Source organism: Rhodovulum kholense (assembly GCF_003053725.1).
Lineage (GTDB): Bacteria > Pseudomonadota > Alphaproteobacteria > Rhodobacterales > Rhodobacteraceae > Rhodovulum > Rhodovulum kholense.
The window spans coordinates 1-52,512 of the sequence record NZ_QAYC01000020.1; the positions used below are offsets into that span (position 1 = coordinate 1).

The following is a 52,512-nucleotide window of genomic DNA, read 5'->3' on the forward strand; positions in this document are numbered from 1 at the left end:
CCAGCGTCATGATCTCTTTCGGGATCGACTTCGTCGCGGGAAGAAACCGCGTCCCCAATCCCGCAACGGGAAAAACCGCCTTCGTTACTTGCCGGTTCATGATCTCACTCGCTTGTCGCTTTCATTTCATTCTAGCCCATATTGCCCGGGCTGGTTCGGAACATCGACAGAATCTGTTAATAATCCCCGATAATTCGGCCGATTTATCCCTGTGTTGGGAACATTTTGTGACATGCGCAAGGTTCCCGGTCCGCCGAACGAGACTTCGGCGGGGTCCCGCCACCCTGGCTCATCGCAAGAGCCTCAGGATGCGGGGTGCATCTCAGTCGAGCCCCATCGCGGCCATCATCGCCTCGATCCGGGAAACGTCCGTGGGGTTGTTCAGTTCCCAGAACTGGCGGCCGCGTGCTTCGACCTCGACGCAGAGCACAGGCCGCCCGTGTTCGAGGAATCGCAGCTGTTCGAGCCCTTCGAGCCCTTCGAGCGGGCCCGGCGCGAGCCTGCGATAGGCATCGAGCGCCGCGGGCCGGTAGGCATAGACGCCCACATGGTGAAAGACCGGCGTCGGCGCGCCGTCGGCATAGGTCTGCCCGGTATAGGGGATGACCTCTTTCGAGAAATAAAGCGCCCGGTTGCCCGCACCGAAAACCGCGGTGGTGCCGCCCACCCGGCCCGCGCGGCGGTCGTCCAGCAGCGCGGTCAGCCCCTGCCCGTCGCAGCGCAGCACCGGGGTCGCCAGATCGGCCTCGGGATCGTCGCGAAGCCCCGCCACCAGATCCTCTATAAACCAGGCGGGCGTCAGCGGCGCATCGCCCTGCAGATTGACCGCAATCTCGACCTCGCCGCCCAGCACATCGAGCGCCTCGGCCACGCGCTCGGTGCCGTTGGCGCAGGTCTCAGATGTCATCACAACCTCGGCGCCGAAGGCCTCGGCGGCGGCGCGGATACGGTCGTCATCGGTCGCGACCACCACCCGGTCGACGCCCGAGACAGCCTGCGCCGCCTCCCAGGACCGCCGGATCAGGCTTTTCTCCTGCCCGGACGCGCCTTTCAGCAGCGCCAGCGGCTTGCCCGGATAGCGCGAGGACGCGAACCGCGCCGGGATCACGATGACGACGGACATCAGGCGTCTTTCAGATCGACGCCCGGCGCATAGGCGATGAAGAACGGGTTCTCGTAGCCCGGCTTGCCATAGGAAAGCGGGCTGTGATCGTCGAAGCGCACGACCTTGCCGCCTGCGCCCGCCAGCACCGCATGCCCGGCCGCCGTGTCCCATTCCATGGTACGCCCGAGCCGCGGGTAAAGATCGGCCTCGCCGGTCGCGACGAGGCAGAATTTCAGCGACGATCCGGCCGAAGTCATGTCACGCACGGCATATTTCGCGATGTAGTCGTCGGTCGCCTGATCGCGGTGCGATTTCGAGGCCACGACCATCAGCGCGCCATTGTCGGGCGCCGAGACCGACAGCGGCGTGACCGGCCCGACCGTGTCGAGCGCCAGATCACCGGTTTCCTCGACGGTCGCGCCATCGGCGCGGGTGTAGAAAAGCCGCCCGCGCGCGGGGGCATAAACAACGCCGCGCACCGGAACTCCGCCCTCGACCCAGGCGATGTTGACGGTGAAATCGCCCCGCCGCTTGACGAATTCCTTGGTGCCGTCGAGCGGATCGACGATCAGGAAGTCGGCCGCGCGTTCGGTATGGGTGTCGGCCTGTTCCTCGGTCACGATCAGCGCCTCCGGGAAGGCGCGTTTCAGCTCGGCTGAAATCAGCGCATCGGCGGCCTCGTCGGCCTCGGTCACCGGACTGGAATCGGCCTTGGCACGGACCTCGAAATCGGGCGCGCCGTAGATCTCCATGATGCGCGCCCCGGCCAGAAGTGCCGTTTTCCGCATCACGGTCTCGAGCTGTGCGTAGTCCAAGCCTGCCTCCTGGTTGCGTCGCGCGACACGAAACGAATTCGCAAGCTCCTTATGCTTGGCTTGCCGGCAAACGGCAAGGACACACGGAAAAGGCGATGTTCCAGACGGCCAGACCGACCAGCACCGCCCAGGGCGGGCTGCGCCTGCTGGCGCTGATCTATCACGCCTCGGTGCGGCATGTGCGCAAAAGCCACCGCAACGCGGTGATGGGCCTGATCATGAACATCCTGCAGACCGTTCTGCTGGTGGTGTCGTTCTACGTGATGTTCAACCTCGTCGGCCTGCGCGGCGCCGCGATCCGGGGCGATTTCCTGGTCTACCTGATGTCGGGCGTGTTCCTGTTCATGACCTTCAACAAGACCATGGCCGCCGTCGTCGGGTCCGAGGGGCCGGCCTCGCCGATGATGCAGCACGCGCCGATGAACACGATCATCGCCATCGCCGCGGCCGCGCTCGGCACGCTCTATATCCAGATCCTGTCGATGCTTTTCGTCGGCTTCGTCTATCATGCCGCCTTCACCCCGATCACCGTGGACCGCCCCGTCGGGGCCATGGGCATGCTGCTGCTGGCCTGGTTTTCCGGGCTGTCGGTGGGGATGGTCTTTCTGGCGCTGAAGCCCTGGGCGCCGGGCTTCGTGGGGCTGGCCTCGACCGTCTTTCAGAGGATGAACATGATCGCGTCGGGCAAGATGTTCGTGGCCAATACCCTGCCCGGCTACATGCTGGTCTTCTTCGACTGGAACCCGCTGTTCCACTGCATCGACCAGGCCCGCGGCTATGCCTTCGTGAACTACAACCCGCATTTCACCTCGGTCGGCTACCCGCTGCGGCTGGCCATCGCGCTGACCATGATCGGGCTGATGGGCGAATTCTATACCCGCAAGTTCGCCACGGCGAGCTGGTACGCCCGGCGCTGAGCCCGGGATCAGTCGACCACCCGAAGCGTCAGGTTGATCCGGCCGCCGCCCTCGATCAGGGTCGAGCTGCCGCCGCGCACCCGGTCGATGCCGTGATGGACCAGCCGCGCCGCGCCCCCCATGACCAGAACGTCGCCCGATTTCAGCCAGAGGCTGTCGGTCGGCCCGCCCCGCTCGAGCCCGCCGATCCGGAAACGCGCCTCGTCGCCGAGCGAGACCGAGACGATGGGCCAGCCGAAATCGGCCTCGTCGCGGTCCTGATGCAGACCCATCCTGGCGCCCTCGCGGTACAGGTTGACCAGACAGCAGTCAGGCGCGCGGTCGACCCCGGTGACGCGATGCCAGAGCGACAGCACCGGCGCCGGGATCGGCGGCCAGGCCACGCCGGAGGGGTGGCGCGTCTCGTAGCGATAGCCGCGCCGGTCCGACACCCAGCCGTATTTTCCGGCCGAGGTCATCCGCACGCTCATCTTGCGCCCGAACCGGGTTTCGGGCTGCACCGGCGGCGCGAGCGCCATCACCGCCGCGATCTCGGCCACCAGTGCGGCCTGGGCGGCCGGGTCCAGCAGCCCCGGGAAAACCTCGACCCCCCGCACCACCAGCGCGGGCACGGGGCGGCCATGTCGGTCTGTCTCAGACATCGTTCACCACACTCACAAATCTGTCATAGGCTGCGCTTGCAGGGTTTGACACCCCTCCTTATATACCCCCGAGAAACGGGCCAGGGTCTGCCGTGGCCCCCTGGGATCGGGGCGCAGAGGCCTCCTGTAGGGTCTGCTCCCCACAACATCGCCGAATGAAGAGGTAAGATATCATGGGTAAAGTCATCGGGATCGACCTCGGGACCACCAACTCCTGCGTCGCCATCATGGATGGGGCGCAACCCCGGGTGATCGAGAATGCCGAGGGCGCGCGGACGACGCCGTCGATCGTGGCCTTCACCGACAGCGAGCGTCTGGTCGGACAACCCGCCAAACGTCAGGCCGTCACCAACCCCGAAAACACCGTCTTTGCGGTCAAGCGGCTGATCGGCCGCCGGGTGGATGACGCCGAAGTCGAGAAAGACAAGAAGCACGTCCCCTATTCCATCGTCGACGGCGGCAATGGCGACGCCTGGGTCAGTGTCCGCGGCGAGAAATATTCGCCCAGCCAGATCTCGGCCTTCATCCTGCAGAAGATGAAGGAAACCGCCGAAAGCTACCTTGGCGAAGAGGTGACGCAGGCCGTCATCACGGTTCCGGCCTATTTCAACGACGCCCAGCGTCAAGCGACCAAGGATGCCGGCAAGATCGCGGGCCTTGAGGTGCTGCGCATCATCAACGAACCGACCGCGGCCGCGCTGGCCTACGGGCTCGACAAGAAGGAAACCCGCACCATCGCGGTCTATGACCTCGGCGGCGGCACCTTCGACATCACCATTCTGGAAATCGACGACGGCCTCTTCGAGGTGAAATCGACCAACGGGGATACCTTCCTCGGCGGCGAAGACTTCGACATGCGCATCGTCGCCTACCTTGCCGACGAGTTCAAAAAGGAACACGGCGTCGACCTGACCAAGGACAAGATGGCCCTGCAACGGCTGAAGGAAGCCGCCGAGAAGGCCAAGATCGAGCTGTCCTCCTCCAGCCAGACCGAGATCAACCAGCCCTTCATCTCGATGAACCCGCAGGCCGGCACGCCGCTGCACCTGGTGATGAAGCTGACCCGCGCCAAGCTGGAAAGCCTTGTGGGCGACCTGATCAAGAAGTCGATCAAGCCCTGCCAGGACGCGCTGAAGGATGCCGGGCTCTCGACCTCGGACATCGACGAGGTGGTGCTGGTCGGCGGCATGACCCGGATGCCCCGCGTCATCGAGGAAGTGACCAAGTTCTTCGGCAAGGAACCGCACAAGGGCGTGAACCCGGACGAAGTGGTCGCCATGGGCGCCGCGATCCAGGCCGGCGTTCTGCAGGGTGACGTGAAAGACGTCGTTCTGCTGGACGTCACGCCGCTGTCCCTGGGCATCGAGACGCTGGGTGGTGTCTTCACTCGTCTGATCGACCGCAACACCACGATCCCGACCAAGAAAAGCCAGATCTTCTCGACCGCCGAGGACAACCAGAGCGCCGTGACGATCCGCGTCTTCCAGGGCGAACGCGAGATGGCGGCCGACAACAAGATGCTTGGCCAGTTCAACCTTGAAGACATCCCGCCCGCGCCGCGCGGCATGCCGCAGATCGAGGTAACCTTCGACATCGACGCCAACGGCATCGTGTCGGTTTCGGCCAAGGACAAGGGCACCGGCCGCGAACAGAAGATCACCATCCAGGCCTCGGGCGGCCTGTCGGATGACGAGATCGACAAGATGGTGCGCGAGGCCGAGGCCAATGCCGAAGCCGACAAGAAACGCCGCGAACTGGTCGAGACCCGGAACCAGGCCGAAAGCCTGATCCATTCGACCGAGAAGTCGATCGAGGAGCATGGCGACAAGGTCGACCCGTCGACCGTCGAGGCGATCGAACTGGCGGTCGCCGCGCTGAAGGACGTGCTGGATTCGGAAGATGCCGGCAAGATCAAGGGCGGCATCCAGAACGTGTCGGAAGCCGCGATGAAGCTGGGCGAAGCCATCTACAAGGCCCAGCAGCAGGACAGCTCTGCCCCCGAAGCCGACGACGACCGCGACGAGCCGACCGGCGTGGACGACGAGATCGTCGATGCCGAGTTCGAGGATCTGGACGATCGCAAGCGCTCGTGAGGCGCAACCGGACCCGAGGCGGCCGGTCCGGGCAACCGGGCCGGCCAACGCGTTCCAGGAAGAGGGTTAGGGTTAGCTGATGGCAAAGCGCGATTTCTACGAGGTTCTCGGGATTGCCCGCGGGGCCTCGGCCGAAGAGATCAAGAAGGCCTATCGCAAGAAGGCCAAGGAACTGCACCCCGACCGCAATGCGGACAATCCCAAGGCAGAGGCGCAGTTCAAGGAGGTCAACGAGGCCTACGAGACGCTGAAGGACCCCGACAAGAAGGCGGCCTATGACCGCTTCGGCCACGCCGCCTTCGAACAGGGCGGCGGCCGCGGTCCCGGCGGCATGGGCGGCGGCTTCGGCGGCCAGGGCGATTTTGCCTCGGCCTTCTCGAACGTCTTCGACGACCTGTTCGGCGATTTCATGGGCGGGGCCGGCCCCGGCGGACGCCAGCGCGCCACGCGCGGGTCCGACCTGCGCTACAATCTCCGGGTCACGCTGGAGGAAGCCTATTCCGGCCTGCAGAAGACCATCAAGGTGCCCAGCTCGGTCGCCTGCGAGGTCTGCAATGGCACCGGCGCGGCCGGCGGCGCCGAACCGACCACCTGTCCAACCTGTTCGGGCATGGGCAAGGTCCGGGCGCAGCAGGGCTTTTTCACCGTCGAACGGACCTGTCCGACCTGTGGCGGCGCGGGCCAGATCGTCAAGAACCCCTGCAAGTCCTGCGGCGGCGCGGGCCGGGTCGAACGCGAACGCGCGCTGTCGGTCAACATCCCCGCAGGCGTCGAGACCGGCACCCGCATCCGGCTGGCCGGCGAGGGCGAGGCGGGGCTTCGGGGCGGGCCGTCGGGCGATCTGTACATCTTCATCGAGGTGACCGATCACCCGCTGTTCGAGCGTGACGGGCTGAACCTGTTTTGCCGGGTTCCGGTCTCGATGACCGCCGCGGCGCTGGGCGGCGAGATCGAGGTGCCGACCATCGACGGCGGCCGGTCGCGGGTGAAGGTGCCCGGCGGCAGCCAGTCGGGCAAGCAGATGCGGCTGCGCAGCAAGGGGATGCCTGCGCTTCGCGGCAATGCCCAGGGCGACATGTTCATCGAACTGGCGGTCGAGACCCCGGTCAACCTCACCACGCGCCAGAAAGAGCTTCTGCGCGAATTCGAGGAACTGAGCGAGGAGAACAATCCCGAGGGGTCGTCCTTCTTCAAGAAGGTGAAAAGCTTCTGGGACGGGATGAAAAGCTGACGCGGGCCGGACGGCCCGCGTTGTCCGCGCAAGCTTAACGTTTCGTTCACCTTGATTCCGCTACCGTTGGGTCATGCCGCGCCCGACGCCTCCTCCATCGCCCGCCGAACCGGTGCTGCCGCTTTTCGCGGAGGCGCCGGTCAGGGCGCTGGCCCCCGGCGAACGGCTGCCCTCCTACCTGCGCGACCATCGCCGCCGCCTTCGCGACCGGTTCATGGCCGGCGGCGCGGCAGCGATGCCCGACTACGAACTGCTTGAAATGGTGCTGTTCCGCGCCCTGCCCCGGCAGGATGTCAAGCCGCTGGCCCGGCTGCTTCTGGACCGGTTCCGCGACTTCAACGGCGTGCTTTCGGCCCCGGTCGCCCGCCTGCAGGAGGTGCATGGCGTCGGCCCGTCGGTCATCGTCGAGCTGAAGCTGGTCGAGGCCGCGGCCCAGCGCCTGGCCCGGACCCGCGTCATGCACCGGCCCGTACTGTCAAGCTGGGACGCGCTGCTCGATTACTGCCGCACCGCCATGGCCCATCGCGAGACCGAACAGTTCCGCGTGCTGTTCCTAGACCGCAAGAACGTGCTGATCGCCGACGAGGAACAGGCCCGCGGCACCGTCGATCACGTGCCGGTCTATCCGCGCGAAGTGGTCAAACGCGCGCTCGAACTGAACGCCTCGGCCCTGATCCTCGTCCACAACCACCCCTCGGGCGACCCGACCCCCTCGCAATCCGATATCGCGATGACGGCGCAGATCGAGGCCGCCTGCGCCGCACTGACCCTAGTGCTGCATGACCATCTGATCGTCGGCAAGGCCCGCGAGCTGAGCTTTCGGGCCGAAGGCTATCTCTAGAGGCTTGCACGGCCCTCCCTGCGGTCGCCGTGTCCCAGCGGCGCTCGCCCCGGCCCGCCGGGCCAGCGCCTTGGCCTCGCAGATCCGCAACACGGGACTTACCCGGGTCGAATAGGCGGCCTCGACCGGCACCAGCCCCGACAGACAGCCGGACAGGTTGGGGCAGGCACGCAGCAGGCTTTCCCGCGAGTCCGGGTCCAGCGCCGCGAAGCCGAACCGCCCCGACCAGAAGGTTTCAACCCAAAGCCCCTCTGCCCGACCAGCGCATGCGCCTCGCGCAGGATGTGATGATAGCTGCAGCCCTTCTTGCAGCGCACGATGCGCACGCCGGGCCAGCCCTGCCGTGCAGGCTGCTTTGCGCGGGCCAGCGCCTCGACCCCGTCCGCGTCGATCAGCACGCAATGCTGCCACGACAGCCGGACCGGCTGGCGGTTGCCCAACGCCCCGGCCTTGATCTCGACCGGGCAGAGAGACGGGTCGGCTTCCATCTCGGCGTGCGCGACCTCCCGCCGACCGGTCCAAAGCACCGGCAAGGCGCGCCCGTCCCGCACCAGCACAAGATCGCCGGGGCCAATACCTCGACCGTGACCGGGCCCAAGGGCGTGTCGATCAGCGTCAGGCTTTCCCCGCTCGGAAAGCAGAGAACCGCGTTGCCCGCCCCGTCACCGCCGACCTTGATGTCCCAGGCGGCGACCGGGTTCCCCTGGCCATCGGTCAATTCCGAGAGGTCGACCTGATCGGCGGTGCGTCCCGAAGCGTCGAGCGGCATGTCGAAACCGGTAACGGTATCCTGACCGTCTTTGTCGCCGAAGACGACCCTGTCCTTCCCGGCGCCCAGAGCCAGGCGGTCGGCGCCGCCGCCCGCGCCCACTGTGTCGCCTCCGGCCCCGGCGGTGAACGTCTCTTTGCCCGAGCCGCCCGAACTCGCATCATCCCCCGCGCCCAGATCGTGGACGGCGGCAGCGGTGTTCGCGGTTGCGTCGATACTGTCGCCATAGGCCGTCGCGACGATTTCACAGACGGTTGCGGCGGTACCGGTGGTGTTGGTCCCGTTGAAACTGTAGCTGAATCCGCTGGCACCGGAATAGGTTACCGCCACGCCGGGGGCGGCATAGTCGAAGAACTTGACGACATCCCAGCCAGAGGCGGCTGCGGAAATCTGAACAACCGGGATAAGTGGATTTTCTGCGCCAGAGCAGCATGATGCCGCAAGCGAGGAGAGGACGATGGCAAGACGACCGCGCCGGAACCATAGCGCGGCATTCAAGGCGAAAGCGGCGGTAGCCGCGATCAAGGGCGAGAAGACCATGATCGAGCTGGCGCAAGACGTCGACGTCCATCCGAACCAGATCAAGCCGTGCCGTAACCCGTTGCGCGAGGGCGCGGCCGAGATCTTCAATACCGATCAGGGCAGCCAGTTCACCTCGCCCGAGTTCGTCAAGGTGCTGGCCGCCCGCGACTTCAAGATCAGCATGGATGGCAAGGGCGCGTGGCGGGACAATGTCTTCGTCGAGCGCTTGTGGCGGACCATCAAATACGAAGAGGTCTACCTGCGCGCCTATGCCAGCGTGTCCGAAGCCCGGACCCGGATCGGCCGGTATCTGACCTTCCACAATGGCCGCCACCCGCCTTCATCGCTTGACGCCCCCCCCCGATCAGGCCGACTTCCGCGAGCCAATGCCCCCAAGCGGTGGCGGCGTAACCGAGGCGGAAAACCACTTGGCCCCCCGGAACCTGTTCAGATCAACCGAACCACCTCTCCTTCCAGCTAAGACTGCCAAATGTGAAGACATCGAACTTTTCGGCACGCAGTATAGTGAACACACGCCCCGACGGTGCTGGCGACGCGTTCGAAATTCAGAGTATCAATGCCCACGCCGCCATCGACGGTGGTGAAATCCCGATTGTCGGTGGCCGTAAACAGGTCGTTGCCGGTCCCGCCGGTAAGGGTCGTCATTGCTTGTGCCCCCGCGAGGACCTTGCAGCGCAGGACTGGGCAAAAAGGAGGTCAGGACCGACCTCGAGTCCGGCCTCGGGCCTTCTGGCAGCGGCACTGGCCTGCCATGGGGCCGTATCGAAATCCGGCCGCAGGCGACAGGGCGTCCCACCGGTGGCGACAAGATCCATGCGACCGGTAGCCGTCACACTCTTCCCCAAAGACGCCCCGAGGCTATGATCGCGGGTTTAACGGAGCATTCCCCGGCGCTGCGGTTCGGGGACGGACAAGGTCAGATGACGCAATGTCATCGTGCCGGGGGAGTTCGGCGTCTTGCCCCTTGGGACCGGCTGTCTGCAGCCCCCTGCGAATCGCATGACCGCGGTCGATCCAGATGCGGCCCCGCGTGAGCGGGGCGGCGACGACGCCAGGCGGCGCCGTCGGCCGGTGCCGTGACAGACCGCGCAGCGCACCTTCAGTGCCTGCGGGGCGGGGAGGATGGCGCCTCGTCTTCGGCTTCGGCCGGGTCAGACGGGTCGGCCGCGTCGCCGGGCACGCTGTAGGCACCGGTCAGCCAGCGCCCCAGATCCACATCGGCACAGCGGCGCGAACAGAACGGGCGATAGGACGGGTCGGTCGGCTTCTTGCAGACGGGGCAGGTCATGGAGCGAGGGTCTCGCTGAGCGGCAGGCGTTCGCGCTTGCGGGTCAGTTCGGCATGGCCGAGAGGGGTCCAGCCGACGAAGGTCGTCTCGACCGCATCGGCGCGGAAGGCGGCCTTCATCACCTGTTCCAGCGCGACCCGGTCCTTCTTGGGCATCGGCGCGAAATCGACCACGATCTGACCCGCAAGCCCGCGCAGGCGCAACAGCCGGGGCAGCGCGCGGGCGGCGGCGATATTGGCCTTCAGCCCCGCGGCGGGCGAGCTGTCGGCACCGGTATTCACATCGACCGCGGTCAGCGCCCGGGTCGGCTCGACATGGACGGACCCGCCGCCGGGCAGGGCCTCGGGACCGGCCAAGGCGGCAATGGCCTCGGGGACGCCATGGTCGTCGAAGCAGCCCGGGCGGTCGTCAAGATCGTCGGGCTCGGGCCAGTCGCGCCAGGCCAGCGCATGGGAATCGGGGCCGTCGAGAAACAGCTCGGGCACGCCATCGGCGGGTTCCGACAGGATCGCCTCGGCCAGCGCGCGCTGGGCGGCGATGTCCTCGGCCACGGCCTCGGGATCGGCGCCCTCGGCCGCCGAGCGCAGGATTGCCCCGAGCCCCTCGGGCGCGCCCTCCATCCCGTCATGCAGGATCTCGAGAAGCCGGTCGCGCTCGGCCTCGTCGCGGATCGCGCGGGACACGTTCAGGCCGGGCGCCTCGGGCGTCAGGATCGCAAGACGGCTCTTGAACAGGATGCGGGGCGTGACCGGCACCGCCTTGCCCTCCTCGGCATAGCCCGTGACCTGCACCAGCAGCCCCTGGCCGGGGCGCAGTCCCTTGGCCTGCCTGAGAAAGGCCCGTCCCTCGGGCAGCCGCAGGAAGACCCCGCCCTGACCCTTCATCTGCCGGTCGACAACGCCCCGGCAGATCGCGCCCGGCATCGGACGCTCGTCCGGCGGGTCGATCAGCAGGTCTTCGAGCCGGCCGTCTTCCATCAGCGCCGCGGCCTTTCGACCACCGATCTCGTCCAGCAGGATGCTGCGTCCCTTCATGTGCGCCCCGTATCCAGAGGATAGCCCGCCGCACGCAACAGCGTCGCGGTTTCGGCCAGTGGCAGCCCCACGACCGCCGAGAACGATCCGCCGATCCAGGGCACGAAAGCGCCCGCGCGGCCCTGAATGCCGTAGCCGCCCGCCTTGCCCTGCCATTCGCCCGAGGCAAGATAGGCGTTGATCTCGGCATCGCTCAGCTGCTTCATCCGCACCTGGGTCACGACCTCGCGGTCCCAGATCCGGTCGCCGAGCCGAAGCGCGACCGCCGTCACCACCCGGTGCCGCCGGCCTGACATGGCGTAAAGGAAGGCGGCCGCCTCGCCCGCATCGGCGGGCTTGCCGAGGATGCGTCGGCCCAGCGCCACGGTGGTATCGGCGCACAGCACCAAGTCATCGGGCGCGGCCGAGACGGCGCGGACCTTTTCGCGGGCCATGCGAAGACAGTAGGGACGGGGAAGCTCACCCCGATGGGGCGTTTCGTCGATATCGGCGGGACGCACGTCATCGGGGGCAATCCCGATCTGCGCCAGAAGGTCTTTCCGGCGTGGGCTCTGAGAGCCTAGGATCAGCCTCAAGGTTTACTTGAAACGATAGTTGATCCGACCCTTGGTCAGATCGTAGGGGGTCATTTCGACCTGAACCCGGTCGCCGGCCAGAACGCGGATGCGGTTCTTGCGCATCTTGCCTGCCGTATGCGCGATGATCTCATGGCCGTTGTCCAGCTCGACCCGAAACGTCGCATTCGGCAGGAGTTCCTTCACGACGCCGGGAAATTCGAGCATTTCTTCCTTGGCCATGGTCACTCCAAAAAGGGGTAAGCCCGGAAGGATTCCGGGCGCGCAAGTAAATGCGCCCGATCAGCCAATAATTCAAGTCGTAAATGCGTGAAACGGCCGCCCCGGCAATGCGGTCGGCCCGGCATGATCGCATCGCCCAGATAGGACAGCCGCGCGCTCCGGCAAGTCCCCCGGACGCCGCGTGAATTTTCGCGCAGGCCGGCCGGGACCGCCATGCCTTCCCGGCATGCGCCCCCCCCCCGCGCGCCTTGCGTCGCGGGCGGGCAAGGATGCGCGGGACGCGCGGGCGTGCTAGGCTTGGTCCACCCAGACCGATTGCGTGGGCCCCCGGGCCCGCCAGGGGACTCTGCCAATGGAAGGTGACCGCATGGCCCGCTCGTTCCGCCGCCCGATCCTTGCCCTGAGCTGCCTTGCAGCGCTCTGGCTTCAGCCCGCCGATGCCTGGACGCTGTGGGAGGCCGACCCGCCAAAGACGCCGCTGGAGAAGCATCTCGACCGGCTGGTCGAGGGCGGCGAGGACCTGACCGAGCTGCATGGCCGCATCGAGGAGAGCCGCGATCAGGGCTTCCGCCTGCTGGGCCGGTCGACCAAGAGCCTCGAGCGCGATGTCGACGATCTGGTGCTGGAAATCGAGCGGGCGCTTTTGCAGGACGGCAATGTCGGCGCCATCGAGGACATCCGGCGGCTTCGGGCCGAGATCGCGGGGCTCGGGCGCGAGATCGAGGTGCTGCGCCGCGATCTGTATCTGGCCCGGCAAAAGCCCGAGCCCGACCCCGATGCGACCGAGAAGATCGAGGGCCGGATCGCCGACCGCGAAGCCGCCGCGGCCACGCTGGAGGCCGAGGTGGCGGCACGCAAGACCGCGCTGCGCGAGACCTTCGCCGAGGCCGGGGCGACGCTTGGCGAGGACGAGATCGACAGCCTGACCTCCCGGGCCGATGGCGACGATCTGCTGAAGATGTTCACGGTCTTCGACATCACCCGCAAGATCACCGACGAGTTGAAGGCGCTGATGCAGGGCACCGCGCCCTCGCCCGAGATGCAGCTTCAGTATTACGGCGTGTTCGTGGTGATGGCCGAATTGCAGGTCATGGTGCACCGCGAATACCTGCGCCGACTGGACGAGGATTATCTGCCCGCGCTGGAAACCATCAAGGCCGAGATCGACGCCACCGTCGCCTTTGCCCGCGAGCGAATGGCCACGGCGACGCCCGAACAGCAGGACATCTACGCCAAGAACATCGCCGCCAACGCGCTGTCTCTGGACGTGATCGCCCGCTACGAACAGATCCTGGGCCAGCAGAAGGCCCGCTCGGCCGAGGCGATGGAAAAGGCCCAATCCTGGCTCGACGTCACCTATTCGACCTATGACACCGCGGTGAACTCGATGAACGTGCTGAATTTCATCGACGAGACCGACCGGCTGTTCGGCGAGATCATGACCCGGCAGCTGCCCGACCTGCAGCCCTTCGACGACAATACGCTGCGCCAGCGCTTCGAGGAAATCTCGGACCGGGTTGCCGAAATCGTCGGCAATTCCTGAACCCGCCGGACAGGCCCGCGACAGGCGCCCCGCGGTCGCCTGTTGACCCGTGCCCGCCCGCCCACTACCTGCGCAGGGACCCAAAGGAGTGTGCCCATGCCGCCGCGCCCGCAGCCGCAGGACGATCGCGAAACCTCGAAACGGATCGGCGCGCTTCGCGCGCTCTGGCCCTTCGTCGCCCCCTACCGGCGGATGCTGGCGGCGGCGCTGAGCGCGCTGGTGCTGACAGCCCTCGTCTACCTGGCGATGCCGGTCGCGGTGCGGCAGGTGGTCGATGCCTTCGACACCGAAACGGCCGCGCTGCTTGACCGCTATTTCGGGCTGGCGCTGATCATCGTCGCGCTGCTCGCCGTCGGCACGGCGCTGCGCTACTACCTCGTGACCCGGCTGGGCGAGAGGGTGGTGGCCGATATCCGCAGCGCCGTCTTCGACCGCATGATCGGCATGAGCCCCACCTTCTACGAAAAGACCATGACCGGCGAGGTGCTGAGCCGGATCACCACGGACACCACGCTGATCCTGTCGGTGCTGTCCTCTTCGGCCTCGTTCGCGCTGCGCAACATCCTCGTCTTCTTCGGCGCGCTGGTGCTGATGCTGGCGACCGCCGCCAAGCTGTCGGGTCTGGTGTTGCTGCTGGTGCCCGCCGTGATCGTGCCCATCGTCCTGCTGGGGCGCAGGCTGAGGCGGCTCAGCCGCGAGAACCAGGACTGGATCGCGGCCTCGTCCGGCAATGCCTCCGAGGCGCTCTTGTCGGTGCAGACGGTGCAGGCCTTCACCAATGAAAGCCGCGCCCGGGCGCAGTTCCGGGCCGTGACCGAACATAGTTTTCTGTCGGCCCGGCACCGGATCGGCACCCGCGCGGTGATGACGGTGATCGTGATCTTCCTCGTCTTCGCGGGCATCGTCGGCGTGCTTTGGGTCGGCGCGCGCGACGTGCGGGCGGGCGACATGAGCGTCGGCGAACTGGTGCAGTTCGTGATCTATTCGGTTATGGTCGCGGGCGCCGTCGCCGCCATGACCGAGATCTGGGGCGAGTTGCAGCGCGCCGCGGGCGCGACCGAACGGCTGGTCGAGCTTTTGACCGCGCGGGACAGCGTGACCGATCCGGCGGCCCCTCTGCCTCTGCCCGAGCCCGCCCGCGGCGAGATCCGCTTCGAGGGGGTGCGGTTCTCGTATCCGACCCGGCCGGACACGCCCGCGCTTGACGGGATCGAGCTGACCGTGCGCCCCGGCGAGACGGTGGCCCTGGTCGGCCCTTCGGGGGCGGGCAAGACCACGGTCATGCAGCTGATCCTGCGGTTCTACGACCCGCAGGAGGGGCGCGTGCTTTTCGACGGCGCCGATCTGCGCGATCTGGGTCGCGAGGCCTTCCGCAGCCGTCTGGCGCTGGTGCCGCAGGACCCGGCGATCTTCGCCGCCAGCGCGCGCGAAAACATCCGCTTCGGCCGCCCCGGCGCAACCGATGCCGAGGTCGAGGCCGCCGCCCGCGCCGCCGCCGCGCATGACTTCCTGACCGCGCTGCCGCAGGGCTACGATACCGAGGTGGGCGAACGCGGGCTGATGCTGTCGGGCGGACAGAAACAGCGCATCGCCATCGCCCGTGCGATCCTTCGGGACGCGCCGGTGCTGCTGCTGGACGAAGCGACCTCGGCGCTTGACGCGGAATCGGAACGCGCGGTGCAGGAGGCCGTTGACCGCATGGCCGCGACCCGGACCACGATCATCATCGCCCACCGGCTGGCCACGGTGAAGAAGGCTGACCGGATCGTCGTGCTGGACCGGGGCCGGATCGTGGCCGAGGGCACGCATGACGCGCTGGTCGCCCAGGGCGGGCTTTATGCACGGCTGGCCCGGCTTCAATTCACCGCAGGGGTCGAAACCGCCGCCTGAGCCGGATTCCGCTTGCCTGCCAGAGCGCTACGCCTAGGCTGCCGCAAGGGCAACGGGCGGAGGTCAGGTGGGGACAACGTCGAGGGCGGACCGGCACGACACCGGCGCCGACGGAGGGCCGTCCGGCCGACGCGGTTCGGACGCTGCGTTGCCGCATGGCGGACATCTTGCGGCGAGCGGCATTTCGCCCCATCCTTCCGATCCATGGGAAAGCAGGCCCGATCAAAACGGGCCGCATGGGAGGATGACATCGTGAACAGCATGAGCATGGCGTACGCGCGACGCGAATGGCAGGCCATTGCCGCCGAAACCCCCTGGGAGGCGCGCGACCGGCCGAAGACCATCTATTCCTTCGTTTCGCGCACCGCGGCGGCCTTTCCGGACCGCCCGGCGGTGTCCTTCCAGATCTTCTCGGGCCCGAAGGACCCGGCCGAGACGCTGACCTGGACCGAATTCCATGGCCGCATCACCCAGGCCGCGAACCTGTTCCGCCGCCTCGGCATCGGACCCGACGACGTGGTGGCCTATATCCTGCCCAACTGCAACGAAACCGCGGTCTGTTTTCTCGGCGGCGCGGTGGCGGGCATCGTCAACCCGATCAACCCGCTGCTCGAGGCCGAGCAGATCGCCGCGATCCTGCGCGAGACCCGCGCCAAGGTCGTGGTCACGCTGAAATCCTTCCCCAAGACCGATGTCGCGCAGAAGGTCTCCGAGGCGGTGCGGCATGCGCCCAGGGTGCAGACCGTGCTGGAGGTCGATCTGGTCCGCTACCTGACCGGGGCCAAGCGGCTGATCGTGCCGCTGATCCGCAAGAAATCGCCCGGCCACTACCATGCCGACGTGCTGGATTTTCACCGCGCGCTGGCCCCCGAGCCCGCCGACCGGCTGACCTTCGACGACCCCGAGGAAGATCGCTTCGCCGCCTATTTCCATACCGGCGGGACCACCGGCATGCCCAAGGTCGCCCAGCATCGCGTCTCGGGCATGATCTATAACGGCTGGCTCGGCCATACGCTTCTGTTCCGCGAAAACGACACCCTGATCTGCCCGCTGCCGCTGTTTCACGTCTTCGCCGCCTATCCGGTGCTGATGTCCGTGGTCGCGGCGGGCGCGCATTTCGTGATGCCGACACCCGCGGGCTATCGCGGTGACGGCGTGCTCGACAATTTCTGGAAGCTGATTGAGCGCTGGGGCGTGACCTTCGTCATCACCGTTCCGACCGCCATCGCCGCGCTGATGCAGCGCAAGGTCGATGCCGACGTCTCGACGCTCCGCTATGCCTTTTCAGGGTCGGCGCCGCTGCCGGTCGAGCTTTACAACCGGTTCGAGGCCGCGACCGGCGTCACTATCTGCGAGGGCTACGGGCTGACCGAAGCCACCTGCCTCGTGTCGATCAACCCGCCCGATTCGACCAAGAAGATCGGATCGGTCGGCCTGCCCTTCCCCTATACCCAGATCCGCATCCTGAAATGCGATGGCGACGGCAACGTTCAGCGCGAATGCGAGACCGACGAGGTGGGCGAGATCTGCATCTCGAATCCCGGCGTGGTGCCGGGCTCGACCTATACCGAAGAGGCCAAGAATCTGGGGCTTTTCGCCGATGGCTATTTCCTGCGCACCGGCGATCTGGGGCGGATCGACGAAGACGGTTATCTGTTCATCACCGGCCGCGCCAAGGACGTGATCATCCGGGGCGGGCACAATCTCGACCCGGCCGAGATCGAGGAGGCGCTGCTGGGCCATCACGACGTGGCCTTCGCGGGCGCCATCGGCCAGCCTGACAGCTTTGCGGGCGAATTGCCCTGCGTCTATGTCGAGCTGGTCAGTGGGGCCACCGCCACGCCCGAGGACCTGATGGCCCATGCCCGCGTGCATATCCATGAACGCGCCGCGATCCCGAAGCATATCGAGATCCTCGACGAATTGCCCAAGACCGCCGTCGGCAAGGTCTTCAAACCGGGGCTGCGCAAGCTGGCGATCCAGCGGGTCTATGACACGGCACTGGCCGAGGCCGGGCATCCGGTGCGGGTACGCGAGGTGGTCGAGGACCGCAAGCGCGGCCTTGTCGCCCGGCTGGAACGTCAGGGTCCGGTGGACGACGAGGCGGTCGTGCATCTCCTGGGCAATTTCACCCGTCCCTGGGACTGGGCGGAGGACTGACGGCTCGTCAGCCGCCCGGCGCGGGGGGGCCGAACCGGCCGATCAGCCGGTCGACGATCTGGTCGCGGGTCTGGCGGTAGGCGGCCAGCTTGTCGGGCCGGGTCTCGCCAAGCCCGGTCGGGTCCAGCACCGGCCAGTATTCGACATCGAGATGATAATACCGAGTCAGCTCCTGCGCCCGGCGCAGGCTGGCGGGGGACAGGGCGATGATCAGATCGAAGCCCGACAGGTCGTCGCCCCAATCCTCCATCTCGTCGAAGGACCGCACCCGGTGCCGGTCGAGCTTGACCCCCATCTCGTCGCAGACGGTGACGGTGAAGCCGTCGATCTCGCGGTCGTTGTGAACGCCCACCGACTGCACATAGGCGCGCTGGCCGTAGAACTTCTTCATCAGTCCTTCGGCCATCGGCGAGCGGACAGAGTTATGGTCGCAGCAGAACAGTACCGAGGAGGGCAGCTGCCCGGTCACCTCAGCCCCCGTGATAGAGAACGCAGATCAGAGTGAAGAGGCGTCGCGCGGTGTCGATATCAAGATCGGCCTTGCTTTCCAGCCGTTCCTGCAAGAGCCGCGCGCCCTCGTTGTGGATGCCGCGCCGGGCCATGTCGATGGCCTCGATCTGGCTCGGAGGCAGGCGCTTGACCGCGTCGAAATAGCTTTCGCAGATCTGCCAGTAATCCTTTACCGCCTGCCGGAACGGCGACAGCGACAGGTGAAACTCGGCGGCCGGGCCGCCCGTCTCGGTCTTGACGTCGAAGACCAGCCGCTTTTCCCGGATCGACAGCGTCAGCCGGAACGGACCGGGCGGCGCGGGCCGGTCCTCGCGCCCGGGCAGCGAGAACGAGTTGTCCTCCATCAGGTCGAACAGCGCCACCTTGCGTTCCTGCTCGATCTCGGGCGTCGGCGGCGGCAGGTTGGAATCGTCCAGTTCCACATGGCAAAGACGGGCGGTCGTCATGTCGCGTCCTCGTTCAGGCGGTCAAGCCGGGCCCGGATGGACAGACCGTGCGCCTCGAGGCTTTCGGACATGGCCAGCCGCTCTGCGGCGGGTCCGATGGCCTTCAGCGCCTCGGGCGTCATCCGGGCCAGCGTGGTGCGCTTGATGAAATCGTAGACGCTGAGCCCGGACGAGAACCGGGCCGAGCGCGCGGTGGGCAGCACGTGGTTCGGGCCGCCGATATAGTCGCCGATGGCCTCGGGGGTCCATTGCCCCATGAAGATCGCCCCGGCATGGGTGATCTTCGGCATCAAGGCCTCGGGATCGGCCACGCACAGTTCCAGATGTTCGGGGGCGACGCGGTTCGACAGCGCGGCCGCCTCGGCCAGATCGCGCACGGTGATGACCGCGCCGAAATCGCGCCAGCTGGCGCCCGCGATGGCGCGCCGCCCCAGCGTCTTCAGCCGGGCCTCGACCGCCTCGGCCACGGCGCGGCCGAAGGCGGCATCGTCGGTCACCAGAATCGACTGGGCGCTTTCGTCATGCTCGGCCTGGGACAGCAGGTCGATGGCGACCCAGTCGGGGTCGTTGTCGCGGTCGGCGATCACAAGGATCTCGGACGGGCCCGCGATCATGTCGATGCCGACCTTGCCGAAGACCCGACGCTTGGCCGCCGCCACGAAGGCGTTGCCGGGGCCGGTGATCTTGTCGACCGGCGCGATGGTCTCGGTCCCATGGGCCATGGCGGCGATCGCCTGGGCGCCGCCGATCCGGTAGACCGTCTCGACCCCCGACAGCCGGGCAGCCATCAGGACCAGCGGGTTGGACTTGCCATCGGGCGTGGGCGCGCAGATCACCAGCCGCTCGACCCCCGCCACCTGCGCCGGGATCGCGTTCATCAGGACCGAGGACGGATAGGAGGCCAGCCCGCCCGGCACGTAAAGCCCCGCAGCCGAGACCGGGGTCCAGCGCCAGCCCAGCGTCGCGCCCTCGGGGTCGGTCCATTGCGCGCCCTCGGGCATCTGGCGGACGTGATAGGCACGGATGCGCTCGGCCGCGAGTTCCAGCGCCGCGCGGTCCTCGCGGCTGATCTGCTCGCAGGCGGCGTCGATTTCCTCGGAGGTGAAGGCCAGCGTCTCGGGGGTCAGGTCCAGCCGGTCGAATTTCGCCGTCAGCTCGATCACCGCCGCATCGCCCCGCGCCTTCACGTCGGCAATGATCGCCGCGACGGCATCGTCCACATCGGGACTGTCCTCGCGCTTGGCGCTCAGCAGCGCCGAGAATTGCGCCTCGAAATCGGCAGCGGCGGTGTCCAGGAATACCGGCATTGGGGTCCTCGCAAGCTTCACAATGCTGCATAGCCGCATTTTGGGGAAGGGTGAACCTCCCCAAAGGGATCGGCCGGGACCCCGTGTCAGGGATGCCGCGGTGCCTTGCCCGAGGGCGCGGCATAGGGCCGGGTCACGTCATGCAGCGTCACCTCCAGGCATTCGACGTCAAGCGCCACCGCCCCGTCGCCCGCCAGCGTCAGCACCACCCGGCCGGTACCGTCCTCGCCGGGCTCGAAGGTCACGGCCATCAGCGACAGCACCAGATCGGGGTCGGACCGGTCGATGCCCTGGCTAACGACCTGGGTCACGTCCTCGACGGTCAGCACGGCCTGAACCCTTTCGAACGGGCGGCCGCGACGCTCGGCCGCCTCCTTGTCCTCCCAGCGGAAGCGATTGACCAGCGCCGCGAACCGGCGCCGCGGCCGGTCCCAGCGCATTTCGGTCACCTGCAGGACCGCATCCTGCACCAGCGCCGAAATCACCTCGAGATCGCTTGCCTCGGCGGCCATCAGGTGCAGCGGGCGTTCGGCCCCGTCCTCGAACCGTGCGTCTTCCGTCATTCCGCGCTCATCCGTTCGATATGTGCTCCGCAGGCGCCGAGCTTCTGTTCCACCTTTTCGTAGCCGCGGTCGAGATGATAGACCCGACTGACCACGGTCTCGCCCTCGGCGGCCAGACCGGCGAGAATCAGCGACACGCTGGCGCGAAGATCGGTGGCCATGACCGGCGCGCCCTTCAGCCGGCCGACCCCGGTGACCGTGGCGGTGCCGCCCGACACATCGATTCGCGCCCCCATCCGCACCAGTTCGGGCGCGTGCATGAAGCGGTTCTCGAAAATCGTCTCTTCCAGCCGGCTGGTGCCTTCAGCGGTGCACAACAGCGCCATCATCTGCGCCTGCAGATCGGTCGGAAAGCCCGGGAAGGGCTCGGTCGTCACATCGACCGCCGACAGCCTGCCGTTCTTGCGCGCGACGCGCAGGCCCCGGTCGGTTTCCTCGACGGTGATCCCCGCGGCATCGAGCTTTTCGGCAAAGGCCGGCAGCAGATCGAGCCGCCCGCCCAGGCAAGTCACGTCGCCGCCGGTGATGGCGGGCGCCAGCATGTAGGTGCCAAGCTCGATCCGGTCGGTCACCACACGGTGGGTGGCCCCGCCCAGCGCCGTCACGCCCTCGATGGTGATCGTGCCGGTGCCCTCGCCCTCGATCCGGGCGCCCATGGCGCGCAGGCAACGGGCCAGATCGACGATCTCGGGCTCGCGCGCGGCGTTCTTCAGGACGGTCGTGCCCTTGGCCAGCGTCGCCGCCAGCAGCGCGTTCTCGGTTGCCCCGACCGACACCTTGGGAAACTCGAAGACCGCACCTTTCAGCCCGCCCGGCGCCTCGGCATGGACATAGCCCTCGCGCAGTTCCAGCCGGGCGCCCATCGCCTCCAGCGCCTGAAGATGCAGATCGACCGGCCGCGCGCCGATGGCGCAGCCGCCGGGCAGCGAGACCTCGGCCTGGCCGTGGCGCGCCAGCAGCGGGCCCAGCACCAGGATCGAGGCGCGCATCTTGCGCACGATGTCGTAATCGGCGCGGTGGCTGGTCAGCCGGTGGCTCGACAGAGCCAGCACCTTGCCACGGTGCAGCGCCGAGACCTCGGCCCCCAGCGATTGCAGCAGCGTGGTCATGGTGCGGATGTCGGACAGGCGCGGCGCATTGGTCAGCGTCAGCGGCTCGTCGGTCAACAATGTCGCAGGCATCAGCGCGAGGCAGGCATTCTTGGCGCCTGCGATCGGGATCTCGCCAGTCAGCGGCGCCCCGCCCCGGATCATGATCTGGTCCATCAGTTCTGCTCTTCCTGCCCTTTGGGCTTGTCTTCGCGGGCCCGGGCCTGGGCCTTGCGGCGCGCGAGGTTGGCTTTCAGCGCCTGCTTGAGACGCTCTTCGCGGGTCCCGGACGGCTTTGGCACGCCCGTCTTGGGGGTTTTGCCTGTCATGGCGTCCCTAGTAGCGCAGGGGCAAAAAACCGTCCAGATACCGCTTGCGTCGCCCGGACTTTCCGTCTAATCAGCCGCCCACCGGGACGTGGCCGGGCGTCTCGCCCGGACAACACCGTTCCAAGAGTGCTGCTGTAGCTCAGTGGTAGAGCACTCCCTTGGTAAGGGAGAGGTCGACAGTTCAATCCTGTCCAGCAGCACCACCTAAACCACTGAAAACCTGATATTTCCCCAAGAAACCCAAAGCCGCATATCATGCAGAACGAAGCATGAATTTGCGTCGCCTAGTGGCAAGAAATTGGCAAGTTGAATTGGGGACGAAGGCAAAGCCACAGCGGACATCTGACCGCCTGATCCCGATGTGCTGCGGGTCGGTAATAGGCGGCCCGGCCGAGTGCACCCGCATTTCGGCCCCGATCCGGTCGAGGTCTATGCGATCCGCGTGAACTGAACCCTACCGCCGGAGCGCCCGCACCACCCCGATGGCCGCCGCCCCGCCGAAATAGAACGTCACGATCCGCAGCTGCAGGTCCAGCAGGTCGGCAGACAGCGCGTCGGTGGCGTCGAGCCCCAGAACCTTGTCCCAGATCAGCAGCTTGGAGTTGTAGAGGATGAACGGCGCCGCCCAGGCGGCTTGCACCCAGGCGGTCAGCCGCCCGCCGAGTGCCCGATTCGCCTGACGCTCCTGCAGCTCGGCGATGCGGATCTCGGCCGCGATCCGGTCGGCATCGTTGGCGGCGCGCAGCCGCGCCTCGTAGGCCTCGCGCAGCTGGCCCGCCAGCCCGCCGCCGAGGATCTGCACCAGCCAGCCCATCACGATGCCTCGCGCATGCAATAGCCGTATTCCTCGGTCCGGCGGTTCCGGAGGCCCGCGACGACGCGCCCGCCCGCCTTGTTCCACCAGGTCAGGGCCTCGCAGGCGCCCGGCACGTCGCCCGCGTTCAGGCGCCGGGTCGCGGTGGATCGGCCCGCCCCAGCCACGCCGACGTTGAAGGCAAGGCTGGTGAAGGCGGCATCGCGGGGCGGCGGCAATCGCCGGGCCCGGGTCTCGGCCGAGAAGTGGGGCAGAAGCCGGGCGCGATAGTCGCGGACCTCGGCGCGCAGCAGGGCCTCGCAGTCCGCATCCGACAGAACCATGCCCGGCCGCGCGGTGCGTGTGTGGCCGTAGCAGATCGTCCAGACGCCCACGAGGTCTTGGTAGGCCGCGTTGCGCTTGCCTTCCCATTTCGCGATCAGCGGCACGGCCAGCGCCAGCGCGCGGGCCTCCTGCGTCGGGGCGCTGGCCGGGACGGCGATTTCCGGCTGCGGCTGAGGGAAGGCGAAGACGGCGGCCAGCACCAGACCGGCGACGGCAAGCAGGATCTTATTCATCGCCGATCCCCTGCGCCAGAAGCCGACCGACCGCGCCATAGGCCAGCAGGCCCAGATAGACCCAGGCGACCAGCATGGGCGGGATCGGCAGCCAGGGCAGCATGGCGATGATCGAGACGAGGCCCGTCCAGATCACGCCGAGGATCAGCGCGCGCATCGAGTGCGACCGCCACAGAACCGCCCGCCAGTTCGGAATCAACGCAGGAAGAGACTTCAGGATGAAGTTCAGCATTTCGCCTTCCTTGGGCTATTTGAGGGATGATTGGTGTCGGCGCAGTGCCGGGGGCCATATTCAAGCAGCGCCTGATTAACGGTCGGCCTCCGGACCGGTCTCTGACCCCGGTCTCAGGGCCAGACGATCAGCGCCAGCCAGATGGCGGCGGTGAGGGTGAGATAGAGGGGCAGGCTCATTTCCCGCCCCGCCAGAGGCGCAGCATTTCCGCCAGATGGGCGGGGTCGCGCTTGAGCCAGAGCAGCGCCGCGGCGGCGGTTTCCAGCGCCAGCGGGCCGAGGACGGTCACGCCGACGATGGTCAGGCGCTCGGGCATGTCGAGCCAGAGGGCGATCTCGGGGCCCGCGACATAGCCGATGGCGCCCGAGGCCAGCACGATGCCCATGCGGGCGACCAGCGCCATGCCGTCGGTGCGCAGCCAGACGAGGACCAGCGCGCCGAGAAGCGCCAGCAGGGTGCGGATCGCGTTGTCGGTCGCGTCAAGCATGGCGACACATCCGCACGGTCATGTCCGGCCCGTGATTGAGTGTGCCGCGACATAGAGGTAAGCGCCCTGTGTGCCAGCACCCCGGAAGCTGATGTTTTGGAAAGGCGCGTAAGCCGGGGTGGCGACCCCGTGGCCGCCCCCGAAGTTGGCGGCGCAAAGCCACTCCCCAGTAACGAAGTCCATGTAGAAAGTGGCCATGCCCTGCATGGGGTTTGTGAACGTTTGGAAACCTGAGGTGATCGGACTCAAGTACCCGGTGCTCTGGGACGCGGCGTTGGATACCCCGAACGTAAAACCGGTGTTGCCATCGCTAGAGCCGCAGGCGATGTCGAAGCGGACCACTCTGGGGTTGACCAGCCCCAACAGGTTGATGGTCACCGGGCTGCCAGTCCCGATGAACCGCCCGAGGTAATTGGACTGATCCATTGCCCGGGGCATGATCTTCGGAGCGCCGTCCGCACCTTCGGCAAGGGCAACGGGGTTGTCCTTGCAGGCGCGCACGTCGATGGCGCGCCAGGGCAGGTCCTGATCCGAGTTGATATTGGCAGGCGGCGTCCAGTCGGTCATTGCAGCTTGTATCCTTCGCTTCCGTCGCTCATCTTTCCGTCTTCACCCGCCAGCCAGCAGGCCTTGCCCTCGCGCGCCTCGTCGGACGCCAGGGCAAAGCCCGGGGCGCCGTCCGGCATGACGAAGGCGTAGCGCCGGGCCTGGTAGAGGAACTGCTGCAGCAGGTATTCGGCGGTCTCGCCGGGGCGGACCTGCTGGGCCTTGAGGCATTGCCAGCGGCGCGTGACCGGCTGGCCCTCGGTATCGACATCGAGCCGGGTGGTCAGATCGGCGACCTGCCCGATCCGCAACGCGCCATCGGCCAGCGTCGCGGTCAGATAGCGCGGCGTCGTCCGGAACCGGGCCAGCAGGCGCTGGCAGAGCTCGTAGGCCTGCGCGTCGGTGGTGATCCAGCGAGAATAGATCGTCTTCGACCGGATATCGGCGCCACCGGCCTCGGCCTCGACATCGGGCTCGACCCGCCCGCGCATCGAGCGGTAATTGTCGGGATCGTCCGATTTCGTGGGGTCCTCGGGGTTGTAATAGATGAAGACCCGGCTGATCCGCTCGTCGGGTTCGCGCGCCTGTGACAGCGAGCCCGCGACGACATGGTCGCTGTCGGAAAGGACGACGGTCGCGGCCTCGGGGCGCACCGCCTTCAGCATGATCCGCTGCGCGCGCTCGTCCCACCAGAGATTGAACGTGCCGTCGCGAACCAGCTCGCCCAGCAGCGTGTTGACGGCGGTCGGCTTGGGAACGGTGCGCGAGAAGGTGTAGCCTGTCAGATAGGTCTCGGCCTCGGCCTGCCAGGCGGCGGCGTCGATGAACTCGGCCGGAACCGGCGTGTGGTGTTCCAGCAGATCGCGGGCGATGTCCCAGGCGTCCATCAGCTCGTAGCGGCCGACCCGCTGGGCGCTGTCGTCGTCGCCATGGCTGGCGGCCTCGGTCCCCAGCGCGCCGCGCGTCACCCCCGACAGCGTCCAGACCCCGTCCGATCCGGACGACCCGGTATAGCCGATGATCTCGGACCCGATGCCCAGATAGCGGGTTGCGGTGTTGCCGAACTGGTCGGTGACGTCGGCCGGGGTCGAGGCCTCGATGGTGATCGCGGTCGTGGTGGCGGTGATGTCGCCCGCCAGCCGCATCTCGGTCTCGCGCGGGAACTGCGCGCGGGATTCGTCGGTGAGCCGCAGCGGGTCCACCCCCTTGAGCGTGACCGTGCCGTCGCTGTCCGGGCCGTCGACGCTGTCGAGGATGTAAAGCCGCTGCTCCATGTCGGCCAGGGCGTCGCCCGCGAAGCCCTCGTAAACCCGCAGGAACATGTTGGCGTAGAACTGGTTCCGGGCGCACCACTTGGCCCAGAAGAAGCCCGGCCGGGGCCCGCGCACGGCCCGGGACCAGTCGCCGACATAGTCGTCGAAGGGCGCATCGGTGAGGGTCACGGTCACGCCGCCGGTCACGCCCAGGGGCTTTTCCCCGTCGCGGATCGAGCCCACGTTGATCTTGCTGGACCGGACCGAGACCGACCGCAGCGTCGGGAACGCGTTGGTGCCGATATGCTCGCCTGTCCGGTCGTAAAGCGGCACCAGCGCCTGGGTCGGCGGGACGAAGCGCCAGGCGATCGAGCCGTCGCCCCGGTAATGGTCGCGATCAAGGCAGGTGCCCCAGCAATTGTAGCAGCGCGGGCCATCGGCGAGGCTGGCCGCGCAGGGGGCGACGCCGAAGCGTTCGGCGCAGCGGGGCTGCCAGAGCTCGACGATGCGGATCGGTTCACGCGGCGGCATCGGCATGCCCCGTCGCGGTGAAGCCGACGCTGACGAAGTTCCGCCTGCCCTGGCGGGACGGCGCGATCACGTCATCGACCCAAGCATAGGCGCAGTCGGTCGGATAGCCCTCGGGCCGGGCCGCGATCCAGAAGGGCTCGGTCCGCGCGGCCCGGGCGAAGGGGTCGAAGGTGGCGCGGTACCAGTCCTCGGACAGGTTCTGCCAGGCAAAGGATCCGGACAGCCCCGAACGCTGGAGGAACCGGCCCATCAACTGGCCGCCCTCGCTGACATGGCTGGTCAGGGTCGCGCTGCGGCCGAGATCGATCATGCCCAGATCGGTATAGCCCCGGCGCGGCATTGCCAGGGCCAGGCCGGTCCCGATGACGCCGATCCGCGCCACCTTCGAAATCGAGAGCCGCAGCCCGAGCGTCGAGACCGGGGCGAAGAGGTGCAGGATCGCGCTGTTATCGGAAGGCAGCAGCCAGTCGTCGGACACCGCCCACCAGTAGGACGTCGCTGACGTGGAAAGAGACCGGATATAAGGCGCGGCGAACGTGCGCCACTCGGCCTGCGCGCCGAAGATCCTGATGGATCCAACTGTCCCAGTATAGGAGCTGTTTCCTGCCGCATCCAGAAGTGCGAAGCGGACATTCGCGGTCCCGCTGGCCTGCGCCGTGGCGCTGATGCTGACACGAAACCAGCCCGTGGACCCGACCGGAATGGAACTTACAGCCGTCGTCCCCGATGTGGAATAGAACTGGCCATCTGCGCCCACGTCCCCGAACGCCGGTGTGGCATATGCGGGGCCAACCAGCGCGAGCCGCAGCCGCCGCGACGCCGACGGCCGCATATAGACGGACAGCGTGTAGGTCCGGCCTGCGACAGCGGTGAAGCCGGATTGCAGATAATGCGCCCCGGTCGACGTATCCTCTGTCAGCCAGCGCGCGTCCGTCGATCCATCGGGCGCGAAAGCCGCGCCCAGTATCGCGCCGGTGAGGGTCGGCCAGAGCGCGAAATCCTGCGAATAGAGCAGCAGGTTTCCAAGCGCGGATCCAGATAGGTATTCGACCCGCGCGCTGGCCCCCGAAGATCCGAGCGTATGGGCCCCGATCCCGATGGCATCGACGGTCTGGGCGGATGCAAATTCGATCTGCCATGATGCGGGCGCTGCCACGGGTTGCCACCAGCTGTTGGTCTCGACGGTCGCGGCCAGCGCGGCCTCGAAGCCTTCGGCCGCGCTGGTGGCGGAGACAGTGCCGGTCAGGCGATCCCAGAGGATACGGGCATGGGTCATCGGATAGGGCGACGCAGCCGCGTGCCCGGGCGTGTAGGTCACTGCCACTCTGGCGCTCCATTTCTGCGGCGCTTGGTCCATTGCGCCGAACTTGCCGCGCTGACAGGCTGCCGGTGTTGACACAATCGGAGCCATTCATGCGTTTTGTTATTCTCGCCCTGCCCGTCAGCCTCGCCGCCTGTATTGCGGTTCCGCCGCCCATGGTCAGCGACTACAACGGCCACATGGTGAAGATCGTGGATCACCCCTATGCGCTCGGGGACAAATACAAGCAGAGCCCGATCTACACTCTCGCCAAGGAAACCTGCGGCAAGGAAGCGGTCTATCAGGGCATGCGGCAGATCAACGAGTATCAGGGCGAACACGTCTTCCTGTGCCGCTAGCCGTCAGCGCGCGGCGCCCTGCCAGTCGAGATTGAGGCGATAGCCGTCGCCGAAGGCCTCGTTCAGCGCCTTGACCAGCGCCTCACCGCTCTGGCGCCCGATGACGTCGCCCTGCACATTGATGGTGGCGGTACGCTGGGGCGCCGGGGCCGCCGCCTGGGCCGCGGCCCCGGCCGAGGCGGCCCCGCTGGCGCCAGAGGCCGATTTCGACCCGCCCTTGATCGCCGAGACGAAGCTCATGCCAGCGGCAATCACCTTGGCGGCGGCGGCGATATTGGCCGGGAAGGGCAGTTCCAGCGCCTTGGCCGCGCCGACATAGGTGCTGATCAGCGCCTGCGCGGCGCCGAAGATCCGGGAGATCTTCACCATCTTGTCGCCGCCGGTGGCGAAGGCCGACGCCATGTCGCCCAGGAAGGCCTCGGTCATCTGCAGCCCGTTGCCATAACGATAGGCGTCGATCTGGGCCATGCGGTCCTGGTGCTGCTGCCGGGTCTGCTCGATCAACGCATCATATTCCTGTTGATCAATAAGCTCCTGCTGGCGTGCTTTCAGAAGCGCCTCCCGTTGGCGGTCATAGCTCGCTATCTGCATTTCCTCTTGCGTCATCAGCGATTGCCGCAAGGCGTCGAGTTCGGTCTGCACCTTGTTCGCGCCGCCGCCCCCGCCGACAGATTTGGGGGGCGTGCCCCACTCGACGCCGCCGGTGCCAGGCGGGGCGTGTTCCGGGCGGCTTGTGCGGCTCACGCCGGGAAGGATCGGGTTGCCCGCCGCATCGGTATTGGCCGCGGTCTCGGCCGCGGCCCGCGCCTTCGCCGCATCCCAGAGGGCCGTGGCGAGGGTCTTCACCTCGGCGATGGCCCCCGACATCCAGCCCGCCTGGGGGGCCGATGCCGCCAGCTGGCGCATGGCGCCCTCCGCGCGGACCAGCTGCTTGAACACCTCGTCTGTCTCAAGCTTCGTGCCCTCCATCAGCGACAGGATGCGGGCCATGGCATCGGCCTGTGCATCGAAGGTCTTGGCCGCTGCCAGCTGGTCGAACGCGATCTTCAGCTGCTGGGCCGCGCCAAGCGTCAGGCCGAACTCTTCCCTCAGCTTTTCGACCGGCGCGAACTGGTAGTCGGCGCGCGTGACAAGATCCGAGATCCGTTCCAGTTCGTCCGCAAAGCCCTCTGCCGCCGCATCGGCATCGCGCACGGCATCGGCGATCGCCACCTGTTTCTGCCGCTCGATCAGGGTTAGGATCTCGGCATTGACCTCGCCATAGCGCTCCTTCAGCTCGACCAGCCCCTTCGCGGAATAGGTGCGCGTCACCGCGTCGAGCGCCGCGACCGAGCTTTCCAGATCATCCAGCACCTCGGAGAGATCGCGCCCGTCCTTCGCCGCGCTGGAAAACGCCATTGCCAGCAGCGGCAGGCCAACCGCTGCCAGCGTGCCGACGACAGCCCCGACCGGCCCGAACATCGAGGCGATCTGCGACCCCTGCGCCGCGAAGACCGACGAGGCCTTGGCGCCCATCTGCAGCTGCACCGCGATGTCCTGCACCTGGTAGCCCATGTTCTGGATGCGGTACCGGGTCTGATCGGACATGTTGCCCAGCACCCCAAGCGCACCGCCCGCCGCTGCGGCCTGTTTCCCGCCGCCCAGATAGGCCTTTTCGGCGAGGCCCAGGGTCCGGTTGTATTCGGCCTGCGAGATCACCCCATGCTTCAGCGCCTTGTCGAGTTGGGCCAGCGCGACCTCATAGCGCTTGGACGAGGCATAGAGCGGGTCGAGCGACTTGCGCAGCCGCTCGACGCTCTTTTCCTGCTGCTGGAACGCGCGTTCGATGGAACGGGCCGACTTCTCGGCATCGTTCTTGAACTTGCCGACAATGCCGACCGCCTCTGCAATGCTGGCCTTGAGCGATCCGGCCTCGCCACTCAGGATCGCCTCGACCGCCGCTACTTTCGTCATGCCTGCCTGCCTCGCTTCACCCGCTCGATTTCCTCGGCGGTCCATCTGATACGCGGGCCGCCCGCTGCGGCGCGGCTCTCGCGGATCTTCGCATCGGCCTCGGCCCACCATTCGGCCGGGCTCATGGCCCAGAATTCAGAGGGCTGAACGCCCCAGTCGCGGGCCGCCTGATAGGCCTGCCTCTCGAAGGCGGCCCACGTCACTCCCCCGAGGGGGCATCCTCTTCGGCCGCGCTTTCCTCGGTCTGCGGGATGCAGAGCAGGTTGATGTAATCGCGCGCGACCGCCGCCGCCGCGAAGAACCCGGCGTCGAAGACGATCTCTTCCATCGCGGCCTGATCGCGCCTGTCGCCCGCGGCCCGGGCGCCGATCAGCAGGATCGGGGCGATATTGGCGACGGTGAAGCGGAACTTCGGCTCGCGCTCGACGCCCTGGCTTTCCAGCATCGCCGTCACCGCCATCTCGCGCGCGATCAGCAGCGGGTCCGCGATCTTCTGCCCGATCTCGCCCGCCGCGCGGAAGGTCGCGGCCAGTTCGATCTCCTGCCCGGCGAGGATCGCCGTCATGCTGCGTTTCATTGTCATGCCCCCGCAGGCGTGTAGACGGGGATGCCGCTCGACATCATGGTCGCGCTGAACTCGAAGGCGCCATCCGTGTTGCCGGTGATTTCCAGCTGGCTGAGGAACATGGTGATCTCGACCGTTCCGCCGGTCGGCAGGTTGATGGTGACGGGCGGCGTCTCGTAGGGCGCGCCCGCGAGGCAGGCGGCGATCAGCGTCTCGTCGCCGGTGATGCCCTCGACCGACCATTCCGCCGAGATCACGCCCGGCTCGGGCAGGAAGGTCTGGAAGCCCTGATCGTCGTCCGAGGTGATGTCGATCCCCTCGCGCGAGAAGCTGGCGGTCTTGTTCTTCACGCCCTTGATGATGGTGCCGTCCCACTCGATGGTGAGCTGACGGCCGGAAAAGCCTACGGTTGCCATGGGGGCCTCACTCCTTGTGCATGATGATCCGGTAGCGCTGCACGCCATGCCGGGTTTTGCCGTCTGGACCGACGGAAACGGTTGCAAACTCGCGCAGGCAGTCGAGCAGCTTGAAGCCGGGCGCGGTCAGGGCGGCCCGGTGCAGCAGACCGAAGGCCTCGCCCATCAGCGCCTTGACCTGCCGGTTGCCGGGCGCGCGGGACCAGAAATGGATGGTGACTGTCACCTGGGCGCCGATCACGTCGTCGGCCTCGTCCGCGACAAGGGTATCGTCGCCGATCACCACATAAGGGAAACCGCTGTCGGGCATGCCCTCGGGCAGCGCAGGCGGCGTGTCGTAGACCGGGCAGGACAGAGCGCCGTCGAGCGCCGCGAAGATGGCGGTCTGCGCCGCCGTCTCGAAGCTCATCTCAGCCCGCCAGATATTTCAGGCAGGCGGCGATGATCAGGACGCATCGTGCATAATTCAGAGCCAGGCGGATGCCGAGGCCGATCCGTCGCCCGAGGCGCCGTTCGGGGCTTTCCACCCGGCGCAGCATTGCGTCTCTTTGGTTGAGGATCATCCGACCTTCTCCTGCAGTTTCGCCGCCAGCGTCTGTTCCGCCCTGGCGGTGGCCTCTTCGAAGCTCGGCACCAGCCAGGGCCGCGCTTCCATGCTTTCGGTGCCGAATTCGAGGTGATAGCCGTGGATCTCGTCCGACCCGACGCGGGACTGGCGGGGTTCGTGGGTCGCCGTCACCGACTCTGCCAGCCGCCCGCTTTGCTGGTGCGGATAGGACCCGGCCGGTGCCGATCCGGCGGCGGCCTTCATCTCGCGCTTGGCGATGGCGGCGGTCTCGTTGGCCAGGTCGCGGATCGTTTCCATCAGCGCGTCCTCGCCATCTGTCATGAGGTCGCGCAGTATGTCCTGCAGGGCCTCGATGCCTCTCAGCTCGAACTTGACCTTCACGACACGCCCTCGGAGATCCCGATCTCGATGAAGCGTTCGCGGCCCCCATGGGGCAGGGCGCTCTCGATATTGTAGGCCCGGCCGCGCCAGACCAGCCGGTCGGCGGGGGTGCAGAAGGGCTGGCCAGCGGCCCCGCCCTGCCAGCGTATCCGCACCTTCATCCGCGTCGCGGGCGAGACCCGCATCGCCTCCCATGTCTCGGCGCCGCGCAGGGGCAGGACCTGCGCCCAGACCGTGGCGACGGGCGCCCAGCTCTCGGTCGCGCCGCCCATGCCGTCCGGGGTGCGGGACAGCCGCTCGATGGTGACGCGCTGGTCGAGCGCAGGCCCGCTCAGACCGCGCGCCATCGAAGCGCCTCCACCATCGCGCCGAAGGCGGGCGACAGGTCGGACCCGTCATAAAGATGCGTCAGGTACAGCTTGACCGCGACCTCGGCCGCGCGGAGCTGCGCCGCGGGCAGACCGCAGGTATAGCTGAGCGTCACGCCCTCCACCGGATCGGCCAGCGTCACGATGGGGCCGAGGGCGGTCGTCTCGACACTGACCGCGCCGCCGGCCGAGGCCGTGACCTCGGCGACATCGGGCATGGCCAGCAGATAGGGGCCCGGCCCGACATGGGTTTCCTGCCAGGTCTGGGGCAGGATCGCCCGGCCCAGCACCCCGCGCCAGCCGTCGAGATGGGCCGTCGCGGCCAGCACCAGCCCCTCGATCATCGCGTCCTGGTCGGCATGATCGATCCGCAGATGCGCCCTTGCGTCTTCCAGCGAGACCACCGGCCGCGCGGGCGGCGTCACCAGAACCGGGATCGCCCTCATGCGTCACCCGCCTTCCGGGCGCGGCGCGGTTTGGGCTCGGGCGGGGGTTCGGGCGCGCCCAGCACGCCAGCGGCGATCAGATGGGCCACCTCGGCCTCGGCAGCCTCGCGCTTCTCTCCTTCCAGATACATGCGCTCGCCAAGATGCTGGCGCAGGACCGTGTATGTCGGCATGTCGTCCTCCTATCGGCTCAGGAAAGAGGGCGGTTCGCCCGCCCTCTCGGAGAGCCGATCAGCCTTCGCGGCCAAAATCGCCGTAGATGAAGGCGCCCGGGCGATAGGTGGCCAGGGCGAGGCGTTTCTCGGCGAGGATCGTCACCAGATTCTTGGTGAAGTCGTCATTCTCGTAGCCGGTCTCGATCGTGGTCGACCAGCGGTCGAAGATCTGCGCCCCGGTGCGGAAGGCGCCGACCAGCACCTTGTCGAGGGTCATCGCCATCGAGGGCACGACCGGCAGGCCCCACATGGTGGCGCCGATGGTGCCCTGGGGCTGGCCGATGATGTAGCGCCCGGTGGTGTCCTTCAGAAGCTCGATCCAGGCCCAGTCGGCGGGGTGCATGACCACGCCATCGGCAGGCAGAAGCGCCAGCGAGGCCTGCAACATCATCAGGCGGATCTTGTCGATCGAGGTGGTGTCGGCGCCGGTCAGCGGGCTGACATAGGGCGTGGCCTGCGGGATGATGCCCAGCAGGTTCTGGCCGGTGCCGTCGCCATTGAGGATCTGGTTCTCCTCGACCAGGTCGAGACCGTAGGCGAGGCGGCTGTCGATCATCGAGCGCATGGCCGAGACATCGGACAGCACCTGGCGCGAGGCCTTCATCCAGTGGGCGATGACCTTGGCCGAGGTCGAGACCACTTCGAGGCGGAAGTCCGAGGAGGGCTTGGCCGCGCCTTCGGCCACCATGCCCGCGCCATTGGTGCGCGAATGTTCCTTCACGAACTCGATCGACTGGCCGTCCATGTTGCCCTGCGCCAGCAGCGCGCGGATGGTCAGCGGGCGCTGGGGCAGCTCGATGACGCCGGGCAGGCGCGTGGGCGCCAGCGCCGGGCCGATCGATCCGGCCGCGGCGGCGGTCGAGGTGGTCAGCGTTGCCTTGGTCTCGATCCGCGCCCGGTCGCCCCGCGCGAACCCGCCCTCGGCAAAGCGCTTGTACTCGTCGCTGTCGACGAAGGATTGCCCGGCCGTCTTCGCCTCGGCCGGGGCGTCCTCGCTGCCGCTCCGCGCGATCTTCTGCTCGATCTCGCCCAGTTGCGCCTTCAGCGCGTTCATGCCGGTCAGCGCCTCGTCGGCCTTTCCCTTCAGATCCTCCGACAGGGCCTCCCCGGCCTTCGCCTTGCCGAGGGCTTCCTCGGCCAGCGCCTTCACGCCGTCCAGCGACTTGTCGAGCGCAGATTTCATCTCGACCGCCAGCTCGGCGGCCGTTTTGGTATCATCAGCCATATTGGCCTCCTGTTTGGGTATCAGGCCGAAAGGCCCAGAAAGGCGCGCATGAACGCCGCGCCGTCATTTGCCGCTGTGGCCGGTTCCCCCGGCCCCTTGAGGTGGATGCGCGCGGCGCGCTCCGCCTGTGCGTTCGACAGGCCAAGTCCCTTGACCATCAGTTCGAACTCCCGCTCGGTCAGCCGGTCCCCGGCCTTGAGCTTGTTCACAACGTCGTCCATCCCATCCGACTTCACGGCAGAGATCCGCGCCCGCTCGTTCATCGGGAAGGTGACCGGCGAGATTTCGAAGAGGTCCGCCTTCTTGATGACACGGACATTGCCATCAGGCTCCGCTTCCCGGGTGCGATACCCGATTGAAAGGCCACTGATCACATCGGCCTTCATCAGGGCGTGGATCTCCCGCGCCTTCGCTACATCGAGGACGAGCCGCCCCTTGCCCCAGAGGCCTTTCGCATCCTCGGCCAGATCCTCCCACACGCCGATGGGCTGATACGGATCATGGTTCCACAGCATCTTGATGCTGCGACCGGATTGCCTGGCCTTGGTCATGCCCCCGACGAAGGCGCCCGGGGCGATCTTGTCGCCGCCGTTATCGACGTTTCCGAAGATCGCGGCATAGCCCTCGACGGTGCCATCGTCGGTCAGCGCCTTCAGCTCAAGCGCGAAATCACTGTGCTCCATTGTTCGTCTCCGCTTCCGTGATCGGCACGTTCTGCATCTGCATGCGCGGCACGTCGCCACCAACAACGGGCGGCATTCCCTCGAGGCCACGCACCTGATTGATGGTCATGGCGCCGATCTGCGTCATCGTCTGATAGTAGGTCGCCCGCTCGGCGCTGGAGCCGCGCAGCAGCGCCTCCATGTTCACGCGGACGGAAAGCCCTGCCGCGCGCTCGGCCGCGCTCAGGAGTTGTTTCGCAACCGCCTGTTCGATGCGCTTGATGCGCCGCCGCAAAGTGAACTTCTGGAAGATGAGGCCTTGCTGCTCGACGCTCGTCGGCCAGGCCGTCGATGCCCCTGCGTGGCCAATCATGACGGGCGGGACCGCGAAATATCGGCAGATCTCCTCCACCGAAAATTGCCGCGTTTCGATCATCTGAGCATCTTCCGGCGAGATGCTGATATGCTGGTAGTCAAACCCGCCCTCGGCAATGAACGGGCGGCCGGCGTTCATGGCGCCGAGATACTTTTCCGGAAGCTTTGCCTCCACCAGATCGCGCTGTTCTGCCGTCAACCACTTGTCGAACTTCAGCACGCCGCTCGGGCGCAGACCGTTCTTGAACATGCCGGCAGCCGCACGATCGGCCGCCAGCGCCGAGGAAAACGCCTGCCGCCCGAATTGCAGCGTGGACATGCCGCCGAGAGGATCGCCGCCGGGGCCACGAATATGCAAAACGTCGCGATCCGCGCCGACATGGGCTTTCCCGTCGCGGGTCCAGCGATATTCGAGAGCCCCGGAGGAGAGCCGCCGAACCGTAACCGCCTCGGGGTGGATCGGATAAAGAGCCACCACCCGCGATCCGTTGCGCTCGACCTGCGCGTAGCCATTGCCCCAAAGCTCGATGCTCAGGTTCAGATAGTCCCAGAAATCAAGTGCGGTCTGGTCGAAATTCGGGCTGTCGTAGATCACCGAGTGCAGCGGGTGCAGGTCCGCCAGCCCATCGACGCCATTTCCGCCGCGCCGCCGCACCTCGAATGGCAGGGACGAAATGGTGCCTGAAATCAGGTTGGCGCAGGCCCATACTGCGGACAATGCCATGGAAGACTGTGCCGTCACGATCTCCCCGGCATGGCCCGCGCCGCCCCCGAGAGCCGCCGCAAGCGCCCCATCCTCGACCTTGGGCAGCAGATTGACCGTGTCGGCTTTCTGCTCCACCGGCCGCAGCCACCCGGCGATCCGTTGTCCGATGCCCATCAGGAAGCCTCCAGGGCAGCGAGAAAGTCGTCCATGTTTCCACCTTTCTCGCCGACCGATCGCGCGGTCGCGGCCCCAACCGCCATCGCCAGGGCCACCGCCATGTCGATCCGCGCCGTCGCCTTGTGTTTCGTGAACCGCCGCAGGTCCGCCGGAGAGCGATCGAACGTGGCAGACATCACCGCAGCCCGAAGCGCCGGGTTCACATGCACCCGAAGCCGCTTCTCAAGGATCAGCGTTTCCAGCTCGTCGACGCTGCCCGGCATCCAGAGCGTGATTTCCTCGCCATCCTCGGTCTCGCGCTTCCGCTTGTTCCAGCCCTGCGGATGGTCGAGCATCGGCAGCGTGGCGCCCATGTCCCCGATGATCGCCTCAAAATCCGCGATCAGGAACGCGTCGTACGCCACGAAATCGAAGTCGAACCGCTCGACATCATCCAGCAGATCCTGCGCCACGAAATCGAGGCGGGTCTTCTTGCCCGGCGTTGCCGTCAGAAAGCCCGCATCGACCCACAGATCGTAAGGGGCCCCGTCCCGCTCGGCACGCGCCCGCAGCGTGTCGGCCGGCGTGTAGCCATGCACGAATGCCGCAAAGAGCGGCTTTCCATCCTCGGCAAACCCGTCCTCGAAGATCAGCGCCTTCGCCGTCAGGTCCGCCTTGGCCGAGAGGTCGAGCCCGGCACAGCAGCGGTGCCCGGCGAAATCGTCGAGGACCAGGCTGTGGTCCTCGATGGCCTCCCACGCCGCCCGGGAGATCCATGCGGACTCGGCGTCCGTCCACTCGCAGAAGTGCAGGCGGCGGATGCCGTTGGCCTTGGCCGGGATGTCTCGTGCCTGCTTGACCTGGAGCGCCAGATAGGCCGGCGTGATCGTCACTCCCAGCAGCGGGTTGGCCTTGATCCAGCAGCCCGGGTCGGTGAAGGGGTCGTCCCCCTCGTCCAGCGCGCAGACATAGCTGAAGGTCGTGTCGTCCTCGACATCGCCAGCCGCAACGGCGACCGCGTGCTTGCGCTCCTGCCAGCAGATGCTTTTCCGGTCGCTGCCGGAGTTGGTGATCATGATCAGCAACGGCTGGGTCCGGAACTTGAACCCGCGTTCCAGGATCTCGATCACCCCGCCATCCGGGTGCTCGTGAACCTCGTCGCAGAGCGCGAAATGCGGGCGAGGCCCCGAGCCCGTCTTCTTGGTCTCCCGCGACACCGGCCGAAAGAACGATCCGCTCTTCAGGTGGGCCAGGTTGTATTCCCGCCCCGGCCCGCCGCTCCGCCGGATGCGCGCGGAAAGCCTCGGCGCCTTGTCGAGCATGTTCACGGCGTCACGGAACAGGATGCTCGCCTGCTCCTTGGTCGCGCCTGCGGCATAGATCTGCGCCCCGGCCTCGCCATCGGCCACCAGCCCGTAAAGCCCGATGGCCCCGACCATCGGCGACTTGCCGTTGCCCTTGCCCTGCTCGATATAGGCCCGCCGGAACCGGCGGAACCCGTCCGACCGCTTCCATCCGAACAGCGAACCGCAAATGAACTTCTGCGACGGCTCCAGCTCGAACGGGGTTCCGTCGAACTGCCCCTCGCTCAGCCGCAGCACATCGCGGCAGAACCCGTAGAACCGTTCCGCCGCCGCCGTGTCCCATACCAACCCGCGCGCCGGCCCGTCCTCGAGGTCGCGCAGGTGGCGCCTGCAGGCATCCCGGACATGCGGCCCCGCCACGATCCGCCCGGCCGCCACGTCCAGCGCATAGGCCGTCGCGGGGTCAGTTGAAGTAGGCGTCGGCCGGGTCGTCATCAGGCTCCTCAGGTGCAGCCACCTTGCTTCTGTCTGACGGCGTGCCACCCATCGCAGAGAGGCAGAGACGGAATTGCGCGAGCGCGTTCACGCCCATCGCCGGGTCGGCCATCATCCGGGCGCGCAGGCGTGACGCGGTCTCGGTGATCGCCCGGTCGCTTGCCCCGAGCCACGGCATCTCATCCGCGAACATCCGCCAGGCCTCCTGCTCGATCTCGCCGAGATACGCTGGCGGGTCGCCGAGGCCCTTCACCTTCGGCGCCGCTCGCCCTTTGTGACGCTGCGGGTTCTTCGCGGCAGCGCCCGTTACCGCCGCCACATCGGCCGGCAGCCGCGGGTTTGCCATGGGATTGCCCTCATTCGTGGAACTGTGGATGCGAGAAGAAACCTCCCCACGCCGGTTGCCGCCTCCCCAGCCGGGAACTTTCAACACCCCCCCGGTCACTCAGGCCAGGTCGGCCACCCATCCTCACCGAAGCTGGGCCGCAGCCTGCGCCCCTGCGCCTCGGCCGCCTCACGCTCAGTCTTGGCCTTGTGGCAGTCCGCACAGATCGCCTGGAGGTTCCCCTCGTCATCCGTGCCGCCCTGCGCCTTGGGCGTGACGTGGTCGCACTCGGTCGCGGGCGTGACGCGCCCCGTGCGCATGCAGGGCTGGCACAGCCATCTGTCTCGCTGCATCACGCTCTTGCGGAGAGCCTTCCACCCTCGGCCATATCCGCGCTCAGCGGCGCTTCGCCTGTCTCTCCACTGGCCCGCCATTGGTTCAGCCCGCCTCGCCGGTGACGCGGATCATCAGCCAGCCCGCCGCCGGGACGGTCTCGACCGCGCCATCGGCATAGGTGATCTCGACCTCGGCGGCATAGGTGCCTGCCGTGCCGGTATCGCCTTCGGCCCAGGCGTAACGCACAATGCCGTCCGGGTCCTGTACCGTGGCGGGGGCGTCGATGGCCAGCGCCGCAGATGGGTCCCACCAGGGGCGCATCAGAAAGCGGACGCTCGCGCCGGTCAGCAGACCACTGCCTGCGGCATAGCCCGGCAGCTGGTACTCGAGCCCGGGTGAGGTATCGCCCCGCTTGATGGTGAAGGTCGTGCTCATTGCCATGCCCTCAGGCTGCCGGGGCCTTGCTGCCCGGTCAGGATCTTGCCCCTGCCCGGCGTGTCCCCGGGCCGTGCCCAGCGTCGGCCGGACACTTGCCCCTGTGTGTAGGCGCCGCCCGTGATGGCGACGGCCGAGGCGATGGCCCCGCCGCCGGTCCGGTGCGTCTGTGCGACTGCGCCGCCGGTCGCGTCGATCCGCGCCGCCACCGATCCGCCAGCCAGGGCATGGGTCTGGGCCAGCGTGCCGCCTGCCACCGTGGCCCGCGCCGCAATCGATCGGCCCCCGATCCGGTGGGTCTGACCGAGAGCCCCGCCAGTGATGGCCACCTGTGCGGCGATGCTACCGCCCGGAACCGCCGATATGTCCCCGATGGCGCCGCCGGTGACGGTCCCTTGCACCGTGACCGATCCGCCGCCGATGCTGTGGATCTGCCCCAGCGCACCTCCCGCCACGGCTGCCGGTGCCGATACCACGCCACCGCCTATGGCATGCGTCTGCCGCAGATCGCCGCCAGAAATAGCCGGGGCCGAAGCGATGGCCGATTCGCCCAACCGGTGCGTCTGCCCGACCGCGCCTCCGGAGATCGATCCAGCCGAAGCCACCGCCCCGCCGCCGATCTCCTCTGCCGTGCTGGCGCCCGGGGTCGCCACGCGCAGAATGACCACACCACCAGCGCCCGGAGATCCCGGGATATAGTTCCGCGTCGTGATGCCGGGGCCGCCATGGCCCGGAAGGCTGGGCGTCTCGGCCTCGGTCGGCACGTTGACGTCGAGCATCCAGACCCGGCCGGTGCCGCCCGCGCCATAGTCGACAGAGAGACCGGTGATCGCCGATACGATGCCGGGACCGCCGGGGCCTCCGGTCTCGGGATCGGCATCGCCGCCGTTTCCGCCCGCCCCACGCCCGCCGCCGGAATGCTTGCGCCCGCCGCTGACCCGGGTGCCGTCGCCGCCCCGATAGGAGGTCGGATGCGCTGCCCCGAAAATGCTGTCGTCCGCGTCCCGCGATCCGCCCCCGCCGCCATCGGTCGGCAGGATCGCCACGCCGCTGCTGAACCCGCCGCCATATCCGCCGCCACGCGCGGTCAGGCCAAGCGCGGAACTTTCGCCCCCGGAAGTTGCTTGCGAGGTGGTCGACGTCCCGCCTCGCCCGACCGTGATCGCCAGCGTCCCGGCCGGGACCGCCTGTGTGCCCACCAGTACGTCGCCGCCCGCCCCGCCGCCCGAGGCGCCGTAGCTGGTCGGGGCCGAAGCCCCGCCGCCGCCGACGATCAGGTAGTCGATATCGCCCGGCGTTGCGACGTCGATCTGCGCATCGAACGGGCATTCGTAAATGTCGAAACTGGTCCCCTCGACGGTGACCGTGGTCCTGGTCGCCCCGGTCCCGGAGACGGCCGAGATGCGGGCATAGGCCACCTCAGCCCCTCAGGTCGCGCCGGTATTGCACCCCGGAGGCCAGCATCAGGGCCAGCACGATCAGCACCGGCCACCAGAGCGCGGCCAGCACCCCGCCGGTGACATAGGCCAGATCCTCCAGCCCGTCCGACGGCGCGGCCCCGTAAAGCCGCCATTGCGCCACCTCCCACAGCACATAGCCCGCGAGCACCGGCAGCGCGGCCCAGGGGCCCAGCAGCAGCACCGGCAAGAGGCCGACGATCAGCGCATGCCCCGCCTGGTTGCGGGCATAGCCCCAGGGGTCGGTCAGGAAGGCGCTGGGGCTGCGGAAGAGATCGAGGATCAGCATCACGCCCCCGTCGCTTCGAGCGCCGCGATCAGATCGGCCAGCGCCTGCGCCTGCCGCAGCGGGGCCGCCGTCGCCTCCGACACCGCCTCGATGCGGGCGATGTAGCGGGTCTCGACGCCCTCGCGCAGGATCGTCGCGGGCTGGATCAGGTCGGTGACTGCCAGCGTGCCGAGCCAGGCAGCCCAGCTGTCATTCCAGGCAATCGCGGCGGCGTCGATCTGCGCCAGGGCCGCGCCGAAAGCGGCCAGCGTCTCGGGGCCGCCGAGCGAGGCCATGAAGGCCTCGGCCGCCGCGGGCTGTTTCTGCCCCTCGGCCAGTGCGGTCAGGCAGGCGAGCTTGGCCGCCCGCAGCGCCTCGATGGCGCCGTCGATCTCGCGCAGGCGCAGGTGGCCCGCGCTGTCACGGATGTAGCGCAGCGCATCGGCGGCGGTGATCACCGCCTCGGCCGCGCGCGGCATGGCGGCGGGAAAACGCGACAGGGCCATCAGGGCTCCTCCCAGGGAAACACGACATCCGGCCTCCGGCGCAGCGTCCAGCCGGACCACGGATCGCAGTCGATCTCGATCAGCCCGCGCAGCTTGGAGCGCAGGCGCGACAGGTAGACGGTCAAGAGGTTGGCGCCGCCCGCTTCGGGCCGGTCTGGCCAGAGTGCCGCCAGCAGGCTCTCGCGCGCCACGAACCGGCCCTCGCGGCGGTAAAGGATCAGAAACAGCGCCCGTTCCGTCCCGGTCAGGCGCCGCGGCCCCGACCAGCGGCCGACCGCCTCATCGGCCTGACCCGCCAGCTCGCGGACCAGATACATCAGGACCGGCACCGCTTCCTCGGGCGGCATCGCCGCGACGGCGGCCGCAAGCGCCCGGATCGGATCGCGGCCCGGATGCGCCATGTCACGTGGCCGGGGCGAACCCGATCTCGATGGCCGAGGTCAGCGACAGCGGGTTGCCCGCCGTCACCACCTGCGGGGCAGGCACCGGCAGGCTCGCCAGCAGCCGCGAGGTCGCCGCATCGACCAGCGCCCAATGGGTCGCCGTGCCCGTCGCGTCAATCTCGCCATCGGTGAAGGTCGCGATCTCGATCTTGCGGCCGCCTCCGCTGCGGTTTCCCTGGGCGCCAATGGTGGGCGCGGTCTTGGTCCCGAGGCTGTAGCTCTCGGCCTCGGCATAGCTCGCGGGCTCCTGCGAGCAGAGGTGCAGCACCGGGCTCGCCGCGTCGCGGATCTGCTGCAGGCCCGCGTCAAGAATGTCGGTCGAAAGGGTGGTCATGCGTGGCTCCTGTCAGTTTTTCTGGGGATAGGGCCGCCAGCCCGGCGCGTCAGGCGTGTTTGCCACGCGGGCCTGTGCGGCCCAGCCGCGTGTTAGCTATTGACTACGTGTTAGCTATGGGCTACATATTCCACATGAAGCCGATCACCTACAGACCCGCCGCCCTGAGGGCTCTGCGCAAGATGCCTCGAACCACCGCGAAACGGATCATCGCCAAGATCGAAGCCTATGCCGCCGATCCGGCGAGCCAGGCCAACAACGTGAAGGTTCTCAAGGGGCGGGAAGGGATCCGGCTGCGCGTCGGGGACTGGCGCGTCATCATGGACGACAACGGCGAGGTTCTGGACGTTCTCGAAATTGGCTCTCGCGGCAGCATCTACTGAAAGGAGCGACAGCATGAACGATATGGTCAGCATTCCCCGCGAGGAATACGAGCGGCTGCGCGAGGCGGCCGAAGAGCTCGAAGACATCCTTGCCTATGATCGCGCCAAGGCGCGGGACGAGGAGTCCGTTCCCCATGAGTTCGTGACCCGCATCATCGACGGCGAGCATCCGGTTCGCGTGTTTCGCGACTGGCGCGGCATGAGCGCGGCCGATCTCTCCAGGAGCTCGGGCGTGAACCGCGTCCAGATCCACGAGATCGAGACCGGGAAGAAGAACGGATCTGTGCAGACCCTCAAGAAGATCGCCGAGGCGCTTGGCGTGACGGTGGACGATCTGATCTGAGGCGAGGCCCGAAAACGAAAACAGGGGCTCGCGTTCCCGCAAACCCCTGCCGATGATGCCAATCTGGCACGCGCCGGATTCGGCGTCAAGCATTTGATCGTTTGGTAGATGGCGGACTTCTGGAAGCGGTAACCTGCCAACGTTGGCGCGATATGAAATAAATCGGCAACTAACAGGCTGCTGCAAAAGTCCCAGATCGCCCTTCTGGACATCAGAGCGCCTCATTCAGAATCGCTCTCGTCGCGCTGCCACGTTCCGATCGGGCTTGGGTGCGGCGCCAATGGCAAAACTGAGCGCTCGATGGCGTTTATCAGCAGCCTGCTAAATACGGTACTTGACGTTATACCGGCGACACTCCAAGTGCGCCTCGGAGTTGATTAGATTTTCCACTCGCCAGGCCTTATTGGGGAAACTGAAAGCAAGACAAATCTCTTCTTCTTGCTGATGGGCCTGCATTCTGCCGCCGTAACAAAGTCGCCCTCAGCGGCTTCGTTGCCTTCATCGTGGACTAGGAACGTCTTCCTGCGTTTGACAACCTTTCCTGTCAGGGAATCCCGCTTCCTGCTTTCAACGCAGATCTTTCCTGTCTTATCAAAGGAATCTCTCACGGCTCTCCCAACAATGACCCGCCCGCCCATCGACCCATCAACCGGTTTTCCATTCTTACATTCCTTCAGAATCTCTTCCGAAGTGCGCGGCGGACGGGAAGACTCGTCTATTGCCAACGGACGCTTAAGTCTAACAAATGGAACATAAAAGCCATTGCCGACAAGAAAATAGCGCCATTTCTCATAAGAATCTACGCACCACTTGTATTCATTTGGGGAAATGGCGCTATGCGAGTTTTTTCGAAGCTCTCCCATGAGGGATTTTATTTCCGAGACATCTAAGTCGCTCAGCTTGTAGCTGCCCTCGCTAGATGAAACGACGTCAAAGATGCGATCTGAAAGCTTTCTTTCTCTCTCGGAGAGGTTGTGGATCATGCTGCCTGACTCCAATAGCGTCATCTCAGTCACCCAGCAAGTCAGCGGAAATATATTCGAACAGCTCTATAACGTTTAATAGGACGACATCACAGTCCAATATGACGGAATCGAAATCATCTGGAAAATTTAAAAACTCATTCAAAACGGTCTGCCTGTCCTGATCACTCCAACTCGCTCGCCGCATTATAGGGCCGACTTGGTTAAAAAACCCACAAACATTGGCGTGGGCTTCAAGGGCGCTGATTTGCGCGCGGTGTATTGACTCAGCGGCGATGGAAACCTTCAGGCCGAGGCCATCACGTATTTCCTTTATTGCCGCGTCGATAATGCTAGGATCGCGCTCGATCTTTCTCCTTGGTTCACGGAAATACACCTCCATGCTTTGCTCGAAGTTTTTCGCGTTTTGCATAAGGTGCGGGGCTCCCCTGAACATGGAAACCAAACGCTTATCTGGAATTTCTTTAGCGTCCACTAACCCGCCGTTCCCATCTGCCAGCTGCGAAGATATCTTACGCACTTCAGGAGACAGCACATGATAGCGGTTGTGGATAGTTTTCCACGTCTTCGAGACGTCAGTTAACGCGACATAAAGCCCGAGCCGCTGATCCTGCAGTTCCTCAGAGCGACCAGATGATCGATCATAAATCTGAACGGAAAGGCCGATGATGCTAGCAAAGCTGCCAATGGCAGAGACAAATGACTCGACGACGGCCATAGATACCTCTTTCGCGTTATCTGAGGCAAATCAAAGCGTTCGCTGATCTGCTAAACTATACCACATGTAGTTGAAGAAAAGAAGCGTTTTAACCTATTTTGTCAAAGCTGCCACATCCTGTAGTTTCACTCCGCTCCTGCCGTGAGGATCATCAAGCCTGAGAGCATTCAACGATCTCAACGCGTTCATCGGTCCATTCGGCAACTTCGTCACCCACCATGGCCTGTGTCAACCGCTTAGGTCGATCTTCGCCGAAGCTTTGGAGTTGTCGCGTTCTGCCGGTGACACTGCACAGCTGATATTTTAAGCGGCTTGGCCTCGATTTGACCGCCTCATGGAGGACAGATTTCTCAACCTCGCGTTCAGAACGTGGTGAGTACGTTTAGAGAATTTCACGTCTTGAGGCGATGTAGCGATCGGTGTGACGTATGATCCGAAAAATTCCCCTCCGCATTCTGATCGCCGCCGTTCTCGCCGCCGCACTCGGAGCGCCTGCAGATGCCGTGCAGACCCAGATCTCTGGCTCAGTGCGCCTCCGCGACGGCGACACGCCGGTCGTTGGCGGCGTCCCGGTCCGGCTGAACGGGCTGACCTGCGACGAACGCGGCTCCCAGATGGGAGATCGGGCCACGGCGCGGCTTTGGGATATCATCGGAAGGCAACGCCTGACCTGCATATTGAACGGGGAAACTACCTACGACCGGAAGGTCGGACGCTGCTATCTTCCTGATGGGCGCGACATTGCCGAGATTCTGATCTCCGAAGGATATTGCGGCCGCTGCGCCCGGTACGACCCCCAAAGGACTTACGTCAAAGCCCAGAAGAAGGCCGGACGATACCAGGGCGCCATGCCGGGCTACTGCCGATCGAGGTGACCCCGCTCGCTACCGGCGCTCCACGACATCAGCCAGCTTCGTGAGGGCGCGCACATAGATGCGCCCCTCGGCCGTGGCCGCTCCGTCCCGGATCAGCGCGGTCTGCTCCCGCACCGCGCCCCAGATCGACGCCTCCTGCCAGCGATCGAGGTGGCCGATATGGCCACGCCACTCCATCCAGCGATTTACCGCGGTGCGGGCTTTCTCCTCCTCGCTTCGCAGATCCAGATCGTCGTCGCCGCTGATCTCGAAGCGCTCACGCATCATCTCGATCCTGGCGGTCTTGGCGTGCAGGCGGATGCCAAGATAATGGCGCGCGTAGGAGGCTTCGGCGCGGCACAAACCAGCGAAGGTTCCCCAGAGCCGCCCCACCTCGTCGGGCGCGCACAGCAGGTGCAGGACGCGCCCGGCATCGCATTCGAGGCTCTGGGCGCGCGCCCTCGCCATGTCCTCGGGCCGGGTCGGCCAGCCCATCTGCCGGCATCGCGCCCGCAGCGCGACATCAGCCTCCGTCCGCTCGTATCCCGGCTTGGTCGAGCGCCGGACGCGGCCGTCCTTCTCGCGGCGCGTCACGGGCGCCAGACCGGGCAAGCCCGCCAGCTCGGCCTTCTTCGCCAGTTTCGCCGCCCGCGCGCGGGTCTTGCTGCCCTTGCCCATGTCCTGTCCCCTATTTCACACCGGCGGCCCGGAGGGCGCGGGGCCCAACGGCGCCCTTGATCCGCCCCAGCTCCGCGCGCATCGCCGAGACCTCGGCCAGCTTTTTCGACGCGGTCTCCTGCTGCTTTCCGGCCAGATCCGAGATCGCGCGGATCTCGCGCTCGAGAGCGGCCAGCCGCTCGGTTGCGGCCTGGATGCCTTCGTTGCCCCCATCGGGACCGAAGAAAGCCTCCCGGATCTCGGCCACCCAGCCGGGCATCACACCCAGCACATCGGCAACCGTCGCATCGGTGTCGTTCTGCCGGTAGCGTTCCGCCTCGGGGTCATAGACCTCACGCAGCATATCCACGATCTCGCGGCGCTGTTCCCGGGAGGGCTGGCGCAGCCCCTCGGCGGGTTTCGCGGCCGGAGCCGTCGTCGTCTTCGTCATGCCTGTCGCCTTTCGTTTCGCTTCGCAGATCGGGCAGTGGAGCTTGCCCTTCACCTCGGCCCAGCCTTGCCCGATCATTTTCCGGTTTATCTGCCCCGCATCCGGCACCCAGACCCTGCCGGGTCGATGCAGGTAGTTGCAGGTCACGACCTCCTCGCGCCCGCAGCCATCACAGACCACCCGCGCCCGGTTCACGCCTTTGCCCTTGATCTCGTGAATGCTCATCGGGCCCGCGCTCAGAAGGGGATTTCGTCGTCGAGATCGGGGCCACCATATCCGCCCGCGGGGCCGCCTGACGGACCTTGGCCGTAGCCATGGCCTCCTGTCCCCGCGCCGCCCCTGTCGCTCCCGCCGCTCTCCCGGCGATCCAGGAACGCGATTTCCCCGGCGAACGGGCGCACGGCGATTTCGGTCGTGTAACGGTCCTGCCCCGTCTGGTCCTGCCACTTGCGGGTTTCGAGCTTGCCCTCGACATAGACCTTGGAGCCCTTGCGCAGGTATTGCTCGGCGAGCCGGACCAAGCCCTCGCCCCAGATCGAGACCTGATGCCATTCGGTCCGCTCGCGACGCTCGCCGGTGTTGCGGTCCTTCCAGGCCTCGGAGGTGGCGATCCGCAGGTTGCAGACTTTGCCGCCGCTCTGGAAGGTGCGGACCTCCGGGTCGCGCCCCAGGTGGCCGATCAGGATCACCTTGTTGACAGATCCGGCCATCAGGCGGCTCCCCTCTGCTCATCGGTTGCGGATTGGCCCGTTTCGGTTGCGCCGAACCGCTTCGGTCCGGTGAAGTCTTCCGCCGGGCTGAAACCGGCGGCCCGCATGGCCCGGGCCGCGGCCTCGGGGCTGCAGCGCTCACGGTCCTCGGGGGCCTCGGTCCCGGCCCACCCGCTGCGCGCCCGGATCCTGGCCGCGCGGACGGCCCGCATTTCGATGCGGCAGCGTTCGGCGATGTCGCCCTCGAGGGGCCGCTTGCGGCGCTGCGGGTTGTCCGCAGACTTCCACCATTTCGCCGCCCGCTCGATGGCCCAATCGGGGAAATCGGCCAGAGCGTCGGCCCAATCCTCCATCTCGATCTCGCGCAGCGCCCGCGGCGTATCCTTGTCGAAATAAGGGGTCAGGAGCGCGCCGACGCGGGCCATGGTGCGCACCGGATCGCCGGGTCTGGAAAGCTGGGCCGCGATCATCGCCGCCGCCTCACGCTCGGCCGGCGCGGCGTGCAGCGACCGCAGCACACGCGTCAAATAGGCCAGACCCCGATCCACCTCGGCCGGAAGGCGCGGGTCCACGGTTGCCAGATCGGTTGTCATAGTTGCCCTCCATGAGCTTGGTGAAGTTGGCCTGCTTGACCAGGAAATCGAAGTTGCAGCGCCATGAGTGCGTGGGGTCTCGGCTTCGGCCGCTGAGGAAGTCCGAGGCCTCGACGCGGCGCATCGCCTCCCGCCAGCCGTCGATGCCGCCAACCTCACGCAATCGGGTCTTGAGGGCCTGGCGCCGGGCCGGGGTGAGTTTCTGGACCCTGGCCAAGCCGACGCGCTCGGCGGTTTCGTTGAACAGCGTGATCGCATCTTCGATTTCGGAAGACGGCGCGAATGCACGAGAAGCGTCAGCTTCTCTCTCTGACGGTTCCTGATGGTTCTCTGACGGTTCGGGTGCACGCTGTGCAGGGGGGTGGTGCACAGCGTGCAGGGGTTGGGTGCACGGTGTGCAGGGGTGCATGTCGTGCAGGGGTGCACGCTGTGCAGGGGGGTGCACATCATGCAGGGGTGCACGCGGTGCAGGGGTCGAGCGAACGAAGAACACGTTGCAGCCCTTCGGCCCCGCGTTCCGATAGATCGTCAGATAGCCACGCTCCTCCAGGGCCCCGATGATCTGGCGCACCTTGCGCTCGCTGCAGCGCGCGAGCTGGGAGACCCTTGAGACCGAGGGATAGCACCGGCCTTCGTCATCGGCATGGTTCGCCAGCGCGAGCATCACCGCGCATTCGTAGACGTCGGACAATTCACTGTCCCAGATCTCGGCCATGATCCTGATACTCATGGCGCGGCCCCTTCGATCCCGGCGATGCCCGGCACGGCCATGATTTCGCGGGCGAGGTAGGCGAGCCCGTCCAGGCTGCACTCGACCCATTCCTCGGGCGGTGCTGCGCCCCCGTCGCCAAAGGCCGCGCGGATCGCGCCCAGCGGCAAGGCGCAGCGGATCGGCCGCCGGTCGAAGCGATAGACCACCACGGGCAGTTGCCCGGCCTTCCGGGCACTGGCGGCCGCCTGCGCGCGCCAGTCGTCAGCGCAGCCGGTCCCTGCGGATCGGCGCTTGCACTCGATCGAGAACGGCCAGGCCGGATCGTCCGTCACCAGATCACCCCAGCCGGAGTCCTGGCACTGGCGCAGGTTGCGGCGGAACGCGATGCCGGTCAGGTCGAACAGGGCCGCGGCGACCTCGCGCTCGAGTTCGGCCCCCTTGGCGCGGTTGCGCCGGCCGATGGCGGATCGGTCCTTCATCTGGACACCTCCTGTCTGAAATGCTCGTGGCGGTGCAGGCTCATACCCGGCCCGCCCTGATCTGCGCCCGGGCGAGGGCCTTGTCGAAAGCCTCGCGGATCGCCTTGGTGGAGTTGCTCTCGGGCTCGCCCGCCAGCCGCGGGTGCATCGCGACTCGCAGACCGTGCACCTCGTCCAGAGGCAGATCCACAATCGCGCGGCCATCTTTCACTTGGACGGTCAGGCTGGGCATGCTGCCCCCTTGCCCCCGGCCGCCGCGCGAAATGGCGCAGAGCCGGGGGCCGTGCCGCGAGTGGATCTGGTGACGTCCATCATGCCGCCCCCCGCTGCTTGCGGATGATGGCCTTGGCCCGCAGCAGGGCTTCGACAGCCTCGTCGATCTCGCGCTCGGCTTCCTGGCAATCGCGCCCCTTGGCGCTCTCGGCCGCCCTCAGGGTCGCTGCCTGTGCCTCGCCGCATTCCTTCGCGATGTCGCTGCAATGCGAATAGAGGCTGGCCACATTCGGCCCGAGATCAATCGGCTGGAACACGCCCCCAGCCAGCCCGGCGAAGTGCTGGGCCAGAGGAGCGGCGGCGGCCGGGAACAGCTTGCAGAGCCGGTCCAGGTAGTTGACGCCCAGACCGCCGGGCCGATCCTCGTTTTCCTCGGTCCCGTAGGACAGCGTCGAGCCGCGGATGCCGAGGAAATCGGCGATGTCCCGATCCTTCTTGCCGGTCGCGTCCAGCGCTCCGCGGATCGCGTCCTGGATGGTGCCGGCTTTCTGCGCACGTGCCATGTGAACCGCTCCGTTACCGTTTAGCTGGAAGCCGACCCGCCCCGCGCGCACCTTGGGCGCATGGAGCAAAGCCGTTTTGATTGTGCATTTGAGGAATGGGGGACCGGGGGCACGGCATCAGGCGGCGTCCTCGGTGGGCGTAGGGATGAAGTCCGCTGCCGAGAGGGGGACGCCCCTCTCGGCAGCCAGCTCAAGAAGCTTCGGAATGTGCCTGTATGGCACGAGGCCGTCCGTGCCGCCCCGCTCGCGCGATGCCTGCCACATCGACACCCGCGTCCGGTGAATGCCAATGACTTTCGCTACTGCGGAGGGGCCGCCAAGGGCCGAAATGATGGTGCTAGCCGGTTCCATACAGCTGATGTAGCGATTTTAGCTACTATTCGCAATATGGCTTGTAGCGATTTTCGTTACAGATGATGCTTGGCGTCGCGGATATGCTGTTCGCTGACATGGCTCCGCGAACCCCGATATCAGCGCCCCTTAACGAGTGGCTCATTCAAGCTCTGGATCACTCCGGGCTGAGCCAGTCGGCTTTGGCCGAACTTCTTGACGCGCGCGTGCAGAAGAGGATCGACCGCTCGATCATCAACAAGATGACACTGGGCAAGCGAACGATCTCGGCTGAAGAAATGCTGTTGATCTCTGAGATCACTGGCTTTGACCTTCCTAGCGATACGGCCCGGATCGCTACCATAGCCATCGCAGGGAAGGTTGGCGCAGGCGCGCGGGTGCCCGTCTTCGACACCTACGAGAAGGGCGACGGGCCGCAGGTCGAGTGTCCGCCGGGGCTGTCGCCGCACAACATCGTGGCGGTGGAGATCGAGGGCGATAGCATGGAACCGGTCTATTCGGCCGGCGACCTGCTGTTCTACACCCGCTGGTCGGACGGAAGCGTGCCCAGCGACGCCATAGGCAAACGATGCGTTTGCGAGTGCGAAGAGGGGCTCGGCTGGGTGAAGGTGGTCCGCCCAGGACGAGACCATGGCACCTTCGATCTGCACAGCTTCAACGACCAGACGCCGACGATGTACGGGGTCCGGCTCAAGTGGGCGGCACCGATAAAGCTGCACTGGCCGGCCGAGCTAGCGCGAAAGGTATAAGTGTTGGCCCACATCGGGCAGGGAACTGCTGTTCCGAGTCTTACCCAAGGGTCGCCGGAGCGACCCCCGAAGCAGACGTTGAGCCGGTCGCCGCGTCATGTGGATGGGATCGGTCGCTCGTGGCGGGGGGCCGAAGTCCTAGGCTAGCGCAATGCATAGCGCAGGCTTCCTCTCCGCCGTCGCTCTTGCTGCCATCGGCAATTCAGTCCTGGCTTTGAAGATCAATATCTGAAGCCTAGTCTTGCGAATAGGCCGCCGCAAACGAGAGCGCGTTCACATCGAGGGGAAAGCTCTCAACGTAATCCCGCGCAAGAAAATCGTCATAGTCGCCAATTCTCACGAGCGGATCATCGGGCCCGTAGCCATCCTGCCAAGGCAATTCATTTAAGACGGCCTCGAATTCGACCTTGATTTCAAAAGGCGATAAGACGCGTTTCTCCTTCGGCTCGAAGATAAGGAAGAACTGCACGCGGATGTCGCTCTCTCTCCAATCGTTTGTTGATGGTCGAACGCGAAGCTCTGATAGTGATCGAAGTGCCTTACCCAAAGGAGAATCTGGCTTTCCATACTTCGAGGCTGCCTTGGATAACAGCGGGCGAATACACTCATTGAAGGCGTCGGGAAACGCAAATCGACCGAATGTCCGCTCGATGCTGCGAGAAAATTCGAAGGCCTGCTTAGGATCGGAGAAACCTATGCGCCGCTCCCAGGATGCCAGAAGTTGTTTGCTAACAGTCATAGGCCGAGCCAAGTCCGCAACAAAACCATCTGGAGCGTGCTCGACGAAACCAAGACGTGGAGCTCTTCCACGCGCGATCTCTTTGATCCGAGTGCCGTTCACTTGGATCAGTGGACAGACGGCAACAAAGCCAAACTTGCCGGGATCACTGACGACATCACAAGTCTGCGAAACGACTACGAAGCCTGCGGGATCAACATCATCGAAAAACGCACCAATACTCTCTTGATCACCCTCCTCGGGAAGATCTCCGAACAAGAACGAACCGACCCCAAGAGCGAAGTCACCTTGACGCCATTCTGACAAAGGTTTGGTAGCGACTTGATCGTCATGCTCGGCCAAGTTGGCACCTCACTAGCCCTTCCGTTGTGCTTTCGCTTGCCGCTTACCCATTGGCCGACTTGGAGTAATCTCTCCATCCCCGTCGTCGATAGCTGCAGATAGAGCTTCACCAAAATGCTCAGCCCCCCACTTTTCGATTGTGCGCTGCGAGAGAGCCTCTCTTGATCTCGTTCGCCCGATGCCGCGACCAACGTGCGAAATGACCTTGTCAAACTCACCATTCTCCATGAGAGCAAAAATGGTGTCTCCGCCAACCGAAGCGTTCAGGAGAAGATCCCGATTGGCCTCCGCATAGCCTTGGTCAATGTGACGCAACACAGCCAAGATTTCGCCAAGCCTGCGACGGTTCTTTTCAGCAATCGTTTGACCGGTCGCCCAATTGTGCAAGGTGCGCGGCTTCACGCCAACAAGATCAGCAGCCTGCTGCCAAGTTAGCCCAGACAGCTGCCGCAATTCTCTTACAAGATGAACGCCGGACCAACTGTCCTCAGCGACTTCAATCAGTGTCGATAAGTCGAAGCCGCCGCTCGAGCCTCGTTCAAAACTGCTCCAAATCCGCGCTTCGGATGGCCGAAACTGAGCAAGGTCGACGAGCCCTCCAGCGGATGCGGATGTTGGTGGCATCGCAGGAAATAGAGAAATTACAGTATCGTACTGCGTGGCCTGGTCCCACACTGCTGCGGACGGATTTATCGACAGTGCAACTGCGGCGCAAACTGACGGCATCATTTCGTGCCCCCCCTA

Annotated in this window: 68 protein-coding genes, 1 tRNA gene and 2 pseudogenes (1 of these 71 only partly in view); 14 read left to right on the forward strand and 57 right to left on the reverse strand. The window is 66.3% G+C overall.

Features of this window, described 5'->3' with window-relative positions; genetic code table 11:
• The 3 genes and pseudogenes from C8N38_RS22050 to cysQ all read right to left on the reverse strand — a co-directional run.
• Positions 1–100 (reverse strand): annotated as a pseudogene (locus C8N38_RS22050) (UTP--glucose-1-phosphate uridylyltransferase); the annotation flags it as partial.
• Positions 101–322: 222 nt separating this feature from the next.
• Entirely contained in the window at positions 323–1,123 is an 801-nt protein-coding gene (locus C8N38_RS18285; RefSeq protein WP_108028579.1) for a 3-deoxy-manno-octulosonate cytidylyltransferase, read from the reverse strand.
• A complete protein-coding gene (gene cysQ / locus C8N38_RS18290) occupies positions 1,123–1,920 on the reverse strand; it encodes a 3'(2'),5'-bisphosphate nucleotidase CysQ (RefSeq protein ID WP_108028580.1) in 798 nt (265 codons plus the stop codon). The genes C8N38_RS18285 and cysQ overlap by 1 nt, the downstream gene beginning before the upstream one ends.
• Positions 1,921–2,015: 95 nt before the next feature.
• Between cysQ and C8N38_RS18295 the strand changes: the two genes are divergently transcribed.
• Complete coding sequence (locus C8N38_RS18295) at positions 2,016–2,837, forward strand: ABC transporter permease (protein ID WP_108028581.1); 822 nt, start codon at positions 2,016–2,018, stop codon at positions 2,835–2,837.
• 8 nt (positions 2,838–2,845) lie between these two features.
• Here the strand turns inward: C8N38_RS18295 and C8N38_RS18300 are convergent, their stop codons facing one another.
• Positions 2,846–3,478 carry an alpha-ketoglutarate-dependent dioxygenase AlkB family protein gene (locus C8N38_RS18300; RefSeq protein ID WP_108028582.1) on the reverse strand — a complete coding sequence of 211 codons (633 nt, stop codon included), beginning with the start codon at positions 3,476–3,478 and terminating at the stop codon, positions 2,846–2,848.
• 173 nt (positions 3,479–3,651) lie between these two features.
• Between C8N38_RS18300 and dnaK the strand changes: the two genes are divergently transcribed.
• From dnaK to radC, 3 genes are all read left to right on the forward strand, one after another.
• Positions 3,652–5,571 (forward strand): molecular chaperone DnaK, encoded by a 1,920-nt coding sequence (dnaK, locus tag C8N38_RS18305; protein WP_108028583.1) that lies wholly within the window; start codon positions 3,652–3,654, stop codon positions 5,569–5,571.
• A gap of 79 nt (positions 5,572–5,650) precedes the next feature.
• On the forward strand, positions 5,651–6,802 hold the full coding sequence (gene dnaJ, locus C8N38_RS18310) for a molecular chaperone DnaJ (protein WP_108028584.1): 1,152 nt from the start codon (positions 5,651–5,653) through the stop codon (positions 6,800–6,802).
• A gap of 73 nt (positions 6,803–6,875) precedes the next feature.
• A complete protein-coding gene (radC, locus tag C8N38_RS18315; RefSeq protein ID WP_108028585.1) occupies positions 6,876–7,643 on the forward strand; it encodes a RadC family protein in 768 nt (255 codons plus the stop codon).
• Positions 7,644–7,741: 98 nt separating this feature from the next.
• Here radC and C8N38_RS22345 read toward each other — a convergent pair whose 3' ends face one another.
• The gene (locus C8N38_RS22345) at positions 7,742–8,200 is read right to left on the reverse strand and encodes a Hint domain-containing protein (protein ID WP_158272388.1); all 459 of its coding nucleotides are present in this window, start codon (positions 8,198–8,200) and stop codon (positions 7,742–7,744) included.
• An 816-nt stretch (positions 8,201–9,016) separates the two neighbouring features.
• Between C8N38_RS22345 and C8N38_RS18325 the strand changes: the two are divergent.
• A pseudogene (locus C8N38_RS18325) lies at positions 9,017–9,326 on the forward strand (integrase core domain-containing protein); the annotation flags it as partial.
• Between the two features lie 728 nt (positions 9,327–10,054).
• On the opposite strand, the gene C8N38_RS18330 reads toward C8N38_RS18325, so the two are convergent.
• Genes C8N38_RS18330 through infA form a run of 4 tightly spaced genes read right to left on the reverse strand, consistent with a single transcriptional unit; the run spans position 10,055 to position 12,074 of the window.
• A complete protein-coding gene (locus C8N38_RS18330; protein ID WP_108028587.1) occupies positions 10,055–10,243 on the reverse strand; it encodes a DNA gyrase inhibitor YacG in 189 nt (62 codons plus the stop codon).
• The gene (locus C8N38_RS18335; RefSeq protein WP_108028588.1) at positions 10,240–11,277 is read right to left on the reverse strand and encodes a ribonuclease E/G; all 1,038 of its coding nucleotides are present in this window, start codon (positions 11,275–11,277) and stop codon (positions 10,240–10,242) included. The genes C8N38_RS18330 and C8N38_RS18335 overlap by 4 nt, the downstream gene beginning before the upstream one ends.
• Complete coding sequence (locus C8N38_RS18340; RefSeq protein ID WP_108028589.1) at positions 11,274–11,852, reverse strand: Maf family protein; 579 nt, start codon at positions 11,850–11,852, stop codon at positions 11,274–11,276. The genes C8N38_RS18335 and C8N38_RS18340 overlap by 4 nt, the downstream gene beginning before the upstream one ends.
• 3 nt (positions 11,853–11,855) lie before the next feature.
• Positions 11,856–12,074 carry a translation initiation factor IF-1 gene (infA, locus tag C8N38_RS18345; protein WP_043918791.1) on the reverse strand — a complete coding sequence of 73 codons (219 nt, stop codon included), beginning with the start codon at positions 12,072–12,074 and terminating at the stop codon, positions 11,856–11,858.
• A gap of 367 nt (positions 12,075–12,441) precedes the next feature.
• Here infA and C8N38_RS18350 point away from each other — a divergent pair, with 367 nt between their 5' ends.
• The 3 genes from C8N38_RS18350 to C8N38_RS18360 all read left to right on the forward strand — a co-directional run bounded on the left by C8N38_RS18350 (position 12,442) and on the right by C8N38_RS18360 (position 17,667).
• Entirely contained in the window at positions 12,442–13,617 is a 1,176-nt protein-coding gene (locus C8N38_RS18350) for a hypothetical protein (RefSeq protein WP_146176312.1), read from the forward strand.
• Positions 13,618–13,713: 96 nt separating this feature from the next.
• Entirely contained in the window at positions 13,714–15,507 is a 1,794-nt protein-coding gene (locus C8N38_RS18355) for an ABC transporter transmembrane domain-containing protein (RefSeq protein ID WP_170120336.1), read from the forward strand.
• Between the two features lie 261 nt (positions 15,508–15,768).
• Positions 15,769–17,667 (forward strand): acyl-CoA synthetase, encoded by a 1,899-nt coding sequence (locus C8N38_RS18360; RefSeq protein WP_425440058.1) that lies wholly within the window; start codon positions 15,769–15,771, stop codon positions 17,665–17,667.
• A gap of 7 nt (positions 17,668–17,674) precedes the next feature.
• On the opposite strand, the gene C8N38_RS18365 is transcribed toward C8N38_RS18360, so the two are convergent.
• From C8N38_RS18365 to C8N38_RS21565, 6 genes are all read right to left on the reverse strand, one after another.
• Positions 17,675–18,136: an arsenate-mycothiol transferase ArsC gene (locus tag C8N38_RS18365; protein WP_108028591.1), complete on the reverse strand. Its 462-nt coding sequence runs from the start codon at positions 18,134–18,136 to the stop codon at positions 17,675–17,677.
• 1 nt (position 18,137) lies between these two features.
• Positions 18,138–18,623 (reverse strand): UPF0262 family protein, encoded by a 486-nt coding sequence (locus tag C8N38_RS18370; protein ID WP_108028592.1) that lies wholly within the window; start codon positions 18,621–18,623, stop codon positions 18,138–18,140.
• On the reverse strand, positions 18,620–19,930 hold the full coding sequence (hisD, locus tag C8N38_RS18375; RefSeq protein ID WP_108028593.1) for a histidinol dehydrogenase: 1,311 nt from the start codon (positions 19,928–19,930) through the stop codon (positions 18,620–18,622). Before hisD ends, C8N38_RS18370 begins: the two co-directional genes overlap by 4 nt.
• An 86-nt stretch (positions 19,931–20,016) precedes the next feature.
• Positions 20,017–20,493 carry a DUF2948 family protein gene (locus C8N38_RS18380; protein ID WP_108028594.1) on the reverse strand — a complete coding sequence of 159 codons (477 nt, stop codon included), beginning with the start codon at positions 20,491–20,493 and terminating at the stop codon, positions 20,017–20,019.
• Positions 20,490–21,758 (reverse strand): UDP-N-acetylglucosamine 1-carboxyvinyltransferase, encoded by a 1,269-nt coding sequence (gene murA, locus C8N38_RS18385; protein ID WP_108028595.1) that lies wholly within the window; start codon positions 21,756–21,758, stop codon positions 20,490–20,492. Before murA ends, C8N38_RS18380 begins: the two co-directional genes overlap by 4 nt.
• Positions 21,758–21,910, reverse strand: coding sequence for a hypothetical protein (locus C8N38_RS21565; protein ID WP_165828181.1), 153 nt, complete (start codon positions 21,908–21,910; stop codon positions 21,758–21,760). Before C8N38_RS21565 ends, murA begins: the two co-directional genes overlap by 1 nt.
• Positions 21,911–22,038: 128 nt before the next feature.
• Between C8N38_RS21565 and C8N38_RS18390 the strand changes: the two genes are divergently transcribed.
• Positions 22,039–22,113: transfer RNA gene (locus C8N38_RS18390), tRNA-Thr, on the forward strand.
• Positions 22,114–22,364: 251 nt separating this feature from the next.
• Here C8N38_RS18390 and C8N38_RS18395 read toward each other — a convergent pair.
• From C8N38_RS18395 to C8N38_RS18425, 7 genes are all read right to left on the reverse strand, one after another.
• On the reverse strand, positions 22,365–22,745 hold the full coding sequence (locus C8N38_RS18395) for a hypothetical protein (protein ID WP_146176313.1): 381 nt from the start codon (positions 22,743–22,745) through the stop codon (positions 22,365–22,367).
• The gene (locus C8N38_RS18400; protein WP_158272389.1) at positions 22,724–23,281 is read right to left on the reverse strand and encodes a lysozyme; all 558 of its coding nucleotides are present in this window, start codon (positions 23,279–23,281) and stop codon (positions 22,724–22,726) included. Before C8N38_RS18400 ends, C8N38_RS18395 begins: the two co-directional genes overlap by 22 nt.
• Complete coding sequence (locus C8N38_RS18405; RefSeq protein ID WP_075786974.1) at positions 23,274–23,513, reverse strand: DUF7940 domain-containing protein; 240 nt, start codon at positions 23,511–23,513, stop codon at positions 23,274–23,276. The genes C8N38_RS18400 and C8N38_RS18405 overlap by 8 nt, the downstream gene beginning before the upstream one ends.
• Positions 23,514–23,688: 175 nt before the next feature.
• Positions 23,689–24,000, reverse strand: a complete 312-nt coding sequence (locus tag C8N38_RS18410; RefSeq protein WP_108028598.1) for a hypothetical protein — start codon at positions 23,998–24,000, stop codon at positions 23,689–23,691.
• Positions 24,001–24,018: 18 nt separating this feature from the next.
• Entirely contained in the window at positions 24,019–24,567 is a 549-nt protein-coding gene (locus C8N38_RS18415; protein WP_108028599.1) for a hypothetical protein, read from the reverse strand.
• Positions 24,564–26,330: a hypothetical protein gene (locus tag C8N38_RS18420; protein WP_146176314.1), complete on the reverse strand. Its 1,767-nt coding sequence runs from the start codon at positions 26,328–26,330 to the stop codon at positions 24,564–24,566. The genes C8N38_RS18415 and C8N38_RS18420 overlap by 4 nt, the downstream gene beginning before the upstream one ends.
• Positions 26,317–27,654 (reverse strand): phage head spike fiber domain-containing protein, encoded by a 1,338-nt coding sequence (locus tag C8N38_RS18425; protein ID WP_146176315.1) that lies wholly within the window; start codon positions 27,652–27,654, stop codon positions 26,317–26,319. The genes C8N38_RS18420 and C8N38_RS18425 overlap by 14 nt, the downstream gene beginning before the upstream one ends.
• A gap of 89 nt (positions 27,655–27,743) precedes the next feature.
• On the opposite strand from C8N38_RS18425, the gene C8N38_RS18430 reads away from it, so the two are divergent.
• Complete coding sequence (locus C8N38_RS18430) at positions 27,744–27,989, forward strand: hypothetical protein (protein WP_108028602.1); 246 nt, start codon at positions 27,744–27,746, stop codon at positions 27,987–27,989.
• 3 nt (positions 27,990–27,992) lie between these two features.
• On the opposite strand, the gene C8N38_RS18435 is transcribed toward C8N38_RS18430, so the two are convergent.
• From C8N38_RS18435 to C8N38_RS18525, 22 genes are all read right to left on the reverse strand, one after another.
• Positions 27,993–29,942, reverse strand: coding sequence for a phage tail length tape measure family protein (locus tag C8N38_RS18435; protein ID WP_158272390.1), 1,950 nt, complete (start codon positions 29,940–29,942; stop codon positions 27,993–27,995).
• A complete protein-coding gene (locus tag C8N38_RS21460) occupies positions 29,939–30,145 on the reverse strand; it encodes a hypothetical protein (RefSeq protein WP_112317587.1) in 207 nt (68 codons plus the stop codon). Before C8N38_RS21460 ends, C8N38_RS18435 begins: the two co-directional genes overlap by 4 nt.
• On the reverse strand, positions 30,142–30,519 hold the full coding sequence (locus C8N38_RS18440; protein ID WP_108028604.1) for a hypothetical protein: 378 nt from the start codon (positions 30,517–30,519) through the stop codon (positions 30,142–30,144). Before C8N38_RS18440 ends, C8N38_RS21460 begins: the two co-directional genes overlap by 4 nt.
• A 2-nt stretch (positions 30,520–30,521) precedes the next feature.
• Positions 30,522–30,923 (reverse strand): phage tail tube protein, encoded by a 402-nt coding sequence (locus C8N38_RS18445; RefSeq protein ID WP_112317596.1) that lies wholly within the window; start codon positions 30,921–30,923, stop codon positions 30,522–30,524.
• Between the two features lie 7 nt (positions 30,924–30,930).
• Positions 30,931–31,332 carry a DUF3168 domain-containing protein gene (locus C8N38_RS18450; protein ID WP_108028606.1) on the reverse strand — a complete coding sequence of 134 codons (402 nt, stop codon included), beginning with the start codon at positions 31,330–31,332 and terminating at the stop codon, positions 30,931–30,933.
• A 1-nt stretch (position 31,333) separates the two neighbouring features.
• Positions 31,334–31,486: a hypothetical protein gene (locus C8N38_RS21465; protein WP_158272391.1), complete on the reverse strand. Its 153-nt coding sequence runs from the start codon at positions 31,484–31,486 to the stop codon at positions 31,334–31,336.
• Positions 31,483–31,872 (reverse strand): phage virion morphogenesis protein, encoded by a 390-nt coding sequence (locus tag C8N38_RS18455; protein ID WP_108028607.1) that lies wholly within the window; start codon positions 31,870–31,872, stop codon positions 31,483–31,485. Before C8N38_RS18455 ends, C8N38_RS21465 begins: the two co-directional genes overlap by 4 nt.
• Positions 31,869–32,219 carry a phage head closure protein gene (locus C8N38_RS18460; RefSeq protein ID WP_108028608.1) on the reverse strand — a complete coding sequence of 117 codons (351 nt, stop codon included), beginning with the start codon at positions 32,217–32,219 and terminating at the stop codon, positions 31,869–31,871. Before C8N38_RS18460 ends, C8N38_RS18455 begins: the two co-directional genes overlap by 4 nt.
• Complete coding sequence (locus C8N38_RS18465) at positions 32,204–32,686, reverse strand: head-tail connector protein (RefSeq protein ID WP_108028609.1); 483 nt, start codon at positions 32,684–32,686, stop codon at positions 32,204–32,206. The genes C8N38_RS18460 and C8N38_RS18465 overlap by 16 nt, the downstream gene beginning before the upstream one ends.
• Positions 32,683–32,859, reverse strand: coding sequence for a hypothetical protein (locus tag C8N38_RS21470; RefSeq protein WP_158272392.1), 177 nt, complete (start codon positions 32,857–32,859; stop codon positions 32,683–32,685). The genes C8N38_RS18465 and C8N38_RS21470 overlap by 4 nt, the downstream gene beginning before the upstream one ends.
• Positions 32,860–32,917: 58 nt before the next feature.
• A complete protein-coding gene (locus C8N38_RS18470) occupies positions 32,918–34,126 on the reverse strand; it encodes a phage major capsid protein (RefSeq protein WP_108028610.1) in 1,209 nt (402 codons plus the stop codon).
• 20 nt (positions 34,127–34,146) lie between these two features.
• On the reverse strand, positions 34,147–34,809 hold the full coding sequence (locus C8N38_RS18475) for an HK97 family phage prohead protease (RefSeq protein WP_108028611.1): 663 nt from the start codon (positions 34,807–34,809) through the stop codon (positions 34,147–34,149).
• On the reverse strand, positions 34,796–36,043 hold the full coding sequence (locus C8N38_RS18480; RefSeq protein WP_108028612.1) for a phage portal protein: 1,248 nt from the start codon (positions 36,041–36,043) through the stop codon (positions 34,796–34,798). Before C8N38_RS18480 ends, C8N38_RS18475 begins: the two co-directional genes overlap by 14 nt.
• Positions 36,043–37,824 (reverse strand): terminase large subunit, encoded by a 1,782-nt coding sequence (locus C8N38_RS18485; RefSeq protein ID WP_108028613.1) that lies wholly within the window; start codon positions 37,822–37,824, stop codon positions 36,043–36,045. The genes C8N38_RS18480 and C8N38_RS18485 overlap by 1 nt, the downstream gene beginning before the upstream one ends.
• Positions 37,793–38,170: a hypothetical protein gene (locus C8N38_RS18490; protein ID WP_108028614.1), complete on the reverse strand. Its 378-nt coding sequence runs from the start codon at positions 38,168–38,170 to the stop codon at positions 37,793–37,795. Before C8N38_RS18490 ends, C8N38_RS18485 begins: the two co-directional genes overlap by 32 nt.
• A gap of 95 nt (positions 38,171–38,265) precedes the next feature.
• Complete coding sequence (locus tag C8N38_RS18495) at positions 38,266–38,502, reverse strand: HNH endonuclease signature motif containing protein (protein ID WP_245895800.1); 237 nt, start codon at positions 38,500–38,502, stop codon at positions 38,266–38,268.
• An 85-nt stretch (positions 38,503–38,587) separates the two neighbouring features.
• Positions 38,588–38,920: a hypothetical protein gene (locus C8N38_RS18500; protein WP_108028616.1), complete on the reverse strand. Its 333-nt coding sequence runs from the start codon at positions 38,918–38,920 to the stop codon at positions 38,588–38,590.
• Entirely contained in the window at positions 38,917–40,338 is a 1,422-nt protein-coding gene (locus C8N38_RS18505) for a glycine-rich domain-containing protein (protein ID WP_108028617.1), read from the reverse strand. The genes C8N38_RS18500 and C8N38_RS18505 overlap by 4 nt, the downstream gene beginning before the upstream one ends.
• Position 40,339: 1 nt before the next feature.
• A complete protein-coding gene (locus tag C8N38_RS18510) occupies positions 40,340–40,666 on the reverse strand; it encodes a hypothetical protein (protein ID WP_108028618.1) in 327 nt (108 codons plus the stop codon).
• Positions 40,666–41,151, reverse strand: coding sequence for a hypothetical protein (locus tag C8N38_RS18515; RefSeq protein ID WP_108028619.1), 486 nt, complete (start codon positions 41,149–41,151; stop codon positions 40,666–40,668). The genes C8N38_RS18510 and C8N38_RS18515 overlap by 1 nt, the downstream gene beginning before the upstream one ends.
• Positions 41,151–41,552, reverse strand: a complete 402-nt coding sequence (locus C8N38_RS18520; RefSeq protein WP_108028620.1) for a winged helix-turn-helix domain-containing protein — start codon at positions 41,550–41,552, stop codon at positions 41,151–41,153. Before C8N38_RS18520 ends, C8N38_RS18515 begins: the two co-directional genes overlap by 1 nt.
• Before the next feature lies 1 nt (position 41,553).
• Positions 41,554–41,928, reverse strand: a complete 375-nt coding sequence (locus C8N38_RS18525; protein ID WP_108028621.1) for a hypothetical protein — start codon at positions 41,926–41,928, stop codon at positions 41,554–41,556.
• A 116-nt stretch (positions 41,929–42,044) separates the two neighbouring features.
• On the opposite strand from C8N38_RS18525, the gene C8N38_RS18530 reads away from it, so the two are divergent.
• Positions 42,045–42,311, forward strand: a complete 267-nt coding sequence (locus C8N38_RS18530) for a type II toxin-antitoxin system RelE family toxin (RefSeq protein ID WP_245895801.1) — start codon at positions 42,045–42,047, stop codon at positions 42,309–42,311.
• 13 nt (positions 42,312–42,324) lie between these two features.
• The gene (locus tag C8N38_RS18535; protein WP_108028622.1) at positions 42,325–42,654 is read left to right on the forward strand and encodes a helix-turn-helix domain-containing protein; all 330 of its coding nucleotides are present in this window, start codon (positions 42,325–42,327) and stop codon (positions 42,652–42,654) included.
• Positions 42,655–43,031: 377 nt separating this feature from the next.
• On the opposite strand, the gene rpsQ is transcribed toward C8N38_RS18535, so the two are convergent.
• On the reverse strand, positions 43,032–43,637 hold the full coding sequence (rpsQ, locus tag C8N38_RS21755) for a 30S ribosomal protein S17 (RefSeq protein ID WP_215731179.1): 606 nt from the start codon (positions 43,635–43,637) through the stop codon (positions 43,032–43,034).
• A 25-nt stretch (positions 43,638–43,662) separates the two neighbouring features.
• Positions 43,663–44,355 carry a hypothetical protein gene (locus C8N38_RS18545; protein ID WP_108028624.1) on the reverse strand — a complete coding sequence of 231 codons (693 nt, stop codon included), beginning with the start codon at positions 44,353–44,355 and terminating at the stop codon, positions 43,663–43,665.
• Positions 44,356–44,783: 428 nt separating this feature from the next.
• Here C8N38_RS18545 and C8N38_RS18550 point away from each other — a divergent pair, with 428 nt between their 5' ends.
• Positions 44,784–45,230: a thermonuclease family protein gene (locus C8N38_RS18550; RefSeq protein ID WP_108028625.1), complete on the forward strand. Its 447-nt coding sequence runs from the start codon at positions 44,784–44,786 to the stop codon at positions 45,228–45,230.
• Between the two features lie 9 nt (positions 45,231–45,239).
• On the opposite strand, the gene C8N38_RS18555 is transcribed toward C8N38_RS18550, so the two are convergent.
• The 8 genes from C8N38_RS18555 to C8N38_RS18590 form a co-directional block, all read right to left on the reverse strand.
• On the reverse strand, positions 45,240–45,887 hold the full coding sequence (locus C8N38_RS18555; protein ID WP_108028626.1) for a hypothetical protein: 648 nt from the start codon (positions 45,885–45,887) through the stop codon (positions 45,240–45,242).
• A 10-nt stretch (positions 45,888–45,897) separates the two neighbouring features.
• Positions 45,898–46,512: a hypothetical protein gene (locus tag C8N38_RS18560; RefSeq protein WP_146176316.1), complete on the reverse strand. Its 615-nt coding sequence runs from the start codon at positions 46,510–46,512 to the stop codon at positions 45,898–45,900.
• Positions 46,513–46,553: 41 nt separating this feature from the next.
• Positions 46,554–47,027, reverse strand: a complete 474-nt coding sequence (ssb, locus tag C8N38_RS18565) for a single-stranded DNA-binding protein (protein WP_108028628.1) — start codon at positions 47,025–47,027, stop codon at positions 46,554–46,556.
• A complete protein-coding gene (locus C8N38_RS18570; protein WP_146176317.1) occupies positions 47,027–47,599 on the reverse strand; it encodes a hypothetical protein in 573 nt (190 codons plus the stop codon). The genes ssb and C8N38_RS18570 overlap by 1 nt, the downstream gene beginning before the upstream one ends.
• On the reverse strand, positions 47,508–48,350 hold the full coding sequence (locus tag C8N38_RS18575; protein ID WP_158272393.1) for a helix-turn-helix domain-containing protein: 843 nt from the start codon (positions 48,348–48,350) through the stop codon (positions 47,508–47,510). Before C8N38_RS18575 ends, C8N38_RS18570 begins: the two co-directional genes overlap by 92 nt.
• Positions 48,347–48,811, reverse strand: a complete 465-nt coding sequence (locus C8N38_RS18580; protein ID WP_108028631.1) for a putative PDDEXK endonuclease — start codon at positions 48,809–48,811, stop codon at positions 48,347–48,349. Before C8N38_RS18580 ends, C8N38_RS18575 begins: the two co-directional genes overlap by 4 nt.
• Before the next feature lie 40 nt (positions 48,812–48,851).
• Positions 48,852–49,043 (reverse strand): hypothetical protein, encoded by a 192-nt coding sequence (locus C8N38_RS18585; protein ID WP_108028632.1) that lies wholly within the window; start codon positions 49,041–49,043, stop codon positions 48,852–48,854.
• Positions 49,044–49,122: 79 nt separating this feature from the next.
• Complete coding sequence (locus tag C8N38_RS18590) at positions 49,123–49,587, reverse strand: hypothetical protein (protein WP_108028633.1); 465 nt, start codon at positions 49,585–49,587, stop codon at positions 49,123–49,125.
• A gap of 413 nt (positions 49,588–50,000) precedes the next feature.
• Between C8N38_RS18590 and C8N38_RS18595 the strand changes: the two genes are divergently transcribed.
• The gene (locus tag C8N38_RS18595; protein ID WP_108028634.1) at positions 50,001–50,687 is read left to right on the forward strand and encodes a S24 family peptidase; all 687 of its coding nucleotides are present in this window, start codon (positions 50,001–50,003) and stop codon (positions 50,685–50,687) included.
• Positions 50,688–50,922: 235 nt separating this feature from the next.
• On the opposite strand, the gene C8N38_RS21200 is transcribed toward C8N38_RS18595, so the two are convergent.
• The 3 genes in view from C8N38_RS21200 to C8N38_RS18615 are tightly spaced (at most 12 nt apart) and all read right to left on the reverse strand, a layout consistent with a single transcriptional unit that may run on beyond the window.
• Positions 50,923–51,768 carry a hypothetical protein gene (locus tag C8N38_RS21200; RefSeq protein ID WP_146176318.1) on the reverse strand — a complete coding sequence of 282 codons (846 nt, stop codon included), beginning with the start codon at positions 51,766–51,768 and terminating at the stop codon, positions 50,923–50,925.
• A gap of 12 nt (positions 51,769–51,780) precedes the next feature.
• On the reverse strand, positions 51,781–52,497 hold the full coding sequence (locus tag C8N38_RS18610; RefSeq protein WP_108028637.1) for a helix-turn-helix domain-containing protein: 717 nt from the start codon (positions 52,495–52,497) through the stop codon (positions 51,781–51,783).
• Positions 52,494–52,512: the 3' end of a TIGR04255 family protein gene (locus C8N38_RS18615; RefSeq protein WP_108028638.1), read on the reverse strand. Its footprint extends 803 nt past the window's final position; 19 of the gene's 822 nt are visible here — the last part of the coding sequence; its start codon lies off the right edge, out of view; the stop codon is at positions 52,494–52,496. The genes C8N38_RS18610 and C8N38_RS18615 overlap by 4 nt, the downstream gene beginning before the upstream one ends.

Coding starts and splice junctions, on each gene's coding strand:
- C8N38_RS18285 (WP_108028579.1), bottom strand. CDS start 1,123: ATGTCCGTCGTCATCGTGATCCCGGCGCGGTTCGCGTCCTCGCGCTAT.
- C8N38_RS18295 (WP_108028581.1), top strand. CDS start 2,016: ATGTTCCAGACGGCCAGACCGACCAGCACCGCCCAGGGCGGGCTGCGC.
- C8N38_RS18300 (WP_108028582.1), bottom strand. CDS start 3,478: ATGTCTGAGACAGACCGACATGGCCGCCCCGTGCCCGCGCTGGTGGTG.
- dnaK (WP_108028583.1), top strand. CDS start 3,652: ATGGGTAAAGTCATCGGGATCGACCTCGGGACCACCAACTCCTGCGTC.
- dnaJ (WP_108028584.1), top strand. CDS start 5,651: ATGGCAAAGCGCGATTTCTACGAGGTTCTCGGGATTGCCCGCGGGGCC.
- radC (WP_108028585.1), top strand. CDS start 6,876: ATGCCGCGCCCGACGCCTCCTCCATCGCCCGCCGAACCGGTGCTGCCG.
- C8N38_RS18330 (WP_108028587.1), bottom strand. CDS start 10,243: ATGACCTGCCCCGTCTGCAAGAAGCCGACCGACCCGTCCTATCGCCCG.
- C8N38_RS18335 (WP_108028588.1), bottom strand. CDS start 11,277: ATGAAGGGACGCAGCATCCTGCTGGACGAGATCGGTGGTCGAAAGGCC.
- infA (WP_043918791.1), bottom strand. CDS start 12,074: ATGGCCAAGGAAGAAATGCTCGAATTTCCCGGCGTCGTGAAGGAACTC.
- C8N38_RS18350 (WP_146176312.1), top strand. CDS start 12,442: ATGGCCCGCTCGTTCCGCCGCCCGATCCTTGCCCTGAGCTGCCTTGCA.
- C8N38_RS18355 (WP_170120336.1), top strand. CDS start 13,714: ATGCCGCCGCGCCCGCAGCCGCAGGACGATCGCGAAACCTCGAAACGG.
- C8N38_RS18360 (WP_425440058.1), top strand. CDS start 15,769: ATGAGCATGGCGTACGCGCGACGCGAATGGCAGGCCATTGCCGCCGAA.
- C8N38_RS18370 (WP_108028592.1), bottom strand. CDS start 18,623: ATGACGACCGCCCGTCTTTGCCATGTGGAACTGGACGATTCCAACCTG.
- hisD (WP_108028593.1), bottom strand. CDS start 19,930: ATGCCGGTATTCCTGGACACCGCCGCTGCCGATTTCGAGGCGCAATTC.
- C8N38_RS18380 (WP_108028594.1), bottom strand. CDS start 20,493: ATGACGGAAGACGCACGGTTCGAGGACGGGGCCGAACGCCCGCTGCAC.
- murA (WP_108028595.1), bottom strand. CDS start 21,758: ATGGACCAGATCATGATCCGGGGCGGGGCGCCGCTGACTGGCGAGATC.
- C8N38_RS21565 (WP_165828181.1), bottom strand. CDS start 21,910: ATGACAGGCAAAACCCCCAAGACGGGCGTGCCAAAGCCGTCCGGGACC.
- C8N38_RS18400 (WP_158272389.1), bottom strand. CDS start 23,281: ATGAATAAGATCCTGCTTGCCGTCGCCGGTCTGGTGCTGGCCGCCGTC.
- C8N38_RS18405 (WP_075786974.1), bottom strand. CDS start 23,513: ATGCTGAACTTCATCCTGAAGTCTCTTCCTGCGTTGATTCCGAACTGG.
- C8N38_RS18410 (WP_108028598.1), bottom strand. CDS start 24,000: ATGCTTGACGCGACCGACAACGCGATCCGCACCCTGCTGGCGCTTCTC.
- C8N38_RS18415 (WP_108028599.1), bottom strand. CDS start 24,567: ATGACCGACTGGACGCCGCCTGCCAATATCAACTCGGATCAGGACCTG.
- C8N38_RS18420 (WP_146176314.1), bottom strand. CDS start 26,330: ATGCCGCCGCGTGAACCGATCCGCATCGTCGAGCTCTGGCAGCCCCGC.
- C8N38_RS18430 (WP_108028602.1), top strand. CDS start 27,744: ATGCGTTTTGTTATTCTCGCCCTGCCCGTCAGCCTCGCCGCCTGTATT.
- C8N38_RS18435 (WP_158272390.1), bottom strand. CDS start 29,942: ATGACGAAAGTAGCGGCGGTCGAGGCGATCCTGAGTGGCGAGGCCGGA.
- C8N38_RS18440 (WP_108028604.1), bottom strand. CDS start 30,519: ATGAAACGCAGCATGACGGCGATCCTCGCCGGGCAGGAGATCGAACTG.
- C8N38_RS18445 (WP_112317596.1), bottom strand. CDS start 30,923: ATGGCAACCGTAGGCTTTTCCGGCCGTCAGCTCACCATCGAGTGGGAC.
- C8N38_RS18450 (WP_108028606.1), bottom strand. CDS start 31,332: ATGAGCTTCGAGACGGCGGCGCAGACCGCCATCTTCGCGGCGCTCGAC.
- C8N38_RS21465 (WP_158272391.1), bottom strand. CDS start 31,486: ATGATCCTCAACCAAAGAGACGCAATGCTGCGCCGGGTGGAAAGCCCC.
- C8N38_RS18460 (WP_108028608.1), bottom strand. CDS start 32,219: ATGGCGCGCGGTCTGAGCGGGCCTGCGCTCGACCAGCGCGTCACCATC.
- C8N38_RS18465 (WP_108028609.1), bottom strand. CDS start 32,686: ATGAGGGCGATCCCGGTTCTGGTGACGCCGCCCGCGCGGCCGGTGGTC.
- C8N38_RS21470 (WP_158272392.1), bottom strand. CDS start 32,859: ATGCCGACATACACGGTCCTGCGCCAGCATCTTGGCGAGCGCATGTAT.
- C8N38_RS18470 (WP_108028610.1), bottom strand. CDS start 34,126: ATGGCTGATGATACCAAAACGGCCGCCGAGCTGGCGGTCGAGATGAAA.
- C8N38_RS18475 (WP_108028611.1), bottom strand. CDS start 34,809: ATGGAGCACAGTGATTTCGCGCTTGAGCTGAAGGCGCTGACCGACGAT.
- C8N38_RS18480 (WP_108028612.1), bottom strand. CDS start 36,043: ATGGGCATCGGACAACGGATCGCCGGGTGGCTGCGGCCGGTGGAGCAG.
- C8N38_RS18485 (WP_108028613.1), bottom strand. CDS start 37,824: ATGACGACCCGGCCGACGCCTACTTCAACTGACCCCGCGACGGCCTAT.
- C8N38_RS18490 (WP_108028614.1), bottom strand. CDS start 38,170: ATGGCAAACCCGCGGCTGCCGGCCGATGTGGCGGCGGTAACGGGCGCT.
- C8N38_RS18495 (WP_245895800.1), bottom strand. CDS start 38,502: ATGCAGCGAGACAGATGGCTGTGCCAGCCCTGCATGCGCACGGGGCGC.
- C8N38_RS18500 (WP_108028616.1), bottom strand. CDS start 38,920: ATGAGCACGACCTTCACCATCAAGCGGGGCGATACCTCACCCGGGCTC.
- C8N38_RS18510 (WP_108028618.1), bottom strand. CDS start 40,666: ATGCTGATCCTCGATCTCTTCCGCAGCCCCAGCGCCTTCCTGACCGAC.
- C8N38_RS18515 (WP_108028619.1), bottom strand. CDS start 41,151: ATGGCCCTGTCGCGTTTTCCCGCCGCCATGCCGCGCGCGGCCGAGGCG.
- C8N38_RS18520 (WP_108028620.1), bottom strand. CDS start 41,552: ATGGCGCATCCGGGCCGCGATCCGATCCGGGCGCTTGCGGCCGCCGTC.
- C8N38_RS18525 (WP_108028621.1), bottom strand. CDS start 41,928: ATGACCACCCTTTCGACCGACATTCTTGACGCGGGCCTGCAGCAGATC.
- C8N38_RS18530 (WP_245895801.1), top strand. CDS start 42,045: ATGGGCTACATATTCCACATGAAGCCGATCACCTACAGACCCGCCGCC.
- C8N38_RS18535 (WP_108028622.1), top strand. CDS start 42,325: ATGAACGATATGGTCAGCATTCCCCGCGAGGAATACGAGCGGCTGCGC.
- rpsQ (WP_215731179.1), bottom strand. CDS start 43,637: ATGATCCACAACCTCTCCGAGAGAGAAAGAAAGCTTTCAGATCGCATC.
- C8N38_RS18545 (WP_108028624.1), bottom strand. CDS start 44,355: ATGGCCGTCGTCGAGTCATTTGTCTCTGCCATTGGCAGCTTTGCTAGC.
- C8N38_RS18550 (WP_108028625.1), top strand. CDS start 44,784: ATGATCCGAAAAATTCCCCTCCGCATTCTGATCGCCGCCGTTCTCGCC.
- C8N38_RS18555 (WP_108028626.1), bottom strand. CDS start 45,887: ATGGGCAAGGGCAGCAAGACCCGCGCGCGGGCGGCGAAACTGGCGAAG.
- ssb (WP_108028628.1), bottom strand. CDS start 47,027: ATGGCCGGATCTGTCAACAAGGTGATCCTGATCGGCCACCTGGGGCGC.
- C8N38_RS18575 (WP_158272393.1), bottom strand. CDS start 48,350: ATGAGTATCAGGATCATGGCCGAGATCTGGGACAGTGAATTGTCCGAC.
- C8N38_RS18580 (WP_108028631.1), bottom strand. CDS start 48,811: ATGAAGGACCGATCCGCCATCGGCCGGCGCAACCGCGCCAAGGGGGCC.
- C8N38_RS18585 (WP_108028632.1), bottom strand. CDS start 49,043: ATGCCCAGCCTGACCGTCCAAGTGAAAGATGGCCGCGCGATTGTGGAT.
- C8N38_RS18590 (WP_108028633.1), bottom strand. CDS start 49,587: ATGGCACGTGCGCAGAAAGCCGGCACCATCCAGGACGCGATCCGCGGA.
- C8N38_RS18595 (WP_108028634.1), top strand. CDS start 50,001: ATGATGCTTGGCGTCGCGGATATGCTGTTCGCTGACATGGCTCCGCGA.
- C8N38_RS18610 (WP_108028637.1), bottom strand. CDS start 52,497: ATGATGCCGTCAGTTTGCGCCGCAGTTGCACTGTCGATAAATCCGTCC.